The sequence below is a fragment of the Bacillus sp. FSL W7-1346 genome, assembly GCF_038593335.1.
Taxonomy (GTDB): domain Bacteria; phylum Bacillota; class Bacilli; order Bacillales; family Bacillaceae; genus Bacillus; species Bacillus altitudinis.
Genome location: NZ_CP151988.1, coordinates 115343 through 171996, shown reverse-complemented (window position 1 = coordinate 171996; position 56654 = coordinate 115343). Strand labels below are relative to the sequence as shown.

70 protein-coding genes, 2 tRNA genes, 3 rRNA genes and 2 other annotated features (1 of these 77 cut by a window edge) are annotated in these 56654 nt (G+C 42.9%); of the genes, 3 read left to right on the top strand and 72 right to left on the bottom strand.

Annotation, left to right across the window (positions count from 1 at the left end):
* Positions 1–72: 72 nt before the first annotated feature.
* The 5 genes from NST09_RS00985 to NST09_RS00965 form a co-directional block, all read right to left on the bottom strand.
* Positions 73–145: transfer RNA gene (locus NST09_RS00985), tRNA-Thr, on the bottom strand.
* Between the two features lies 1 nt (position 146).
* A tRNA-Asn gene (locus tag NST09_RS00980) sits at positions 147–221 on the bottom strand.
* 43 nt (positions 222–264) lie between these two features.
* Positions 265–380 (bottom strand): 5S ribosomal RNA (gene rrf, locus NST09_RS00975).
* A 61-nt stretch (positions 381–441) separates the two neighbouring features.
* Positions 442–3372 (bottom strand): 23S ribosomal RNA (locus NST09_RS00970).
* 181 nt (positions 3373–3553) lie between these two features.
* Positions 3554–5102 (bottom strand): 16S ribosomal RNA (locus NST09_RS00965).
* The 16S, 23S and 5S rRNA genes sit together here with 2 tRNA genes alongside, the layout of an rRNA operon.
* Positions 5103–5479: 377 nt before the next feature.
* Between NST09_RS00965 and pdaB the strand changes: the two genes are divergently transcribed.
* Positions 5480–6244 (top strand): polysaccharide deacetylase family sporulation protein PdaB, encoded by a 765-nt coding sequence (gene pdaB / locus NST09_RS00960; protein ID WP_017366469.1) that lies wholly within the window; start codon positions 5480–5482, stop codon positions 6242–6244.
* Here the strand turns inward: pdaB and NST09_RS00955 are convergent.
* The gene (locus tag NST09_RS00955) at positions 6237–6839 is read right to left on the bottom strand and encodes a KinB-signaling pathway activation protein (protein WP_008345196.1); all 603 of its coding nucleotides are present in this window, start codon (positions 6837–6839) and stop codon (positions 6237–6239) included. The genes pdaB and NST09_RS00955 overlap by 8 nt on opposite strands.
* A 90-nt stretch (positions 6840–6929) precedes the next feature.
* On the opposite strand from NST09_RS00955, the gene gerD reads away from it, so the two are divergent.
* Positions 6930–7508: a spore germination lipoprotein GerD gene (gene gerD / locus NST09_RS00950; RefSeq protein WP_017359176.1), complete on the top strand. Its 579-nt coding sequence runs from the start codon at positions 6930–6932 to the stop codon at positions 7506–7508.
* 38 nt (positions 7509–7546) lie between these two features.
* Here the strand turns inward: gerD and NST09_RS00945 are convergent, their stop codons facing one another.
* The 3 genes from NST09_RS00945 to NST09_RS00935 form a co-directional block, all read right to left on the bottom strand.
* Positions 7547–8605 carry an Mrp/NBP35 family ATP-binding protein gene (locus NST09_RS00945; protein WP_008345199.1) on the bottom strand — a complete coding sequence of 353 codons (1059 nt, stop codon included), beginning with the start codon at positions 8603–8605 and terminating at the stop codon, positions 7547–7549.
* Between the two features lie 103 nt (positions 8606–8708).
* The gene (gene cwlD / locus NST09_RS00940; RefSeq protein ID WP_017359175.1) at positions 8709–9422 is read right to left on the bottom strand and encodes an N-acetylmuramoyl-L-alanine amidase CwlD; all 714 of its coding nucleotides are present in this window, start codon (positions 9420–9422) and stop codon (positions 8709–8711) included.
* A gap of 58 nt (positions 9423–9480) precedes the next feature.
* Positions 9481–9924: a YbaK family protein gene (locus NST09_RS00935; protein ID WP_017366466.1), complete on the bottom strand. Its 444-nt coding sequence runs from the start codon at positions 9922–9924 to the stop codon at positions 9481–9483.
* A gap of 145 nt (positions 9925–10069) precedes the next feature.
* Between NST09_RS00935 and NST09_RS00930 the strand changes: the two genes are divergently transcribed.
* Positions 10070–10639: a DUF4825 domain-containing protein gene (locus tag NST09_RS00930; protein WP_210552287.1), complete on the top strand. Its 570-nt coding sequence runs from the start codon at positions 10070–10072 to the stop codon at positions 10637–10639.
* A gap of 36 nt (positions 10640–10675) precedes the next feature.
* Here the strand turns inward: NST09_RS00930 and NST09_RS00925 are convergent, their stop codons facing one another.
* The 63 genes from NST09_RS00925 to gltX form a co-directional block, all read right to left on the bottom strand.
* Positions 10676–11674: a serine hydrolase gene (locus NST09_RS00925; protein WP_210552286.1), complete on the bottom strand. Its 999-nt coding sequence runs from the start codon at positions 11672–11674 to the stop codon at positions 10676–10678.
* A gap of 110 nt (positions 11675–11784) precedes the next feature.
* Positions 11785–12258: a GNAT family N-acetyltransferase gene (locus NST09_RS00920; RefSeq protein WP_210552285.1), complete on the bottom strand. Its 474-nt coding sequence runs from the start codon at positions 12256–12258 to the stop codon at positions 11785–11787.
* Between the two features lie 36 nt (positions 12259–12294).
* On the bottom strand, positions 12295–13041 hold the full coding sequence (locus NST09_RS00915; protein ID WP_116307706.1) for an amidohydrolase family protein: 747 nt from the start codon (positions 13039–13041) through the stop codon (positions 12295–12297).
* A gap of 97 nt (positions 13042–13138) precedes the next feature.
* Positions 13139–13654 (bottom strand): GNAT family protein, encoded by a 516-nt coding sequence (locus tag NST09_RS00910; RefSeq protein WP_116307703.1) that lies wholly within the window; start codon positions 13652–13654, stop codon positions 13139–13141.
* Positions 13655–13830: 176 nt separating this feature from the next.
* Entirely contained in the window at positions 13831–14223 is a 393-nt protein-coding gene (gene rpsI / locus NST09_RS00905; protein WP_007496354.1) for a 30S ribosomal protein S9, read from the bottom strand.
* 20 nt (positions 14224–14243) lie between these two features.
* The gene (gene rplM, locus NST09_RS00900) at positions 14244–14681 is read right to left on the bottom strand and encodes a 50S ribosomal protein L13 (protein ID WP_003217042.1); all 438 of its coding nucleotides are present in this window, start codon (positions 14679–14681) and stop codon (positions 14244–14246) included.
* Positions 14682–14845: 164 nt separating this feature from the next.
* Positions 14846–15589, bottom strand: a complete 744-nt coding sequence (gene truA / locus NST09_RS00895) for a tRNA pseudouridine(38-40) synthase TruA (RefSeq protein ID WP_035389137.1) — start codon at positions 15587–15589, stop codon at positions 14846–14848.
* An 11-nt stretch (positions 15590–15600) separates the two neighbouring features.
* On the bottom strand, positions 15601–16398 hold the full coding sequence (locus NST09_RS00890; protein ID WP_008345215.1) for an energy-coupling factor transporter transmembrane protein EcfT: 798 nt from the start codon (positions 16396–16398) through the stop codon (positions 15601–15603).
* Entirely contained in the window at positions 16395–17264 is an 870-nt protein-coding gene (locus NST09_RS00885) for an energy-coupling factor ABC transporter ATP-binding protein (RefSeq protein ID WP_116307701.1), read from the bottom strand. Before NST09_RS00885 ends, NST09_RS00890 begins: the two co-directional genes overlap by 4 nt.
* Positions 17240–18082: an energy-coupling factor ABC transporter ATP-binding protein gene (locus NST09_RS00880; RefSeq protein ID WP_008345218.1), complete on the bottom strand. Its 843-nt coding sequence runs from the start codon at positions 18080–18082 to the stop codon at positions 17240–17242. Before NST09_RS00880 ends, NST09_RS00885 begins: the two co-directional genes overlap by 25 nt.
* A 124-nt stretch (positions 18083–18206) precedes the next feature.
* Positions 18207–18569, bottom strand: a complete 363-nt coding sequence (gene rplQ, locus NST09_RS00875; RefSeq protein WP_003216944.1) for a 50S ribosomal protein L17 — start codon at positions 18567–18569, stop codon at positions 18207–18209.
* A gap of 75 nt (positions 18570–18644) precedes the next feature.
* Entirely contained in the window at positions 18645–19589 is a 945-nt protein-coding gene (locus tag NST09_RS00870) for a DNA-directed RNA polymerase subunit alpha (protein WP_003217009.1), read from the bottom strand.
* A 175-nt stretch (positions 19590–19764) separates the two neighbouring features.
* Positions 19765–20160: a 30S ribosomal protein S11 gene (gene rpsK, locus NST09_RS00865; protein ID WP_003217231.1), complete on the bottom strand. Its 396-nt coding sequence runs from the start codon at positions 20158–20160 to the stop codon at positions 19765–19767.
* A 20-nt stretch (positions 20161–20180) separates the two neighbouring features.
* Positions 20181–20546: a 30S ribosomal protein S13 gene (rpsM, locus tag NST09_RS00860; protein ID WP_003217023.1), complete on the bottom strand. Its 366-nt coding sequence runs from the start codon at positions 20544–20546 to the stop codon at positions 20181–20183.
* Positions 20547–20567: 21 nt separating this feature from the next.
* Positions 20568–20681: a 50S ribosomal protein L36 gene (gene rpmJ, locus NST09_RS00855; protein WP_003156543.1), complete on the bottom strand. Its 114-nt coding sequence runs from the start codon at positions 20679–20681 to the stop codon at positions 20568–20570.
* Positions 20682–20712: 31 nt separating this feature from the next.
* Positions 20713–20931 carry a translation initiation factor IF-1 gene (infA, locus tag NST09_RS00850; protein WP_003217190.1) on the bottom strand — a complete coding sequence of 73 codons (219 nt, stop codon included), beginning with the start codon at positions 20929–20931 and terminating at the stop codon, positions 20713–20715.
* 310 nt (positions 20932–21241) lie between these two features.
* The gene (map, locus tag NST09_RS00845) at positions 21242–21988 is read right to left on the bottom strand and encodes a type I methionyl aminopeptidase (protein WP_007496338.1); all 747 of its coding nucleotides are present in this window, start codon (positions 21986–21988) and stop codon (positions 21242–21244) included.
* Positions 21985–22638 carry an adenylate kinase gene (locus NST09_RS00840; RefSeq protein WP_007496336.1) on the bottom strand — a complete coding sequence of 218 codons (654 nt, stop codon included), beginning with the start codon at positions 22636–22638 and terminating at the stop codon, positions 21985–21987. The genes map and NST09_RS00840 overlap by 4 nt, the downstream gene beginning before the upstream one ends.
* Positions 22639–22693: 55 nt before the next feature.
* Positions 22694–23986, bottom strand: a complete 1293-nt coding sequence (secY, locus tag NST09_RS00835) for a preprotein translocase subunit SecY (RefSeq protein WP_007496334.1) — start codon at positions 23984–23986, stop codon at positions 22694–22696.
* Position 23987: 1 nt separating this feature from the next.
* Positions 23988–24428: a 50S ribosomal protein L15 gene (gene rplO / locus NST09_RS00830; RefSeq protein WP_003216888.1), complete on the bottom strand. Its 441-nt coding sequence runs from the start codon at positions 24426–24428 to the stop codon at positions 23988–23990.
* A 30-nt stretch (positions 24429–24458) separates the two neighbouring features.
* The gene (rpmD, locus tag NST09_RS00825; protein ID WP_003217067.1) at positions 24459–24641 is read right to left on the bottom strand and encodes a 50S ribosomal protein L30; all 183 of its coding nucleotides are present in this window, start codon (positions 24639–24641) and stop codon (positions 24459–24461) included.
* A gap of 13 nt (positions 24642–24654) precedes the next feature.
* Positions 24655–25155 (bottom strand): 30S ribosomal protein S5, encoded by a 501-nt coding sequence (rpsE, locus tag NST09_RS00820; RefSeq protein ID WP_007496332.1) that lies wholly within the window; start codon positions 25153–25155, stop codon positions 24655–24657.
* Between the two features lie 24 nt (positions 25156–25179).
* Entirely contained in the window at positions 25180–25542 is a 363-nt protein-coding gene (gene rplR, locus NST09_RS00815; protein ID WP_003216951.1) for a 50S ribosomal protein L18, read from the bottom strand.
* Positions 25543–25574: 32 nt separating this feature from the next.
* Positions 25575–26111: a 50S ribosomal protein L6 gene (gene rplF / locus NST09_RS00810; RefSeq protein WP_008345395.1), complete on the bottom strand. Its 537-nt coding sequence runs from the start codon at positions 26109–26111 to the stop codon at positions 25575–25577.
* A 31-nt stretch (positions 26112–26142) separates the two neighbouring features.
* A complete protein-coding gene (gene rpsH / locus NST09_RS00805; RefSeq protein WP_007496327.1) occupies positions 26143–26541 on the bottom strand; it encodes a 30S ribosomal protein S8 in 399 nt (132 codons plus the stop codon).
* Between the two features lie 31 nt (positions 26542–26572).
* Positions 26573–26758: a 30S ribosomal protein S14 gene (rpsN, locus tag NST09_RS00800; protein WP_008356542.1), complete on the bottom strand. Its 186-nt coding sequence runs from the start codon at positions 26756–26758 to the stop codon at positions 26573–26575.
* Positions 26759–26780: 22 nt separating this feature from the next.
* A complete protein-coding gene (gene rplE / locus NST09_RS00795; protein ID WP_003217159.1) occupies positions 26781–27320 on the bottom strand; it encodes a 50S ribosomal protein L5 in 540 nt (179 codons plus the stop codon).
* Between the two features lie 25 nt (positions 27321–27345).
* The gene (gene rplX, locus NST09_RS00790; protein WP_007496325.1) at positions 27346–27657 is read right to left on the bottom strand and encodes a 50S ribosomal protein L24; all 312 of its coding nucleotides are present in this window, start codon (positions 27655–27657) and stop codon (positions 27346–27348) included.
* Positions 27658–27692: 35 nt separating this feature from the next.
* Positions 27693–28061 (bottom strand): 50S ribosomal protein L14, encoded by a 369-nt coding sequence (gene rplN / locus NST09_RS00785; RefSeq protein WP_003216882.1) that lies wholly within the window; start codon positions 28059–28061, stop codon positions 27693–27695.
* A gap of 39 nt (positions 28062–28100) precedes the next feature.
* The gene (rpsQ, locus tag NST09_RS00780; RefSeq protein WP_003216906.1) at positions 28101–28364 is read right to left on the bottom strand and encodes a 30S ribosomal protein S17; all 264 of its coding nucleotides are present in this window, start codon (positions 28362–28364) and stop codon (positions 28101–28103) included.
* A 25-nt stretch (positions 28365–28389) separates the two neighbouring features.
* Positions 28390–28590, bottom strand: a complete 201-nt coding sequence (rpmC, locus tag NST09_RS00775) for a 50S ribosomal protein L29 (RefSeq protein ID WP_003217155.1) — start codon at positions 28588–28590, stop codon at positions 28390–28392.
* Complete coding sequence (gene rplP / locus NST09_RS00770) at positions 28580–29014, bottom strand: 50S ribosomal protein L16 (RefSeq protein WP_003225801.1); 435 nt, start codon at positions 29012–29014, stop codon at positions 28580–28582. The genes rpmC and rplP overlap by 11 nt, the downstream gene beginning before the upstream one ends.
* Position 29015: 1 nt before the next feature.
* Positions 29016–29672, bottom strand: coding sequence for a 30S ribosomal protein S3 (rpsC, locus tag NST09_RS00765; protein WP_003217241.1), 657 nt, complete (start codon positions 29670–29672; stop codon positions 29016–29018).
* 3 nt (positions 29673–29675) lie between these two features.
* Entirely contained in the window at positions 29676–30017 is a 342-nt protein-coding gene (gene rplV / locus NST09_RS00760; protein ID WP_007496316.1) for a 50S ribosomal protein L22, read from the bottom strand.
* Between the two features lie 17 nt (positions 30018–30034).
* Positions 30035–30313 (bottom strand): 30S ribosomal protein S19, encoded by a 279-nt coding sequence (gene rpsS / locus NST09_RS00755; protein ID WP_003216920.1) that lies wholly within the window; start codon positions 30311–30313, stop codon positions 30035–30037.
* 57 nt (positions 30314–30370) lie between these two features.
* Positions 30371–31204, bottom strand: coding sequence for a 50S ribosomal protein L2 (rplB, locus tag NST09_RS00750; protein ID WP_007496314.1), 834 nt, complete (start codon positions 31202–31204; stop codon positions 30371–30373).
* A gap of 28 nt (positions 31205–31232) precedes the next feature.
* Positions 31233–31520, bottom strand: a complete 288-nt coding sequence (gene rplW, locus NST09_RS00745; RefSeq protein WP_003217016.1) for a 50S ribosomal protein L23 — start codon at positions 31518–31520, stop codon at positions 31233–31235.
* Complete coding sequence (gene rplD, locus NST09_RS00740) at positions 31520–32143, bottom strand: 50S ribosomal protein L4 (protein ID WP_007496312.1); 624 nt, start codon at positions 32141–32143, stop codon at positions 31520–31522. Before rplD ends, rplW begins: the two co-directional genes overlap by 1 nt.
* A 27-nt stretch (positions 32144–32170) precedes the next feature.
* Positions 32171–32800 (bottom strand): 50S ribosomal protein L3, encoded by a 630-nt coding sequence (gene rplC / locus NST09_RS00735; RefSeq protein WP_007496311.1) that lies wholly within the window; start codon positions 32798–32800, stop codon positions 32171–32173.
* A gap of 37 nt (positions 32801–32837) precedes the next feature.
* Entirely contained in the window at positions 32838–33146 is a 309-nt protein-coding gene (gene rpsJ, locus NST09_RS00730) for a 30S ribosomal protein S10 (RefSeq protein WP_003156464.1), read from the bottom strand.
* Positions 33147–33364: 218 nt separating this feature from the next.
* Entirely contained in the window at positions 33365–34324 is a 960-nt protein-coding gene (locus tag NST09_RS00725; protein WP_116307699.1) for an alpha/beta hydrolase, read from the bottom strand.
* A gap of 108 nt (positions 34325–34432) precedes the next feature.
* Positions 34433–35623, bottom strand: coding sequence for an elongation factor Tu (gene tuf, locus NST09_RS00720; RefSeq protein ID WP_007496302.1), 1191 nt, complete (start codon positions 35621–35623; stop codon positions 34433–34435).
* Positions 35624–35740: 117 nt separating this feature from the next.
* The gene (fusA, locus tag NST09_RS00715) at positions 35741–37819 is read right to left on the bottom strand and encodes an elongation factor G (protein ID WP_007496301.1); all 2079 of its coding nucleotides are present in this window, start codon (positions 37817–37819) and stop codon (positions 35741–35743) included.
* A gap of 54 nt (positions 37820–37873) precedes the next feature.
* Positions 37874–38344 carry a 30S ribosomal protein S7 gene (gene rpsG / locus NST09_RS00710; RefSeq protein WP_003216884.1) on the bottom strand — a complete coding sequence of 157 codons (471 nt, stop codon included), beginning with the start codon at positions 38342–38344 and terminating at the stop codon, positions 37874–37876.
* Positions 38345–38465: 121 nt separating this feature from the next.
* Positions 38466–38885, bottom strand: a complete 420-nt coding sequence (gene rpsL / locus NST09_RS00705) for a 30S ribosomal protein S12 (RefSeq protein ID WP_003216962.1) — start codon at positions 38883–38885, stop codon at positions 38466–38468.
* 113 nt (positions 38886–38998) lie between these two features.
* Complete coding sequence (locus NST09_RS00700) at positions 38999–39247, bottom strand: 50S ribosomal protein L7ae-like protein (RefSeq protein WP_008345416.1); 249 nt, start codon at positions 39245–39247, stop codon at positions 38999–39001.
* Between the two features lie 146 nt (positions 39248–39393).
* A complete protein-coding gene (gene rpoC / locus NST09_RS00695) occupies positions 39394–42993 on the bottom strand; it encodes a DNA-directed RNA polymerase subunit beta' (protein WP_007496298.1) in 3600 nt (1199 codons plus the stop codon).
* 61 nt (positions 42994–43054) lie between these two features.
* Positions 43055–46636, bottom strand: coding sequence for a DNA-directed RNA polymerase subunit beta (gene rpoB, locus NST09_RS00690; RefSeq protein WP_007496297.1), 3582 nt, complete (start codon positions 46634–46636; stop codon positions 43055–43057).
* A 255-nt stretch (positions 46637–46891) separates the two neighbouring features.
* Positions 46892–47497: a class I SAM-dependent methyltransferase gene (locus NST09_RS00685; RefSeq protein WP_007496296.1), complete on the bottom strand. Its 606-nt coding sequence runs from the start codon at positions 47495–47497 to the stop codon at positions 46892–46894.
* A 96-nt stretch (positions 47498–47593) separates the two neighbouring features.
* Positions 47594–47959 carry a 50S ribosomal protein L7/L12 gene (gene rplL / locus NST09_RS00680; protein ID WP_008345418.1) on the bottom strand — a complete coding sequence of 122 codons (366 nt, stop codon included), beginning with the start codon at positions 47957–47959 and terminating at the stop codon, positions 47594–47596.
* Positions 47960–48001: 42 nt separating this feature from the next.
* A complete protein-coding gene (rplJ, locus tag NST09_RS00675; RefSeq protein WP_007496293.1) occupies positions 48002–48502 on the bottom strand; it encodes a 50S ribosomal protein L10 in 501 nt (166 codons plus the stop codon).
* A 70-nt stretch (positions 48503–48572) separates the two neighbouring features.
* Positions 48573–48713 (bottom strand) — a sequence feature (ribosomal protein L10 leader region).
* A 46-nt stretch (positions 48714–48759) separates the two neighbouring features.
* Entirely contained in the window at positions 48760–49458 is a 699-nt protein-coding gene (gene rplA / locus NST09_RS00670; protein WP_007496292.1) for a 50S ribosomal protein L1, read from the bottom strand.
* Between the two features lie 99 nt (positions 49459–49557).
* Entirely contained in the window at positions 49558–49983 is a 426-nt protein-coding gene (rplK, locus tag NST09_RS00665; RefSeq protein ID WP_003216956.1) for a 50S ribosomal protein L11, read from the bottom strand.
* A 171-nt stretch (positions 49984–50154) separates the two neighbouring features.
* Positions 50155–50688 carry a transcription termination/antitermination protein NusG gene (gene nusG, locus NST09_RS00660; RefSeq protein WP_003217197.1) on the bottom strand — a complete coding sequence of 178 codons (534 nt, stop codon included), beginning with the start codon at positions 50686–50688 and terminating at the stop codon, positions 50155–50157.
* A gap of 171 nt (positions 50689–50859) precedes the next feature.
* Positions 50860–51036 (bottom strand): preprotein translocase subunit SecE, encoded by a 177-nt coding sequence (secE, locus tag NST09_RS00655; RefSeq protein WP_008345422.1) that lies wholly within the window; start codon positions 51034–51036, stop codon positions 50860–50862.
* A gap of 34 nt (positions 51037–51070) precedes the next feature.
* Positions 51071–51220 carry a 50S ribosomal protein L33 gene (rpmG, locus tag NST09_RS00650; RefSeq protein WP_008356502.1) on the bottom strand — a complete coding sequence of 50 codons (150 nt, stop codon included), beginning with the start codon at positions 51218–51220 and terminating at the stop codon, positions 51071–51073.
* A gap of 76 nt (positions 51221–51296) precedes the next feature.
* Complete coding sequence (sigH, locus tag NST09_RS00645; protein ID WP_008345424.1) at positions 51297–51953, bottom strand: RNA polymerase sporulation sigma factor SigH; 657 nt, start codon at positions 51951–51953, stop codon at positions 51297–51299.
* 63 nt (positions 51954–52016) lie between these two features.
* A complete protein-coding gene (rae1, locus tag NST09_RS00640; protein WP_007496285.1) occupies positions 52017–52529 on the bottom strand; it encodes a ribosome-dependent mRNA decay endonuclease Rae1/YacP in 513 nt (170 codons plus the stop codon).
* Between the two features lie 2 nt (positions 52530–52531).
* On the bottom strand, positions 52532–53281 hold the full coding sequence (gene rlmB, locus NST09_RS00635) for a 23S rRNA (guanosine(2251)-2'-O)-methyltransferase RlmB (RefSeq protein WP_017359163.1): 750 nt from the start codon (positions 53279–53281) through the stop codon (positions 52532–52534).
* Positions 53265–53696, bottom strand: a complete 432-nt coding sequence (locus NST09_RS00630) for a Mini-ribonuclease 3 (protein ID WP_008345428.1) — start codon at positions 53694–53696, stop codon at positions 53265–53267. The genes rlmB and NST09_RS00630 overlap by 17 nt, the downstream gene beginning before the upstream one ends.
* Before the next feature lie 3 nt (positions 53697–53699).
* Positions 53700–55100, bottom strand: coding sequence for a cysteine--tRNA ligase (cysS, locus tag NST09_RS00625; RefSeq protein WP_116307696.1), 1401 nt, complete (start codon positions 55098–55100; stop codon positions 53700–53702).
* Positions 55097–55750 carry a serine O-acetyltransferase gene (gene cysE, locus NST09_RS00620; protein ID WP_017366453.1) on the bottom strand — a complete coding sequence of 218 codons (654 nt, stop codon included), beginning with the start codon at positions 55748–55750 and terminating at the stop codon, positions 55097–55099. The genes cysS and cysE overlap by 4 nt, the downstream gene beginning before the upstream one ends.
* Positions 55751–55831: 81 nt before the next feature.
* Positions 55832–56061, bottom strand: a binding site (T-box leader).
* Positions 56062–56654: the 3' end of a glutamate--tRNA ligase gene (gene gltX, locus NST09_RS00615; RefSeq protein ID WP_007496275.1), read on the bottom strand. 859 nt of this gene lie beyond the right edge of the window; the window shows 593 of its 1452 coding nt (coding positions 860–1452); its start codon lies beyond the right edge, outside the window — the gene reads right to left on this strand; it ends in the stop codon at positions 56062–56064.

The following is a 56654-nucleotide window of genomic DNA, read 5'->3' as shown; positions in this document are numbered from 1 at the left end:
ATTTTAAAACAAACAAAAAAAGCCTTCTCATCAACGAGAAACCTTAACATTTACCATTATCATATAGAGGAAAGCTTCCAAGCGGGCTCGAACCGCTGACCTCTTCCTTACCATGGAAGTGCTCTACCTACTGAGCTATGGAAGCATGGCTCCGCAGGTAGGACTCGAACCTACGACCGATCGGTTAACAGCCGATAGCTCTACCACTGAGCTACTGCGGAATGGATAAAGTAACTTCTTCCATTGGAAGGATATAAACAAAAAGCTTGGCGGCGTCCTACTCTCACAGGGGGAAACCCCCAACTACCATCGGCGCTGAAGAGCTTAACTTCCGTGTTCGGTATGGGAACGGGTGTGACCTCTTCGCTATCGCCACCAAACCTGATGGAGAGAATGTTCTCTCAAAACTAGATAACAATGTTCATTTTTCACATTAGAATATAGGTTAAGTCCTCGATCTATTAGTATCTGTCAGCTCCACGTGTCACCACGCTTCCACCTCAGACCTATCAACCTGATCATCTTTCAGGGATCTTACTTCCTTGCGGAATGGGAAATCTCATCTTGAGGGGGGCTTCATGCTTAGATGCTTTCAGCACTTATCCCGTCCGCACATAGCTACCCAGCGATGCCCTTGGCAGAACAACTGGTACACCAGCGGTGCGTCCATCCCGGTCCTCTCGTACTAAGGACAGCTCCTCTCAAATTTCCTGCGCCCGCGACGGATAGGGACCGAACTGTCTCACGACGTTCTGAACCCAGCTCGCGTACCGCTTTAATGGGCGAACAGCCCAACCCTTGGGACCGACTACAGCCCCAGGATGCGATGAGCCGACATCGAGGTGCCAAACCTCCCCGTCGATGTGGACTCTTGGGGGAGATAAGCCTGTTATCCCCGGGGTAGCTTTTATCCGTTGAGCGATGGCCCTTCCATGCGGAACCACCGGATCACTAAGCCCGACTTTCGTCCCTGCTCGACTTGTAGGTCTCGCAGTCAAGCTCCCTTGTGCCTTTACACTCTGCGAATGATTTCCAACCATTCTGAGGGAACCTTTGGGCGCCTCCGTTACATTTTAGGAGGCGACCGCCCCAGTCAAACTGCCCACCTGACACTGTCTCCCTGCCCGATAAGGGCAGCGGGTTAGAAGGTCAATACAGCCAGGGTAGTATCCCACCGATGCCTCCACCGAAGCTAGCGCTCCGGTTTCCAAGGCTCCTACCTATCCTGTACAAGCTGTACCAACATTCAATATCAGGCTGCAGTAAAGCTCCACGGGGTCTTTCCGTCCTGTCGCGGGTAACCTGCATCTTCACAGGTACTATAATTTCACCGAGTCTCTCGTTGAGACAGTGCCCAGATCGTTGCGCCTTTCGTGCGGGTCGGAACTTACCCGACAAGGAATTTCGCTACCTTAGGACCGTTATAGTTACGGCCGCCGTTTACTGGGGCTTCAATTCGCACCTTCGCTTACGCTAAGCGCTCCTCTTAACCTTCCAGCACCGGGCAGGCGTCAGCCCCTATACTTCGCCTTACGGCTTCGCAGAGACCTGTGTTTTTGCTAAACAGTCGCCTGGGCCTATTCACTGCGGCTTCTCGGGGCTTTAACACCCTAAGAAGCACCCCTTCTCCCGAAGTTACGGGGTCATTTTGCCGAGTTCCTTAACGAGAGTTCTCTCGATCACCTTAGGATTCTCTCCTCGCCTACCTGTGTCGGTTTGCGGTACGGGCACCTCTCACCTCGCTAGAGGCTTTTCTTGGCAGTGTGGAATCAGGAACTTCGCTACTAAATTTCGCTCGCCATCACAGCTCAGCCTTCACGGGAAACGGATTTGCCTATTTCCCAGCCTAACTGCTTGGACGCGGATATCCAATACCGCGCTTACCCTATCCTCCTGCGTCCCCCCATTGCTCAAATGGTGAGGAGGTGGTACAGGAATATCAACCTGTTGTCCATCGCCTACGCCTTTCGGCCTCGGCTTAGGTCCCGACTAACCCTGAGCGGACGAGCCTTCCTCAGGAAACCTTAGGCATTCGGTGGACGGGATTCTCACCCGTCTTTCGCTACTCATACCGGCATTCTCACTTCTAAGCGCTCCACCAGTCCTTCCGGTCTGACTTCACTGCACTTAGAACGCTCTCCTACCACTGTTCGTAAGAACAGTCCGCAGCTTCGGTGATACGTTTAGCCCCGGTACATTTTCGGCGCAGAGTCACTCGACCAGTGAGCTATTACGCACTCTTTAAATGGTGGCTGCTTCTAAGCCAACATCCTGGTTGTCTAAGCAACTCCACATCCTTTTCCACTTAACGTATACTTTGGGACCTTAGCTGGCGGTCTGGGCTGTTTCCCTTTCGACTACGGATCTTATCACTCGCAGTCTGACTCCCAAGGATAAGTCATCGGCATTCGGAGTTTGACTGAATTCGGTAACCCGGTAGGGGCCCCTAGTCCAATCAGTGCTCTACCTCCGAGACTCTTACCTTGAGGCTAGCCCTAAAGCTATTTCGGAGAGAACCAGCTATCTCCAGGTTCGATTGGCATTTCACCCCTACCCACACCTCATCCCCGCACTTTTCAACGTGCGTGGGTTCGGGCCTCCATTCAGTGTTACCTGAACTTCACCCTGGACATGGGTAGATCACCTGGTTTCGGGTCTACGACCACGTACTCATGCGCCCTATTCAGACTCGCTTTCGCTGCGGCTCCGCATCTTCTGCTTAACCTTGCACGGGATCGTAACTCGCCGGTTCATTCTACAAAAGGCACGCCATCACCCGTTAACGGGCTCTGACTACTTGTAGGCACACGGTTTCAGGATCTATTTCACTCCCCTTCCGGGGTGCTTTTCACCTTTCCCTCACGGTACTGGTTCACTATCGGTCACTAGGGAGTATTTAGCCTTGGGAGATGGTCCTCCCGGATTCCGACGGAATTTCACGTGTTCCGCCGTACTCAGGATCCACTCTGGAGAGAACAACATTTCAGTTACAGGGCTGTTACCTTCTTTGGCGGGCCTTTCCAGACCTCTTCGCTTATATCGTTCCTTTGTAACTCCGTATAGAGTGTCCTACAACCCCAAGAGGCAAGCCTCTTGGTTTGGGCTGTTCCCGTTTCGCTCGCCGCTACTCAGGGAATCGCATTTGCTTTCTCTTCCTCCGGGTACTTAGATGTTTCAGTTCCCCGGGTATGCCTTCTCATACTCTATGTATTCAAGTATGGATACTACTCCATTACGAGCAGTGGGTTTCCCCATTCGGAAATCTCCGGATCAAAGCTTGCTTACAGCTCCCCGAAGCATATCGGTGTTCGTCCCGTCCTTCATCGGCTCCTAGTGCCAAGGCATCCACCGTGCGCCCTTTCTAACTTAACCATTTCTTACTTTAGAAAGAATCACTATGTGTGATGAACTTTGCATTGCATTCAATGTGAATGTATTACTTATTGTTATCTAGTTTTCAAAGAACAATCCTGTCTCGCTAGAGACATGTTTGAAGGAATGATCCTTCAAAACTAAACAAGACGAAAACGCACGCTGCTCCATATATCCTTAGAAAGGAGGTGATCCAGCCGCACCTTCCGATACGGCTACCTTGTTACGACTTCACCCCAATCATCTGCCCCACCTTCGGCGGCTGGCTCCATAAAGGTTACCTCACCGACTTCGGGTGTTGCAAACTCTCGTGGTGTGACGGGCGGTGTGTACAAGGCCCGGGAACGTATTCACCGCGGCATGCTGATCCGCGATTACTAGCGATTCCAGCTTCACGCAGTCGAGTTGCAGACTGCGATCCGAACTGAGAACAGATTTGTGGGATTGGCTAAACCTTGCGGTCTCGCAGCCCTTTGTTCTGTCCATTGTAGCACGTGTGTAGCCCAGGTCATAAGGGGCATGATGATTTGACGTCATCCCCACCTTCCTCCGGTTTGTCACCGGCAGTCACCTTAGAGTGCCCAACTGAATGCTGGCAACTAAGATCAAGGGTTGCGCTCGTTGCGGGACTTAACCCAACATCTCACGACACGAGCTGACGACAACCATGCACCACCTGTCACTCTGTCCCCGAAGGGAAAGCCCTATCTCTAGGGTTGTCAGAGGATGTCAAGACCTGGTAAGGTTCTTCGCGTTGCTTCGAATTAAACCACATGCTCCACCGCTTGTGCGGGCCCCCGTCAATTCCTTTGAGTTTCAGTCTTGCGACCGTACTCCCCAGGCGGAGTGCTTAATGCGTTAGCTGCAGCACTAAGGGGCGGAAACCCCCTAACACTTAGCACTCATCGTTTACGGCGTGGACTACCAGGGTATCTAATCCTGTTCGCTCCCCACGCTTTCGCTCCTCAGCGTCAGTTACAGACCAGAGAGTCGCCTTCGCCACTGGTGTTCCTCCACATCTCTACGCATTTCACCGCTACACGTGGAATTCCACTCTCCTCTTCTGCACTCAAGTTTCCCAGTTTCCAATGACCCTCCCCGGTTGAGCCGGGGGCTTTCACATCAGACTTAAGAAACCGCCTGCGAGCCCTTTACGCCCAATAATTCCGGACAACGCTTGCCACCTACGTATTACCGCGGCTGCTGGCACGTAGTTAGCCGTGGCTTTCTGGTTAGGTACCGTCAAGGTGCAAGCAGTTACTCTTGCACTTGTTCTTCCCTAACAACAGAGCTTTACGATCCGAAAACCTTCATCACTCACGCGGCGTTGCTCCGTCAGACTTTCGTCCATTGCGGAAGATTCCCTACTGCTGCCTCCCGTAGGAGTCTGGGCCGTGTCTCAGTCCCAGTGTGGCCGATCACCCTCTCAGGTCGGCTACGCATCGTCGCCTTGGTGAGCCGTTACCTCACCAACTAGCTAATGCGCCGCGGGTCCATCTGTAAGTGACAGCCGAAACCGTCTTTCATCCTTGAACCATGCGGTTCAAGGAACTATCCGGTATTAGCTCCGGTTTCCCGGAGTTATCCCAGTCTTACAGGCAGGTTACCCACGTGTTACTCACCCGTCCGCCGCTAACATCCGGGAGCAAGCTCCCTTCTGTCCGCTCGACTTGCATGTATTAGGCACGCCGCCAGCGTTCGTCCTGAGCCAGGATCAAACTCTCCGAAAAAGTACAAAACCGAAGTTTTGTTTTTCGTCAGCGTTTGACTGACTACCTATGAAGTATCATAGGATTTTTTTATAAAAACTCGAATTAACAGGTACGTTTTGTCTTGTTTAGTTTTCAAAGATCATCTTCGCCGTTCTTAGCGGCTTTAATAATATAACATTTCGCTTCATCTTATGTCAACAACTTTTTTCAAGTTTATTTCCCGAAGCGTTTGTGTTTGTCACTGTGTGTCAGCGACGATTAATAATATATCACGAAAACATTCTATTGGTCAACGCCTTTTCAGAACTTTTTTTAAAATAGTTTTATTGTGCATGTTAAACCCTTGTCCTGCATACAATCAAGTAACAATCTTGGACAAGGCAGGAGTGTTTGAATTGAGTCGATTATATGTGTTGCCTATTAAACGGCTGAAGCAAGTAGTCATTATTCTTGTAGCAGCCCTTGCAGCTGCAACCTTTTTTTATGTACAAAAGGCACCGCCGCTGTCTGTATTTAAAACAGAACAAGGACCCCGAGCGATTTATAAAGGAGAGACCTCATCAAAACATGCATCCCTTACGTTTAATATTGGCTGGGGAGATGAGAAGGCTGTTCCTATTTTAAATGTCCTCCGAGAGTACGATATAAAGAACGCCACTTTCTTTCTGTCTGCTTCTTGGGCTGAGCGTCACCCGGATATTGTGAAAAGGATTAAAGAGGATGGCCATCAAATTGGCAGCCTTGGCTATGCATATAAAAATTATAGCCAGCTTGAAGAAAACGAAATTAAGCGAGATCTTGTCCGTGCACAAAATACATTCCAAAAGCTTGGACTGGAAGACATTCAATTATTAAGACCGCCAACTGGGCAATTTAATGAAACGGTATTGAAAATTGCAACACAGTATGGCTATACCGTTGTCCATTACAGCATCAATTCTCAAGATTGGCTGAACCCGGGCGTCGACCAGATTGTTCATAATGTAAATGATCGAATGAAAAGCGGAGACATTATTCTCCTTCACGCCTCAGATTCAGCCACCCAAACCGCTCAAGCCTTACCAGCCATTTTAAAACACTTAAAAGACAAAAATTTAAGAAACGTCACGGTTGGCGAGCTTATCTCTAATACAAAAACAAAGTCAACTGAGGTTAAGTAGCTTTTGCTTTTGAAAACCGCGGCATAGCTAATAACTGAAACGCATTACAACCTAATAGCGGGAATAGCATTAAATACAGCCAGTCCTCTTCATTGACTCTAAGCGCCGGAAACCATTCTAACGACGTGATGACGACCATGAGAAACATTGCAGAAATAAATGTTTTCTTAGAGGACTGCTGCTGTTTAAAATAAGACACGATCAATGCAAACACACCGATAAAAACAGGCAGCCACAAGTATGGAAGAAATGATTCATTCTCCCCGAAAAACAAAAACCGCAAATAAGCTAAATCAAACAGCACGAAAATCACAAGGAATAACTGAATTGTATTCCATAAAGAATGCGACCTGAAAATCTCCAGCGCAAACCGGTGCACTGTCAAAAAGACAACAAACCCCATCTGACTGATTACACTAAAGATCATCCCCACACCAATAAACCAAAATAACACTGACGCAATCTCTAAAATCTCAAACGATACAAACAGCTTCTGATATTTCCCCCACTCCAGCGCAAAACCTACCACGCTTGTAATGACCGCTCCAACAGCCAGCACAGAGAAGAAAAAACGAACTAAATCCCGACTTTTCATTGAATTGACCCAACCCCTATTTTTGTTATGTATAAATTCACGTGAAACATTCATATTAAAAGTAAGACATGTAATGAAAGGAGCCACAGTATGTCAAAAGGCATCTTGCGTATAATGAGCTGTTTTCTTCTTTTATCTCTAACAGCTTGTGCTCCCAAAACCCAATCCTCATCTAATATGGACTATGACGAAACGAAAAAAATGGTCGTCGATATTTTGAAAACAGATGACGGTAAAAAGGCCATTCAACAGTTATTAAATGACGAGGCAATGAATGAAGCTTTGGTAATGGATGAACAAACTGTGAAAAAAACAATAGAGAAAACACTAACTTCTGATAAAGGCAAAGAGTTCTGGAAGAAGGTCTTTGAGGATTCTAAATTTGCCGAGACTTTCGCAAAATCCATGCAGCAACAGCATGAAAAGATGTTAAAACAATTGATGAAGGACCCTGACTATCAACAAATGATGATGGATATTCTCAAGGATCCTGAAATGGAAAAGAAATACGGTGAACTGGTCAAAAGCAAAGAGTTCAGAAAGCACTTAGAGAAAGTCATCACCGAAACATTGAGCAGCCCTCTTTATAAGAAGAAATTCGAAGATGAGCTAAAAAAAGCAGTCTCTGAAAGCAGCAATGATTCCGGTTCACAAGGAAACGGCAGTTAAACATCACCCGAGTGGCACAAGGTCCACTCGGGCTTTCATTATGCTTTCACTGTTAATTGTTCAATGACTTTATTGGCAATGTGTTGATACACTTCCCCTGTCGGATGACTCGCATCATAGACGGAAGGTGCAAAATCGTCCTCATTCCAATCAGGCTGTCTTAAAGGGATTTGACCAAGGACTGATACTCGCAGCTCCTCCGCCAGCTTGTCCCCGCCGCCCTTTCCAAAGACATATTCCTTCTCACCTGTTTTTTTGCTTTCATAGTAACTCATATTCTCAACGACCCCTAGCACCTCGTGATCTGTTTGCAGTGCCATTGCGCCTGCTCTAGCAGCAACGAAAGCCGCTGTTGGATGCGGTGTTGTCACAATGATTTCTTTACAGCTCGGAAGCATCGTATGAATATCAAGTGCCACATCACCTGTTCCAGGCGGAAGGTCTAATAGTAAGTAATCTAATTCTCCCCACTCTACTTCGTGGAAGAAATTATTTAGCATTTTACCAAGCATCGGTCCTCTCCAAATGACCGGTGCGTTTTCTTCAACAAAAAAGCCCATTGAAATCACTTTGACGCCAAAGCGTTCCACAGGAATTATCTTTTCCCCTTTAACTGTCGGTCTGACGGTGATTCCCATCATATCCGGTACGCTAAAGCCGTAAATATCAGCATCGATCAGTCCCACTTTTTTCCCTAGACGAGCCAGTGCCACAGCCAGGTTAACGGAAACAGTTGATTTCCCAACTCCGCCTTTTCCACTCGCAATCGCTAAGAACACAGGCGGATTTTTAGAGTTGAGCAAATTTTCTTCCTCATCCTGTGACGGCATAAATTTTTCAAGCGTTTCTTGAGGCAGTTCTTCAAAACGAAGTCCTACAGTGTTCGCGCCCGCTGCTTTTAAAGCTTGTACGATGTCTTGCTGCAGCTTCATCTGCTCAGCAGTGCCTGTCTTGGCAATCGCCACTTTTAAGCTCACATGTTCTTTTTCAGGCTTTAGGCTGATTTCCTTGATGGCATCCAGCTCACCAAGCGGTATATGAAGGAAAGGTTCGTCCATCTTCCCAACTAGTTTTCTCACATCATCTTGTCCGATCATAGCAGAACCTCACCCTTTATTGAATTCGTTTACAATCCAAGTATATCATACATATCCTTACAATGTCTGTCCTCTTTGCCTGCGATAAACAGGAAAAAGCCCCTTATTCAGGCGGCTCTTTTTGCTCTGTTAAATATCTTAAAATGCCTTTATAAATCGAAGCAGCAATTTGATCCTGATATTTAGGAGTCGCCAGCTGACCAGCCTCTTTTGGATTCGATAAAAATCCTATTTCGACAAGCGCTCCTGGCTTCGTGACATTTTGCATTAAATAAATCCCATTGATTCGCTTCGCCTTGCGATCTGTGTTTTCAAGGTTGTTGCGCAATTCATCTTGAATGAACTTCGCTGCTTTTTCATTCTCTTCATACTTTCCGTAAAAGAACGTCTGTGCCCCGCTCCATTTGTTCGATGGGATCGCATTTAAATGAATACTTAAATAGAGATCCGCTTCAGACTCATTGATGACTTTCACACGGTTTCTTAAATCCTCCGCTTTCTTTCGGGCATAACCCTTTGTATTCTTTGATGATAAATCAGAGTCATCCTCCCGGGTCATGAGAACAAGCGCTCCCTGCTCCTGCAAATAGTCTCTTATCTTCATGGACACATCTAGTGCAATCTCTTTTTCGAGCAGCTCTCCTCCTACAGCCCCGCCATCTGGACCGCCGTGCCCCGGATCTAAATAGATGATCTTGCCGCTCAAAGGCAAGTTCCACGATTTCCACGAATCATCATTTAGAAACTGAAATCTGAATAAGAATAAGAGGACAATAAACCCGATTAAAAACCCTGTCCATTTCAGCTTTCTTTTCATCCCTGTCCCTCCCATACACCATTATTTTATAGATATGGGACAAGGGCTGGAAATATGCTTAGTGCAGTCGAAGCTTATGCCTTTTTTCTGATTCCCGAAAGCCTTCCTTCCACCATATGCTTAAAAATTCCTTCGCAAATGGATACAGACACGACATCTTACGCTCCATTCGGAACATATTCCCCCACGATTGCAAACACCCTGCTAGCTCCTCAACCAGCTCATCTTCTTCATGAACTGACCGCTTTTTTATATCATCGAATGATTCACCATACTTACTCGACTCACCGTATCTCCCACCTGCTAAAAAAGCCTCAATGGCGAAATCAATACAGCCATCACTCATAATCCCAGCTGGATCATCTGCAAATGGGAACAGCTTCTTCGTGAACTTCTCGGAAGCGATCGTCACCTGTTGAAGAGACAATGTACGCAACAGCTTCTTTTCAAGCGTGACATCTCGTTTTGTTTTCAATTGATAAAATGAAAGAACTTCTGCCATGGACTGAACTCCTTTTTTTCTTTGTATTGTTCGTTGGTTTGAACAAAACATGCAGTTCAGTAAATGGAAATCAGTGAGCTAACGGATTGGAAAATTGTGATAAAATGAACATATATATAGAAAGAATAGAAAAGGGGCAAAATTCATGAAGAAATGGATGTATATCCTATTGCTACTAACAGTCGTCTTGTCTGGTTGCAACAGTCAAGCAACCGAGCAAAAGAGCGACATAAAAGAAATAGAAGACATATCATTAAAACAGCTTTCCAAACACAAAAATTCTTATATTGGAGACAATGGAGCAGTCGGCGCTATTTTATCAGATCTTCCAGGTAACGTGATTCGCGAGTATGAAATCGTAGATGAAAAAGCGCTAAAAGTGACATACGGTGTGAAAGAAAATACCAATGATACAGAAGAACAATTTGATTCATTTTGGTTTGATAAGAAGGATACCATTGAAAAAAACTACTTATATAATGCATTGGCACTTTTTATTCTTATCGATAACGTGGAGCAAGTGACACTCAAGATGAACGCTAAAGACGAGCCATCCGTCACGTTTAAAAGAAAACAGCTACAAAAAAAGCTGCCTCAGTCTTTTAAAGTGTACAAAGACGATACAGCGCTTTGGCAAAAGGAACTGGTTGATGGAGTTGTGAAGTCAAAAGATAAACGTCTAGATGTATACAATGCGTTTCCCATCAAGAAATAATAAAAACAGAGGGCGTCACCCTCTGTTTTTTGATAATTATGTAGTAAAAGCTTGAATCAATCGTTGTCGAAAGTTTTGATCTGCTACTACGGTAAGTATAAATTCATCGAACACTTCCCCCATCCAGTGAGAATTCTCCGCTTTCAGGTCATTGATGAATAGAGAAATCGATATAGTTGATGTATCCGTTTTTCGATATAAAGCAGCAGTGACAACAAACAACGTCGATCCACCTTTATACCAAATATATTGATCTGTTTCCGTCTTCAATATTTCTCCCAGCACAATTTGGCTAAAAAGACGCTTTTCTTCTGTTGTTAACAGCTCATCCTGTAGACGTTTCATAAAATGTGCATATTGATTCGTTGTAGACCTTGTCATCTTTTGCGTCAGTAAAGATTGAATACGCAAGCTTAACAAGTTCTTTTTCATCAATGTTTCTTCTAACGCCTTTTTATGCTCCGGGTCATTTTTCATGATATGAAAAATCTCAATCATCAGAGATTTGTATTGTTCATCAGTTACATCGCTTATTTGCTTTAATGCATCCTGCTCATGATCAGATACATAGGCTGGCCACAAAACCTTGGGTGTCAGCGGCATGAGTTCATCATGTTCTGTAAGACCTGCTTGTTTCATCTGATTATTGATCTTCTCTAAGCCCAGCAGGTCAATCAAATAATCAGTACAAGCATTCGAACTGAATTGCATCATCCCTTTGGCAACATCTAATAAAGTTGCATGCTCAGAAAAATCGTTGACCTCCAGCCAGTATGTGTGAGCACCGCCATCGGTTCTATCAATATAAAACCGCTCTATATCAGACAATGTCACTTTTTCATCTAGCTTGATGTCATCGCTGGATACAGCTTTAACAAAATGAAACAAAACCATTAATTTCATCGTACTTGCAAGTGGTGTTTTTTGATTACCATTCCATTCTAATACCACATCTTCATTTTCAATAATTGTTACTGATACGTTCTTTTTGTTTTTCCTGACAAATGTCAAAAGATCCTCTTTTGTTTTCTTCAAATGTTTCTCCTTTCCAAACCACTATAGATTCTCGTCTCCAATATAACAAAAATTTGAAACAAAGGCACAAAAAAGCAAAGGGTTGTGAATACCTTTGCTTCTTGGTGTGTTTATTTACGAAGAAGCTGCAGCTTCATCCCATCATGCGTAGCTTCAAATCCCAACTTTTCGTAAAAACGGCGTGCTTCTGGCCTCTGTTTGTCAGTTGTCAGCTGGATCATATGACACCCGCTGTCACTTGCTCGTTGAATGGCCCGTTTGATCAACAATGTGCCAATTCCTTTCCCTCTATGAGTCGAGGCTGTACGAACTCCTTCTATTGAAGCTCTCCATCCTCCTTGATACGTTAGAAATGGAGTCATTGTTAATTGGAGAACCCCGACTACCTCTTCCCGATCACAAGCCACGATTAGTTCAATATTGGGATCCGCTTCGATCGAATGAAAGGCATTGAGATAGCTTTCTAATAATGGACGAGTGTAGCGTTCTCTCTTTTGGCCTAATTTGTCATCTGAAAGCATCAAAACGATGTTGTCGAGGTCTCCTTGGACGGCTTCTCTAAATGTCAATTGATTCAGATTCAATGAACACACCTCCTATCACGGAATGGAAGCCTTTATTCATTTGCCAAAATACCAATTGATCGCGTTCTCATATAAAATTTTATCCACCGCTTCCTCATCAAACATCCGTTGAATCAACTCAACATCACCGTATTCAAATGGACGTTTCGCCCTTGTAGATGGAAGGTCTGTACCAAACATCAATGCATCAGGATTCGTTTGATAAATGGACGTCAATGCATGTTCCACGTTTAAATCGACTCGCCCAAAACCAGTTGCTTTTACCCGAACCCCTTTATCAACCAGCTTGAGCAAATGCGGCAAACCTTCTTCAGATAAGCCTAAATGATCAATCGAAATAGCCGGTAGCTGTTCAAGCGTAGGTGAGATGTCAGGGAGATGCTTAGCGTCTATGTAGAGCTCACTATGCCAGCCCACCAGCTCATACACCCTTCTCGCAAAATAGTCGAGCTTTGAAATATCCTCCGAACCGCCCCGCTTCACATTAAAACGTAAAGCTTTGACCCCATGTTGATCCAAATGAACAATCTCATCGTCAGTTGCTGTAAAAGGTAATTGTGTCACACCGCAAAAAGTCGGTCCCATTTCATCTAGTGCTTTCAACAAATAGCCTTGATCAAAACCCTGAAATGACCCTGACACAATCGCTCCACCTACAATCCCCAAATCAGCCGTCTCTCTCCTATAATCATTCACCACATAACTCGGCGGTGTATATCCTTGGTTTTCTTGAATGGGAAAATTAAAATCAATGATATGGAAATGTGCATCAAAGATCCTCATGCCCGCGCCCCTCTTCTGCTTATTTGACCTGATTATATCAATAGAGAAAGCCAAGGGATATTTGGAATGACGAATTACTTCATATCATGAAAACTTATCAAGTTTTCCATTCCTCTCGTAAGATGGCATAATAAAACTCATCCCACCACTCATTTCCTTGTGGTATACATTTTTTAAAATATCCCTCTCTCCTCATACCCATTTTCTCCATCACTCTCCATGACGGCACATTTTCAGGCTGACAAGTGGCAATGATTCGATGTAAATTCATTGTGTGAAAACCATGATGTAGGACAGCAAATGCAGCTTCTGATGCATAGCCTTTGTTTTGATATGCAGAGTTGAAGACCCAGCCAATTTCATATGTGTGCTCACCAAAGTAAGGATGAAACACGATATGCCCGATGCATGTATGATCTTCTTTTAATAGAACAGCAAAATTCTTGGCCGTCTTAAGACGATTATTTTTGACAAATTCCTGCGCCTCTTCTCTAGAAAAAACACCTTCTGGCATATACTTCATCACCGCTAGATCAGATGTATATGCATAGACATCCTGCCAATCATCCTCAATAAACGGTCGAATGAGACATCTTTCTGTTGTTAGATTCATAAATGCCATCCCCCTTTAACATCATTTGTTAAACAGAAACCTGACTATGATCCTATTTTATATGTTTCCAGACAGAAAAAAACACAAATAAAAAAGCACCAGCAGGATGCTGATGCTTTTCATATAGGGTTTGTCTGTACAAACCTTTGTAAAACGTCCATACAATATAAAATTGATTAACGTTTTGAGAACTGAGGTGCGCGACGTGCGCCTTTAAGACCGTATTTCTTACGCTCTTTCATACGAGAGTCACGAGTAAGAAGTCCAGCACGTTTAAGTGGTGTACGGTACTCAGGATCTACTTCTAGAAGAGCACGAGAGATACCGTGACGAATTGCTCCAGCTTGACCAGAGAATCCACCACCGTGAACATTTACAAGAACATCGTAGCTGTTAGCTGTTTCTGTGATGTTCAAAGGCTGTTTCACGTCTTCGATTAAAGCAGCGAATGGAATGTATTCAGTAATTTCACGATTATTAACGACGATACGGCCTTCACCTGGAACTAAGCGAACGCGCGCTACAGAACTTTTACGACGACCTGTACCGTAATATTGAACCTGTGCCAAATTGTTAACCTCCCTTATAATTAACCGCGAAGTTCGTAAACTTCAGGTTGTTGTGCTTGATGTGGATGCTCAGAACCACGGTACACATTTAATTTTTTGAACATTTGACGACCTAGTGGACCCTTTGGAAGCATACCTTTGATAGCAAGCTCCAACATTTTTTCAGGGTAGTTTGTACGCATCTCAAGAGCAGTTCTTTGTTTCAAACCACCTGGGTGCATCGTATGACGGTAGTAAATTTTGTCCGTCAATTTCTTACCTGTTAATTCAATTTTCTCAGCATTGATGATGATCACGTGATCACCTGTGTCAACGTGTGGTGTATAAGTTGGTTTGTGCTTACCGCGCAAAAGTGATGCTACTTCAGTAGAAAGACGACCTAGAGTCTTACCTGCCGCATCAACCACTAGCCATTTGCGCTCAATTGTGCTTGCGTTCGCCATTGGTGTTGTACGCATGAGTTTCCCTCCTAAATAAATCAATGAATTTTCCTGAATCAAATGCTACGTTCTATTTCAAAACACAGATAAGTCTTCCGGGGCTTATTTGTGGGGTTGAAATACATACCATATGATATCTTATAACTTTCTGCTTCCTGTGTCAAGAACATGTTACACCTGGTTTAGTTGTCATAGAAAACTTCCCATAAATACAGTCCGTGACTGGGCGCAGTCTTGCCTGCCGCTTCGCGATTTCGGGCGGCAAGCATGGCTTTTATCTCCTCAGGGTGAAATTTACCAGAACCAATTTCAAGTAACGTGCCGGCTATAATTCGCACCATGTTGTATAAAAAGCCATTCCCTCTCACACGCATTTCAAGCCCGTCTGAGACGTTTTTCCACTCAAGGGCGTAAATCTCCCTCACCTTGTCTTGAACCTCTGTATTGGCCGCACAAAAGCTTGTGAAATCGTGTGTGCCAATGAGGTGCCCAGCAGCTTCTCTCATTTTGTCGACATCCAGCGGATAAGGATAGTGACAGGCATACTGTCTCGTAAACACATTTTGGTGCGTTTCCGTTGAGACCCTATAACGGTACTCCTTCGACACAACACCAAATCTGGCATGAAACGACTCATCCACTTCTTCAGCCTTTAGAACACGAATGTCATCTGGCAGCAAGCTGTTGAGGGCAAACGGCCATCTCTCCATCGGGATGGCAAGCGGGGTGTCAAAATGGATGACCTGCCCCTTTGCGTGAACGCCACTGTCTGTCCGGCCAGAAGCCACAATCGGAATCAGTTCGTCTTGTTTATGCATTCTAGCAAGGGCAGATTCAATCTCCGTCTGAATGGTTCGCTGTCCTGGTTGCACTTGATACCCTTTAAAATGTGTCCCATCGTATGATACGGTACATTTTACTTTCATCTAGGCATCACCTAATTTCTAAGCAGCACAAGGAGTGCTGTTAACAGGATGAATAAAAGCAACGTGAACGTGTCTTTCATGCCCCAGACAAGCTGACGGTATTTCGTACGCCCTTCTCCCCCGCGGTAGCCTCTCGCTTCCATAGCGGTCGCCAATTCCTCCGCACGCTTAAACGCACTGACGAAAAGCGGGACAAGCAATGGAACAATCGCTTTTAAACGATCTTTCACGGGTCCGCTTGTAAAATCAACACCTCTTGCCATTTGTGCTTTCATGATTTTGTCTGTTTCTTCGAGTAAAGTCGGAATAAATCGAAGAGAGATAGACATCATAAGAGCAAGTTCATGAACAGGTAGCTTGATTTTACGGAAAGGATGCAGCAGCTTCTCCATACCGTCTGTCACTTCAATAGGTGTTGTGGTCAACGTCAGAAGTGTTGTCATCATGATGAGATAGACAAAACGGAGTGAAATGAAAATCCCCTGTTTTAGACCTTCTTCATAAATATTCAGAAAACCAAAGTGAAAGAGCAAAGCGCCATCCTTTGTCATGAAGATATGCAGAATAAAGGTAAACAGAACAATCCAAAGGATGGGTTTCATTCCTTTGAGAATAAAGTACAGCGGCACCTGAGACACCATCACCACAAGAATAGTGAAGACACCTAAAAGCCCGTAAGTGATGTAGTTATTCGCAAAAAAGACAATAAAGACAAAAAAGAAAATTGATAACAGCTTTGTCCTTGGATCAAGACGATGGACAAAAGATGTACCCGGCACATATTTGCCGATAATCATACTATCCATCATGATGTCGTGTCCTCCTGATATAAAGCTGTTAAGGCTTCTGCCATTTCATCCATGGTCAGAAGCGGTCTTGGAAACGTCATCCCAAGCTTTTCTTCGACAGCCTGCTGGAATTTGATCGTTTCCGGGAGGTCCAGTCCGAAAGAAGACATGTCTGTACGATTGGCAAATAGCTCCCTCGGCGTACCTGTCGCCTTCACTGTTCCTTTGTGCATCACAATCATTTGATCCGCATAATGAGCGGCATCTTCCATACTGTGTGTCACAAGGATCGTCGTCAGGTTGGCTTTTTGATGAAGCTCATAGAACATGTCCATGATTTCTTTACGTCCGCGTGGATCTAATCCCGCAGTCGGCTCATCAAGCACAAGCACTTCTGGCTCCATCGCTAGAACACCTGCAATCGCCACACGTCTCATTTGACCACCGCTTAATTCAAAGGGTGATCGAGATAACAAGGATTCAGGAAGGCCTACAAGCTTCAGCATCTCTTTAGCCTTGGCTTCTGCCTTTTCTTTTAGAACGCCGAAATTCATCGGACCAAAACAGATATCCTTCAGAATCGTCTCCTCAAAGAGCTGATGTTCAGGAAACTGAAACACGATACCTACCTTTTTGCGAAGAGATTTCAGTTCCTTCTGCTTTTTATTGGCTTGTAAGACTGTATCTCCAAGCGCAATGCTCCCCTTTGTTGGTTTGAGCAGTCCATTTAAATGTTGCAGCAATGTCGACTTGCCAGAACCCGTATGACCGATGACAGCAACATAGCTGCCTTCTTTGATGGAAGCATTGACATCATACAAAGCGAGACGCTCAAACGGCGTTTTCATTTGATAACGATGCTCTAATTCTTTGATCGTAATGTCCATAGCTCTTTCACCAATCCTTCTTGTGTCAAATGGGCATTTGCAAGCGGCACACCTTGCTGCTTCAATTGCTTACTCAACCGGTAGGAAAATGGCAGATCAAGTCCAATCTGAACCAGCTGTTCATCTAGTTCAAATACTTCCTCTGGTGTTCCCTCGGCAAATTTCTTCCCACCATTCATCACAATAACGCGGTCTGCCTTCGCAGCCTCGTCTAAATCATGTGTGATGGAAATGACCGTGACCGTTCCTTGTTCCTTCAGCAGTCTGACGGTTTCTAACACTTCTTCACGGCCAATCGGATCAAGCATTGATGTTGCTTCATCCAAGATCATGATGTCAGGGCTTGCGGCAAGTACACCAGCGATCGCTACTCTCTGCTTTTGCCCGCCTGATAGATGGTGCGGCTCTTGATCAAGAAACTCCTGCATATTGACCTGTTTGACAGCCCAATCTACACGCTCTATCATCAATTCCCGCTCAACCCCGTTATTTTCTAAACCAAAAGCCACATCATCACGAACCGTTGAGCCAACGAATTGGTTGTCTGGGTTTTGAAAGACCATGCCGACCTTTTTGCGAATATCCCAAACACTTTCTTCTTTCAGCTCAATCTCACCAACCTTGACCGTTCCTGCATCCGGTAAAATGAGCCCATTCAGTACACGGGCAAGTGTGGATTTACCTGAACCGTTGTGGCCAACAATGGCAAGCCATTCATTTTGATTCACATGCAATGACACTTGGTCTAAAGCGGGCTTGTCCGCATCTTTGTGATAACGAAATACAATGTCTTTTACGTCAATTAATGTCTTCTCCATCTCTACCGGACCTCCTCTCAGCTCAACCTCTACTTTGCCTATTGCTAAAAAGCCGTAGTATCTAAAAAAGGGCATAGATCCAGTTATGAACTGTCCCGCCCTTTCTTAGATACACGATATGTGATTAAACTAATTCAATGACAGCCATTGGTGCGCCATCGCCGCGACGAGGTCCAAGCTTCATGATACGAGTGTATCCACCTTGGCGATCTTCGTAGCGAGTTGCAACGTCAGCGAATAATTTTTGAAGTGCATCTTGGTTTGTTTCAGCGTTAGCTACTTCGTTACGAATGTAAGCTGCAGCTTGACGGCGAGCATGAAGATCTCCGCGTTTGCCAAGAGTGATCATTTTTTCAACTACAGAGCGAAGTTCTTTCGCACGTGTTTCAGTTGTTTCGATGCGTTCGTTGATGATCAAATCAGTCGTTAGGTCACGAAGCATTGCTTTACGTTGTGCACTAGTGCGTCCTAGCTTTCTGTATGCCATGTGATGTCCCCTCCTTAATTAGAGATGCTGTATGAATAAAAAACACACGAAAATCCTAGTTCACAATGAAACTAGTCAATCGTCTTTACGAAGACCCAGTCCAAGTTCTTCTAGTTTCGCTTTCACTTCTTCAAGAGATTTACGTCCAAGGTTACGAACTTTCATCATATCCTCTTCTGTCTTGTTAGCAAGCTCTTGAACAGTGTTAATACCCGCACGCTTCAAACAGTTGTAAGAACGAACAGAAAGATCAAGCTCTTCAATTGTCATTTCAAGCACTTTTTCTTTTTGGTCTTCTTCTTTTTCAACCATGATTTCTGCATGCTGAGCTTCGTCAGTTAACCCAACGAAAATATTTAGGTGTTCAGTTAAAATCTTAGAACCTAGAGCGATCGCTTCTTTCGGTCCTGTGCTTCCATCAGTCCATACATCTAGTGTTAATTTATCATAGTTTGTGATTTGCCCAACACGGGTGTTCTCCACTTGATAAGTTACACGAGATACAGGTGTATAGATTGAGTCGATCGGAATCACGCCGATAGGCTGATCGTCTCTTTTGTTTGCATCAGCAGGATTATACCCACGACCCCTTTGTGCAGTCAAACGAACACGGAAGCTCGCATTTTTGCCAAGAGTTGCGATGTGAAGATCTGGATTTAAGATTTCAATATCGCTGTCGTGTGTAATATCAGCAGCTGTTACAGTTCCTTCATCTTGTACATCAATTTCAAGCGTCTTCTCTTCTTCAGAGTAGATTTTGAGTGCAAGCTTTTTAATGTTTAAGATAATCGTTGTAACATCTTCAACCACGCCTTCGATCGTTGAGAATTCGTGTAAGACACCATCTATCTGGATCGATGTTACAGCTGCACCAGGAAGTGAGGATAAAAGGATACGACGAAGGGAGTTCCCTAAAGTGGTACCATATCCACGCTCAAGTGGCTCTACGACAAACTTGCCATACTTGGCATCGTCGCTGATTTCAACCGTTTCGATTTTTGGTTTTTCAATTTCGATCATCTAATAAAACCCTCCTTCAAAACGTCGAAACCTCGAATAGAATCATATGAGATTCCATCCGAAATTCCTCATTGTTTAGTCCCGTATGTGCTCAGGCAACGAGTCGTGTATTCGTCTCATAAATAACTGTATCATAACCCATTATTGACAGGGACACAAAATCTATACAAACAAATTACACGCGGCGACGTTTTGGTGGACGGCATCCGTTATGAGGAACTGGAGTTACGTCTCTGATTGCAGTAACTTCAAGACCTGCAGCTTGAAGCGCACGAATTGCAGCTTCACGACCAGAACCAGGACCTTTAACAGTTACTTCAAGTGTTTTAAGACCATGTTCGATAGAACCTTTAGCAGCAGTTTCAGCAGCCATTTGTGCAGCGAAAGGAGTAGATTTACGAGAACCTCTGAATCCTAATGCACCAGCACTTGACCAAGAAATTGCGTTTCCATGAACATCAGTAATCGTTACAATCGTGTTGTTGAAAGTGGAACGGATATGAGCGATTCCAGCTTCAATATTCTTTTTCACGCGACGTTTACGCGTATTTTGTTTACGAGCAGCAGCCATTCTTTAACTACCTCCTTTACTTATTTTTTCTTGTTAGCTACAGTACGACGCGGACCTTTACGAGTGCGCGCGTTGTTTTTTGTGTTTTGTCCACGAACAGGAAGTCCTCTACGATGACGGATTCCGCGGTAGCTTCCGATTTCAATTAGACGCTTAATGTTAAGTGAAACTTCACGACGAAGGTCACCTTCTACTTTAAGTTTGTCAATGATATCACGGATTTTACCTAGTTCGTCTTCAGTTAGATCGCGAACGCGAGTGTCTTCAGAAACACCTGCTTCTTTAAGGACTTGTTGAGCCGTCGTACGACCAATTCCAAAAACATATGTTAAAGAAATGACAACACGCTTATCACGTGGAATATCTACACCAGCAATACGAGCCATGATTTGGGCACCTCCTTGTTATTAGCCTTGTTTTTGTTTATGTTTTGGGTTTTCACAGATCACCATTACTTTTCCTTTTCTGCGAATCACTTTACATTTTTCACAGATAGGTTTAACAGATGGTCTCACTTTCATGTGTTTCCAACCTCCTTCTTCCGGAGTTGCTTTATTTGTAACGGTACGTAATTCTACCACGAGTTAAGTCATATGGAGATAATTCTACCGTAACTTTGTCTCCAGGTAAAATGCGAATGAAGTGCATACGGATTTTTCCTGATACATGAGCCAAAACTGTATGACCATTCTCTAGTTCAACTTTGAACATTGCATTTGGCAAAGTTTCTGCTACAGTACCTTCCACTTCAATTACATCGTCTTTCGCCATTCAAGTGTTCTCCCTTCTTCAAATCAGTAACTTGCTCTCTGATAAATGTCCAAATGAGATGTTCTCAATTGTCCATCTATCACCCGACCTGTTTTGAATATACTGTTCTGAACTTCCGGAGATACGCAATCATAAAAGGTTAAATGATTGATATTTTTTCTTAGGAGAATGAATTTACGCTTTTCTCCGTCTGCGATTAGTACTTGGCAGCCATCGAACACGCCGATGACAACTGTATACTGATCTTGTTCTTTCCTTGGACTATACAGACAACCTGCCCGATTTGGGCCTGAAAGGCTTCAGTGAAGACCTAAATCTTAGTCAGTATATCAAAACCTGTATCTGTAATCGCAATTGTATGCTCAAAGTGAGCACACTTTTTCCCATCAACCGTTACAACCGTCCAGTTATCAGCCAGTGTTTTCACATATCGGCTGCCTGCGTTCACCATCGGTTCGATGGCCAACACCATTCCAGGTTTGAGCCGTGGGCCTTTGTTCGGCGGACCATAATGAGGAATTTGAGGGTCCTCATGAAGATCCTGTCCGACCCCATGTCCAACATATTCTCTAACAACTGAGAAATTCTCACCTTCAACATACGTTTGTATGGCATGGGAAATGTTTGACAGACGTTCACCTGGCTTTGCTTCCTGTAAGCCCTTATATAGAGATTCCTCTGTGACTTCCAGTAGTTTGCGGTCCTCATCACTGATTACCCCAACTGGATAAGTCCAAGCAGAGTCACCATGATAGCCATTTAACTTTGCGCCGATATCGATACTAATGATGTCTCCATCACGTAAAACCCGTTTACCAGGAATACCGTGAACGAGTTCTTCATTCACCGAAACGCAAATGCTCCCGCGAAAACCATTATACCCTTTAAAAGATGGGATTGCACCCTGCTTTGTAATAAAACGTTCGGCAATTTGATCCAATTCTTTTGTCGAAATACCTGGTTTTATGTGTTTCTTCAGCTCTTCATGAGTCAGTGCGACAATGCGTCCAGCTTCTCTCATAATCTCAAGCTCGCGAGGAGTTTTACAGATAATCATTTATTTAATCCCCCAAGCAGGTCCTTGATATCAGCGTAAACATCGTTAATGTGCTTCGCACCATCAATGTTTGCAAGATATCCTTTTTCTGAATAGAAGTTCAGTAAAGGTTCAGTCTGCTTTAAGTTCACTTCAAGTCTTGTCGAAACGGTTTCTGCATTATCATCTGCACGTTGATAAAGCTCGCCTCCACACTTGTCACAAACATTTTCTTTAGCAGGTGGATTGAATACTAAATGATATGTTGCTCCGCAATCTTTGCAAATTCTTCGGCCAGTCAGACGCTCCATCAAAGCATCTTTATCGACTTTAATATTAATGACATAATCAATCGTTCTGCCAAGGTCCTTTAGAATGTCTTCTAAAGCTTCAGCCTGAGCGACTGTTCGCGGAAATCCGTCCAGAAGAAAACCTTGTTCACAATCATTCTTGCCAAGTCTTTCTCTAACAATACCGATTGTGACCTCATCAGGAACAAGCTCTCCTTTATCGATAAAGGATTTTGCTTCGAGCCCAAGTTGTGTCTCCTCTTTCATAGCAGCACGGAACATATCTCCTGTTGAGATATGAGGGATCCCATAATCATCAACAATTCGTTCTGCCTGAGTGCCTTTACCAGCACCCGGAAGCCCCATTAAGACTAAGTTCATTTCGGATTTCCCCTTCCTTACTTAGAGAGGTTGGGCAGGAGCCCAGCCCTCTGTTTTATTTCATAAATCCACGGTAGTTTCGTTTCACTAATTGGCTTTCAAGCTGTTTCATTGTTTCAAGTGCAACACCTACAACAATGAGAAGACTTGTGCCGCCAATTTGTGCAGCGGAAGGTAATCCAGCGAATTGAATGAAAAAGATAGGAAGTATTGAAATCACGGCTAAGAAAATGGCGCCCACAAACGTGAGTCGGTACAAAATGCTCGTAATTCTATCTTGAGTCATTTTCCCTGGACGAACTCCCGGGATATAGCCACCCTGCTTTTGCAGATTTTCAGCCATTTGTTCAGGGTTTACTTGGACAAAGGCATAAAAATATGTGAAAGCAACAATCAGTGCTACATAAATCGTCATACCGATTGGCTTAGTATAGTCAAAGTTGTTAGTTATCCAGGTTGTCACATTATTTGTTCCGAAGAACGATGCGATCGTCTGCGGAGTAATAATGAACGAAACGGCAAAGATGACTGGAATCACCCCTGCTGGATTCACTTTCAATGGAAGGTGCGTTGCTTGACTAGCAGACATTTGTGCACGGCCAGTTCCTTTTGAATACTGAATCGCAATCTTTCTCACTGCCATTTGAATGTAAATAACACCGATAACAATGACAAGAATAGCAATCACAATAAGGGCAATTTTCAGGATTTGCATGAACAGCTGTCCATCTCCACCTACAAATTGCTGAGCGTACACTTGCTTTAATGTTTGAGGGATACCTGCGATGATACCGGCAAAGATAATAATCGAAATACCGTTACCAACACCGTGAGCAGTAATCTGCTCTCCCAGCCACATTAAAAATGCTGTTCCCGCAGTGAGTACGACCGCAATTAAGAGATACGTTGAAACACCTGGGTTTTCAATCAGCATGCCTCCTGCCATATTGTTAAATCCATATGACATTCCTAACGCCTGGATAAATCCTAGAACAATTGTAAAATACCTTGTGAATTGTGCTAATTTTCGGCGGCCAACCTCTCCTTGCTTTGACCACTCAGTAAACTTCGGTACAACATCCATCTGCAAGAGCTGGATGATGATCGAAGCAGTGATATACGGCATAATCCCCATTGCAAGAATGGAGAATTGGAAAAGTGCCCCGCCCCCAAACGTGTTGAGGATTCCGAAAACACTCATTTGATCCTGTGCCTGGAGAACTTCGGCGTTCACATTAGGCACAGGGATGAAAGCACCTATACGAAAGACGACTAACATTAAAAGTGTAAATATAATCTTATTCCGTATATCTTTCACACGCATAAAATTGGAGATTGTCTTAAACAAGTTAGATCACCTCGGCTGTACCGCCAGCAGCTTCAATCGCTTCTTTAGCAGAAGCAGAGAATTTATTGGCTTTTACAGTTAATTTTTTTTCTAATTTACCGTTGCCAAGAATTTTTACTCCTGCTTTTAACTTGCTTATTGCACCAGTCTCTAGAAGAAGTTCAGGAGTGACTTCCGTTCCTTCGTCAAAACTGTTTAATCTGTCTAAGTTGATTACCGCGTAATCTTTACGGTTGATGTTTGTAAAACCACGTTTTGGAAGGCGTTGGAATAAAGGCATTTGACCACCTTCGAATCCAGGGCGTACACCGCCGCCAGAACGAGCGTTTTGACCTTTATGACCTTTACCAGAAGTTTTACCGTTACCTGATCCAATACCACGACCAACACGGTTGCGTACTTTACGTGAACCTTCTGAAGGCTTCAATTCATGAAGTTTCATTTGGGCACCTCCTTATCGATTAAAAATGTTTTATTGTTCTTTAACAGAAACTAAATGAGACACCTTGTTAATCATGCCGCGGATCGCTGCATTGTCTTCATGTACGACTGTTTGGTTTGTTTTCTTTAGACCAAGAGTACGAACAGTGACACGCTGATCTTCCGGGCGACCGATTACACTGCGTTTGAGGGTAATTTCTAATTTATTTGCCATTATTGTTCCCTCCTTATCCTAACAGGTCTTCTACAGATTTTCCACGAAGCTTCGCTACATCTTCAGCACGTTTAAGTTCACTTAAACCTTGAAGTGTTGCGCGGATCATGTTGATCGGTGTATTAGAACCTAGAGATTTAGAAAGGATATCAGCTAGACCAGCAAGCTCAAGTACCGCACGCACTGGGCCTCCAGCGATAACTCCTGTACCTTCTGAAGCAGGCTTCAATAGAACGTTTCCTGCACCGAATCGACCGATGATTTCATGTGGAATTGTAGTTCCAACCATTGGTACTTCAATTAAATTCTTTTTCGCGTCTTCAACAGCTTTGCGGATCGCTTCTGGTACTTCTTGTGCTTTACCAGTACCGAATCCTACATGACCGTTTTTGTCACCGACAACAACTAAAGCTGCAAAACGGAAACGACGTCCACCTTTAACAACTTTCGCTACCCGGTTAACCGTAACTAAGCGTTCTTCTAACTCTAATTTGCTTGGGTCAATACGACTCATTCGGATGTGTCCCTCCTTCTTTTATTAAAATTTAAGTCCAGCCTCACGAGCAGCTTCAGCTAGAGCTTTTACACGTCCATGATATAAGTATCCTCCGCGGTCAAATACCACGTTAGAGATGCCTTTTTCAACAGCACGTTTTGCAACAAGTTCGCCAACTTTAGTAGCAGCTGCAGCGTCAGAACTATTCTCGATCTTTAACTCTTTATCAAGAGTAGAAGCACTTACAAGTGTTACACCGTTAACATCATCAATTACTTGAGCGTAGATGTTCTTGTTAGAACGGAAAACGTTAAGGCGAGGTCTTTCAGCAGTACCTGAAAGTTTCGCACGAACACGAGCGTGTCTTTTAAGACGAGTAGCGTTTTTGCTAGTTTTCGTAATCATCCGAGTCACTCCTTTCTTCACATTAAGCGATCTTACTTACCAGTTTTTCCTTCTTTACGGCGAACGAATTCACCTTCGTAACGAATTCCTTTACCTTTGTAAGGCTCTGGAGCACGGACAGCGCGGATGTTAGAAGCTAGAGCTCCTACACGCTCTTTATCGATACCTTTAACGATTACTTTCGTTTGAGATGGAACTTCTACTTCAACTCCAGCCTCAGGAACGATTTCAACTGGGTGAGAGTATCCAACGTTAAGAACAAGTTTGTTTCCAGATTTAGCTGCACGGTAACCGACACCGATTAGTTCTAAACCTCTTTCGAAACCTTTAGATACACCTTCAACCATGTTTGCAATTAAGCTACGTGTTGTACCATGTAATGCACGGTGTTCTTTATTTTCAGACGGACGGCTTACAGTTAAGACGTTGTCCTCAATTTTAATTTCCATATCAGGGTGAAATGCACGAGTTAGTTCACCTTTTGGTCCCTTTACTGTCACTGTGTTATCGTTGTTTGTCACAGTTACTCCTGAAGGGATCTCGATTAGCTTTTTACCTATACGAGACATACCAAGCACCTCCATTCATCTTAAACTTTTTTTACCATACGTAAGCAAGTACTTCTCCACCAGCTTGTTTAGCACGGGCTTCTTTGTCCGATAAAACACCTTGTGATGTAGAAATAATTGCGATTCCAAGTCCGTTAAGTACACGTGGTACTTCATTTGATTTCGCATATACGCGTAAACCAGGTTTACTGATTCTTTTAAGACCAGTGATAACACGTTCGTTGTTTTGGCCGTATTTAAGGAACAAACGGATAATTCCTTGTTTGCTGTCTTCGACGTACTCAACGTCACGGATAAAACCTTCACGCTTTAAGATTTCAGCAATTTCTCTTTTGATTTTTGAAGCCGGTACTTCTAGCTTCTCATGACGTACCATGTTCGCATTGCGAATACGAGTCAGCAAATCTGCAATCGGATCTGTCATAACCATTATTTAATAACCTCCTTCCCATTTATGGGGATTACCAGCTGGCTTTTTTAACGCCAGGAATTTGTCCTTTATATGCAAGTTCGCGGAAACAAATACGGCAAAGTTTAAACTTGCGAATTACTGAATGTGGACGTCCACAACGTTCGCAGCGCGTATACTCTTGAACTTTAAACTTTTGTTTGCGTTGTTGTTTCGCAATCATAGACTTTTTAGCCACGATTTCGCCTCCCTTTCATTGATTATTTCTGGAACGGCATACCTACTTGAGTTAATAACTCACGTGCTTCTTCGTCCGTGTTGGCAGTCGTAACGATAACGATATCCATACCGCGGACTTTTGTTACTTTATCGTAATCAATTTCTGGGAAGATTAACTGTTCTTTAATACCAAGCGTGTAGTTTCCACGACCGTCGAAAGATTTCTTAGAAATCCCGCGGAAGTCACGTACACGTGGTAAAGATACAGAAATAAGTTTATCAAGGAAATCGTACATGCGCTCTCCGCGAAGTGTTACTTTCGCACCGATTGGCATTCCTTCACGTAGACGGAATCCAGCAATAGACTTCTTCGCACGAGTAACGACAGGTTTTTGACCAGCGATAAACGTTAATTCTTCAACAGCAGTATCGATTGCTTTAGCGTTTTGAACGGCGTCACCAACACCCATGTTGATCACGATTTTTTCGATTTTTGGCACTTGCATTACTGATTTGTATTCAAACTTAGAAACTAATGCAGGTGTAATTTCTTTTACATACTTTTCTTTAAGGCGGTTCATGAGAAAGACCTCCCTTCCTTATTTACTATTTATCTAGAACTTGCCCAGATTTTTTCGCTACACGGACTTTCTTTCCGTCCTCAACTTTATATCCAATACGTGTCACTTCACCCGTTTTAGGATCAAGCGGCATTACGTTTGATACGTGGATCGGCGCTTCTTGTTCAGAAATTCCGCCTTGAGGGTTAGCTTGGGTTGGTTTAGAGTGTTTTTTCACAAGGTTAATACCTTCTACTAAAACACGGTCCTTTTTAGGGAAAGCAGCAAGGATGACACCTTGTTTACCTTTATCTTTACCAGAGATAACCACTACTTTATCGCCCTTTTTAACATGCATTTAATCGCACCTCCTTGAGTCGCGGATTGTATTCATTAAAGTACTTCTGGTGCTAAAGAAACAATTTTCATATAGTTATTTTCACGAAGTTCACGTGCTACTGGTCCGAAGATACGAGTTCCACGTGGGCTCTTGTCGTCACGGATGATGACACATGCATTTTCATCAAAACTGATGTAAGATCCATCGTTTCTGCGAGCTCCGCTCTTAGTACGAACGATAACTGCTTTCACAACTTCACCTTTTTTGACAACGCCTCCTGGTGTTGCTTGTTTAACCGTACAAACAATGACATCACCGATGTTAGCCGTTTTACGTCCAGAGCCACCAAGAACTTTAATCGTTAGTACTTCGCGTGCGCCAGAGTTGTCAGCTACTTTTAAACGAGTCTCCTGTTGAATCATTAATGTTACCTCCCTTCGGAAAAAGAAATCCGAACTTTATTAGATAATAACAGCTTCTTCGACAACTTCAACTAGACGAAAGCGTTTAGTCGCAGATAATGGACGAGTTTCCATGACCTTTACGATGTCTCCGATTTTTGCTTGGTTGTTTTCATCATGTGCTTTGAACTTTTTAGAGTATCTTACACGTTTGCCATAAAGTGAATGCTTTTTGTATGTTTCAACTACAACAGTGATGGTTTTATCCATTTTGTCAGAAACAACACGACCTTGATACACTTTACGTTGGTTACGTTCGCTCATGTTTGCGGGGCCTCCCCTCTAATTATTATTTATTAGCAGCGATTTCTCTTTGACGAATCACAGTTTTCATGCGTGCGATTGATTTACGCACTTCACGAATGCGAGCAGTGTTTTCAAGCTGCCCAGTCGCTAATTGGAAACGAAGATTGAAAAGTTCTTCTTTAAGAGACTTTACTTTTTGTTCAATTTCAGCAGTGGTAAGGTCACGAATTTCATTAGCTTTCATTTGATTCACCACCAATTTCTTCACGTTTTACGAACTTCGTTTTAATTGGCAATTTGTGAGATGCAAGACGAAGAGCTTCACGAGCAACTTCTTCAGACACACCAGAAATTTCAAATAAAACTTTGCCCGGTTTTACTACAGCTACCCAGCCTTCTGGAGCACCTTTACCGGAACCCATGCGGACCTCTAGAGGTTTAGCTGTGTATGGCTTAGAAGGGAAAATTTTGATCCAAACTTTACCGCCACGTTTCATGTAACGAGTCATAGCAATACGAGCAGCTTCGATTTGACGGTTAGTGATCCAAGAAGCTTCAAGAGCTTGGATACCGAACTCACCGAAATGTACTTCAGTACCGCCTTTTGCACGACCACGCATTTTTCCACGATGTTCTCTGCGATACTTCACGCGTTTTGGCAATAACATATTATTTTCCTCCTTCCGCAGTATTCTTCTTAGTTGGAAGGACTTCTCCACGATAGATCCATACTTTTACGCCAAGCTTACCATAAGTAGTATCAGCTTCAGCAGTAGCATAGTCGATGTCAGCACGAAGTGTGTGCAATGGAACAGTACCTTCACTGTAATATTCAGAACGAGCAATATCTGCACCGCCAAGACGACCAGAAACCATTGTTTTGATTCCTTGTGCTCCAGCACGCATTGTGCGTTGGATTGTTTGTTTTTGTGCACGACGGAATGAAATACGATTTTCAAGTTGACGAGCGATGTTTTCAGCAACTAGCTGAGCATCAAGATCTGCTCTCTTGATTTCAAGAATGTTGATGTGTACACGTTTGCCAGTTAGGCTGTTAAGAGCTTTACGAAGTGCTTCAACTTCAGATCCGCCTTTACCAATTACCATACCTGGTTTAGCCGTGTGGATTGTGATATTTACGCGGTTTGCAGCACGTTCGATTTCTACTTTAGAAACAGACGCGTCAGACAAACGCTTGCTGATGAATTCACGGATTTTCAAGTCTTCATGTAAGAAGTCAGCGTAATCTTTTCCTGCGAACCATTTAGATTCCCAATCACGAATGACGCCAATACGAAGACCTACTGGATTTACCTTTTGACCCACGGATTATCCCTCCTTCTTTTCTGATACAACGATTGTAATGTGGCTAGTACGTTTGTTAATTGCGCTCGCACGACCCATAGCACGTGGACGGAATCTCTTAAGTGTTGGACCTTCGTCAACGAATGCTTGAGTAATCACTAGGCTGTTAGCGTCCAACTCGTAGTTGTGCTCAGCATTTGCGATAGCAGATTTTAATACTTTTTCAATAATTGGTGAAGCAGCCTTAGGTGTAAGGTTTAAGATAGAAACTGCTTCTCCTACTTGCTTACCTCGGATCAGGTCCATTACTAGACGTGCTTTACGAGGAGCAATACGGACTGTTCTTGCGACAGCTTTAGCTTGCATTTAAAAGCCTCCTCTCATTAGCGTCTTGTTTTTTTATCGTCACTAGCATGACCTTTGTAAGTACGGCTTGGTGCGAATTCGCCCAATTTGTGACCTACCATATCTTCAGAAATGAAAACAGGTACATGTTTGCGTCCGTCATAGACAGCGATTGTGTGACCGATGAATTGTGGGAAAATTGTAGAACGACGAGACCAAGTTTTTACGACTTGCTTTTTGTCAGTTTCATTCAATTTCTCGACTTTAGCCATCAAATGATCATCAACAAATGGTCCTTTTTTTAAGCTGCGAGCCATTGTGGAACCTCCCTTCGTGATTGAACTACGGTCCTAAATGAACCGTAGACAACCCCGTTACTTGTTTTTACGACGACGTACAATGAATTTATCAGACTTGTTGGTTTTCTTACGAGTCTTGAATCCAAGAGTCGGTTTACCCCATGGAGACATTGGTGATTTACGTCCGATTGGAGCGCGTCCTTCACCACCGCCGTGTGGGTGATCGTTAGGGTTCATTACAGAACCACGAACTGTTGGGCGTACGCCTTTCCAGCGAGAACGTCCAGCTTTACCGATGTTGATTAGTTCGTGTTGTTCGTTTCCAACTTGACCGATAGTCGCACGGCAAGCAGAAAGGATCATGCGTACTTCACCAGAGTTCAATCGTACAAGAACGTATTTACCTTCTTTACCTAGAACTTGAGCAGAAGTACCAGCAGAACGAACTAATTGTCCACCTTTACCTGGTTTTAATTCAATGTTATGCACAACTGTACCAACTGGGATGTTGATAAGTGGAAGAGCATTACCTGGTTTGATGTCAGCTTCTGGTCCAGAAGTAACTTCAGTACCAACTTGGATTCCTTTCGGAGCAAGAATGTAACGTTTCTCACCATCTGCATAGTTTACAAGAGCGATGTTCGCTGAACGGTTTGGATCATACTCGATTGTAGCAACGCGTCCAGGTATACCGTCTTTATCACGCTTAAAGTCGATGATACGGTATTGACGTTTGTGACCGCCACCTTGATGACGAACAGTCAATCTACCTTGGTTGTTACGTCCGCCTTTTCTGTGAAGCGGTGCAAGCAACGATTTTTCTGGTTTGTCAGTCGTGATTTCAGCAAAATCTGAAGTAGTCATGCCACGACGACCATTACTGGTTGGTTTATACTTTTTAATCGCCATTTTGAATTTCCCTCCTTCTTTTTAAGATTTACGCTTCAAAAATTTCGATTTCTTTGCTGTCAGCAGTTAATTTCACGATCGCTTTTCTGCGACGGCTAGTCATACCAGTGTAGCGTCCAACGCGTTTTGATTTACCTTTGTAGTTTTGAACGTTGACTTTCTCAACTTTCACTCCAAAGATTTCTTCAACAGCGTCTTTCACTTCTGTCTTGTTAGCTCTGACATCAACTTCGAACGTATACTTCTTCTCTGTCATTAGATCAGCAGAACGTTCAGTAATGATAGGGCGCTTTAGAACATCACGAGGATCTTTCATTATGCAAGTCCCTCCTCTACTTTTTCAACCGCTGCTTTAGTGATCAGAAGTTTGTCGTGGTTGACAACGTCAAGAACGTTGATACCGTTAGCTTCAACAACTGTTACTCCAGGGATGTTACGAGCAGATAAAGCAACTGTTTCGTTTGCATCCGCAGTGACGATCAACGCTTTCTTCTCAACAGATAACCCTTTAAGGATGCCTGCGAATTCTTTCGTTTTCACTGCATCAAGAGTAAGATCTTCAAGAACGATGATGTTGTTGTCGATTACTTTAGAAGACAATACTGACTTGATAGCCAAGCGGCGAACTTTTTTAGGTAATTTATAAGAATAGCTGCGTGGTGTTGGACCGAATACGATACCGCCTCCGCGCCATTGTGGTGAACGGATAGAACCTTGACGAGCACGACCTGTACCCTTCTGTCTCCAAGGTTTACGACCTCCGCCACGTACTTCAGAACGAGTTTTTACTTTGTGAGTTCCTTGACGTAAGGAAGCTCTTTGCATAAGAATAGCATCGAATACTACGCTTTCGTTTGGCTCAATTCCAAACACAGAAGCGTTTAATTCGATTTCACCGTTAGTAGAACCGTTTTGGTTAAATAATGCTACTTTTGGCATGACTTGTTTCCTCCTTTCCTAAGAGAGTTATTTAGTTTTAACTGCACTCTTTACAGTTACTAGAGATTTTTTAGCTCCTGGTACGTTACCTTTGATCAAAAGAAGATTGCGTTCTGCATCAACTTTAACGATCTCAAGATTTTGGACAGTGATTTGCTCTCCGCCCATACGTCCTGGAAGAAGTTTACCTTTGAATACTCGGTTTGGATCAACAGGTCCCATTGAACCAGGACGACGGTGGTAACGTGAACCGTGAGTCATTGGTCCGCGTGATTGTCCGTGGCGTTTGATAGCCCCTTGGAATCCTTTACCTTTTGATGTTCCTGTTACATCTACGATATCTCCATTTGCGAAAATATCAACTTTGACTTCCTGACCAACTTCATACGCATCTAACTCCACACCGCGTAATTCTTTTACGAAGCGCTTAGGAGCAGTTTCCGCTTTAGCAACGTGGCCTTTCTCTGGTTTGTTAGAAAGCTTCTCACGTTTGTCGTCAAAACCGATTTGGATTGCTTCATAGCCATCCGTGTCAGTAGTCTTCTTCTGAAGAACAACGTTAGCAGCAGCCTCAACAACAGTTACAGGGATAAGATCACCGTTTTCTGCGAATACTTGCGTCATACCAATTTTTCTACCTAAGATTCCTTTGGTCATTCGTCACACCTCCTATAATATGTGTTTTCTATTTGAATTAAAGTTTGATTTCGATATCTACACCGGATGGTAAATCTAAACGCATAAGTGCATCAACTGTTTGCGGAGTTGGATTCACGATGTCGATTAGACGTTTGTGAGTACGCATCTCGAATTGCTCACGAGAATCTTTGTACTTATGCACCGCACGAAGGATTGTGTAAACTGATTTTTCAGTTGGAAGCGGAATTGGACCAGATACACTAGCACCAGAACGCTTAGCCGTTTCAACAATCTTCTCAGCAGATTGATCAAGAATTCTATGATCATATGCTTTTAAACGAATACGAATTTTTTGTTTTGCCATTATTTTCCCTCCTTTTCGCCTACTTACGTTAGACAGTTCTCCGTGAGAAAAACCTGATCACCTTGCCATGGCAAAGCGGCCGGGTGTGTCAGCAACCTCTCACTTCATCGCAGTCAAAGACCAACATGCACTATTGTACCAAATTGGCCTGCGTGTTGCAATAATAAATCGGATAAATTTATGATTTGCACACTTTTCATATTATACAGGGGTTCAGCCTATAAATCAAGCTTTCCCTGAAGATGATGTGTAGCTGTCTTCCTGACGATACGAATAAATTCTTCTGGCTCTTCAATATGCGGAGAATGCGCAGATTTTTTAAAAGTAAACCACTCTTTTATTGGTGCTGTAAGTTGATCAACATATGGTTTTGATACAGCAGCTGGTGTAATCATGTCATGTTCCCCAATGATAAAGTAGCAAGGTATTAATATAGAAGAAACTCGGTATTGAATGCTTTCGTTCATCAGCTCATCCCACAGCATATCTTGGCTATACTTCTGTCCCATAAGGAATTTCCACTTATCTTTTAGCTGATAATGCTTACTAACGAGAAATGCATACAGCATTTGAAAAATGGGCTTCCACCTATGCGTGAGCCCTACTTTTGCGAACTCTTTATATAGTGAGAACAAAGCATGAGCAGAGGTGCGTTTCCAAGGGGGTGGTGTCAGCAATCTTAGACATCGAGTGAAGAAATGCTTGCCTTGATATTTTTTTAGAAGAAGTTCGTACGATACAATATCCTCTTTTAATACATCAACCACCTGACTAATTCCATAATAGGCATGATACAAATCTGGGCGTTTATGTACAGCTTGTATGGCGATTAATGATCCCCATGAATAACCTGCAATGTATATTTTCGCTTGATCAGTATAGGAAAGTAGTTTTTCTGTAAGCTCAATCGTATCCTCTACGAATTGCCCAATGGTCATAGAAGACTCAGGAATGTTTTTTTGATAAGACAGTCCTGCACCACGCTGGTCCCAATGGACAACAGTGAAGTCTTGATCAAGTTCCTTATGAAAGGAATCGATATAACTCATTTGAGCTGAGCCTGGGCCACCGTGTAAAAATAATAAAACAGGTTTTGTTTTTTCCGCTTGATCTTCTTTTATCATAATCCATTGATCAAGCCCGCCAATCAACCATTTTTTCAACATTGTCTTCGCCATTCCAGTGATCCTCTCGGTTCCATTTAGATTCTATAGCTTATAGTAGCCGTTATGCACTGGAAAAGCAAAAAAAGAGACCCTTTTGCAAGGAGTCTCTTTTAACAGTTATTACTTAATGATAGTAGAAACGACACCAGAACCTACAGTACGTCCACCCTCACGGATAGAGAAACGAGTTCCTTCTTCGATAGCGATAGTAGAGATAAGTTCAACTTCCATCTCAGTGTTATCGCCAGGCATTACCATTTCAGTACCTTCTGGAAGATGTACGATACCAGTTACGTCAGTTGTACGGAAGTAGAACTGCGGACGGTAGTTAGTGAAGAATGGAGTATGACGTCCACCCTCTTCTTTAGAAAGTACATAAACTTCAGCTTTGAAACGGCTATGTGGAGTGATTGTACCTGGTTTAGCAAGTACTTGACCACGTTGGATATCTTCACGAGATACACCACGAAGTAGTGCACCGATGTTGTCACCAGCTTCAGCATAGTCAAGAAGTTTACGGAACATTTCAACACCTGTAACAGTTGTTTTACCGTTTTCTTCTTGAAGACCGATGATTTCAACTTCGTCACCGACTTTAACTTGTCCACGCTCAACACGACCAGTAGCAACTGTTCCACGACCAGTGATTGAGAATACGTCCTCAACTGGCATCATGAATGGCTTCTCAGTGTCACGCTCTGGAGTTGGGATGTACTCATCAACCGCATCCATAAGTTCGAAGATTTTTGCTTCGTAATCAGCATCACCTTCAAGAGCTTTAAGAGCAGAACCTTTGATAACTGGTACATCGTCACCAGGGAAGTCATAGTCAGAAAGAAGGTCACGAACTTCCATTTCAACAAGTTCAAGTAACTCTTCATCGTCAACCATGTCACATTTGTTAAGGAATACTACGATGTAAGGAACACCTACGTTACGAGAAAGTAGGATGTGCTCACGTGTTTGTGGCATTGGACCATCAGCAGCAGATACTACTAAGATCGCGCCGTCCATTTGAGCAGCACCAGTGATCATGTTTTTAACATAGTCAGCGTGTCCTGGGCAGTCTACGTGTGCATAGTGACGAGTTTCAGTTTCATACTCAACGTGTGCAGTTGAGATTGTGATTCCACGCTCGCGCTCTTCTGGAGCACCATCGATTTGGTCATAAGCCATAGCTGTACCTTTACCAGATTTCTTATGAAGAACTGTTGAGATAGCAGCAGTTAGAGTTGTTTTACCATGGTCAACGTGTCCAATTGTACCAATGTTAGCATGCGATTTGGAACGGTCGAATTTTTCTTTAGCCATTCTAAAAATCCTCCTTAAAGGTTCATTGTATTTGGTATGAGTGATAGAAAGTGAAGAGTTACCTCCCACTTTCTGATCTTCAATAGTAGTTATACTTTAGTTTAAAGGCAAAATCAATTATTCACCTTTATTTTTTTTGATGATTTCTTCACTGATGCTCTTAGGCACTTCTTCGTAGTGATCCATGTGCATAGTGAAAGTACCGCGTCCTTGTGTGTTAGAACGGAGTGCAGTTGCATATCCGAACATTTCAGAAAGTGGAACCATAGCGCGAACAACTTGAGCGTTACCGCGAGCTTCCATACCTTCTACACGTCCACGACGAGATGTGATATCACCCATGATGTCTCCCATGTATTCTTCTGGGATAACGACTTCTACTTTCATCATTGGCTCAAGTAGAACTGGGTTACATTTGCTGACAGCATTTTTCAATGCCATAGATGCAGCAATTTTAAACGCCATTTCGTTAGAGTCAACATCATGGTAAGATCCATCGAATAATTTTGCTTTGATGTCGATTAATGGGAATCCAGCTAATACACCATTTTCTAGTGAATCTTCAAGACCTGCTTGAATTGCTGGAATGTATTCACGTGGAACAACCCCACCGACGATTGCATTTGTGAATTCGAAGCCTGCGCCTTCTTCGTTTGGTTCGAATTCGATCCAAACGTGTCCGAACTGACCGCGTCCACCAGACTGACGTACGAATTTACCTTCAACTTTTGCACTAGAACGGAATGTTTCACGGTACGCAACTTGAGGAGCTCCTACGTTAGCTTCAACCTTGAACTCACGCTTCATACGGTCAACAATGATATCAAGGTGAAGTTCACCCATACCAGAGATGATCGTTTGACCAGTTTCAGTGTTTGTTTGTGTACGGAATGTTGGATCCTCTTCAGCTAGTTTAGCTAAAGCGATACCCATTTTATCTTGGTCAGCCTTAGATTTAGGCTCGATAGCTACATCGATAACTGGCTCTGGGAATTCCATAGACTCAAGGATAACAAGATTTTTCTCGTCACAAAGAGTATCACCAGTAGATGTATCTTTAAGACCAACAGCTGCTGCGATATCCCCTGCATATACAGTAGAGATTTCTTCACGGCTGTTTGCGTGCATTTGAAGGATACGTCCAACACGCTCACGCTTGTTCTTAGAAGAGTTCTTCACGTAAGAACCAGAATCAAGTGTTCCAGAGTATACGCGGAAGAAAGTTAGTTTCCCAACATAAGGGTCAGTCATAACTTTAAATGCAAGAGCTGCGAATGGTGCGTCATCAGTAGACTCACGTACAACCTCTTCATTTGTATCTGGCAATGTACCTTTAATTGCAGCAACATCAGTTGGTGCAGGAAGGTAGTCAAGCACAGCGTCAAGTACAAGCTGAACACCTTTGTTTTTGAAAGCAGATCCAACAAGAACTGGGTAGAATTCAACATTCAACGTTCCTTTACGGATTGCAGCTTTCAATTCAGGAATTGTGATTTCTTCACCCTCAAGGTATTTTTCCATAAGCTCTTCATCAAGCTCAGCGACAGCTTCAATTAAGCTGCTGCGAAGCTCTTCAGCTTTATCTTTATACTCAGCAGGGATTTCTTGTGCATCAGAGCGAGTTCCAAGGTCATCTTCGTAGAAGTATGCTACGTTTTCTACAAGGTCGATGATTCCTTCGAATTGATCTTCAGCGCCGATCGGCAATTGAATTGCATGAGCGTTCGCTTGAAGACGATCTCTTAATGTGCTTACAGAGTAAAGGAAGTCCGCACCGGTTTTATCCATTTTGTTAACGAATACGATACGAGGTACTCCGTAAGTTGTTGCTTGGCGCCAAACTGTTTCAGTTTGAGGCTCTACACCTGATTGTGCATCAAGAACAGCAACCGCACCATCAAGTACACGCAAAGAACGTTCAACTTCAACAGTGAAGTCTACGTGTCCTGGTGTATCAATGATGTTTACACGGTAACCTTTCCATTGTGCTGTAGTAGCAGCAGAAGTGATTGTAATACCACGTTCTTGCTCCTGCTCCATCCAGTCCATTTGTGAAGCTCCTTCGTGAGTTTCACCAATTTTATGGATACGACCAGTGTAGTACAAGATACGCTCAGTCGTTGTCGTTTTACCGGCATCGATGTGAGCCATGATACCAATATTACGAGTTTTGTCTAAGGAGAACTCTCTTGCCATTGGGTAATTTCTCCTTCCTTATTAGGGAATAGTTTTTTTAGTTTGGTATAAATCCTACCAGCGGTAGTGAGCGAATGCTTTGTTCGCTTCTGCCATTTTGTGTGTATCTTCACGTTTCTTAACAGCAGCACCAGTGTTGTTAGCTGCGTCAAGGATTTCGTTAGCAAGACGCTCTTCCATCGTTTTTTCTCCACGAAGACGAGCGTAGTTTACTAACCAGCGAAGACCTAAAGTCGTACGACGATCTGGGCGAACTTCTACAGGAACTTGGTAGTTAGCTCCACCTACACGACGTGCTTTAACTTCAAGAACTGGCATGATGTTTTTCAAGGCTTGTTCGAAAACCTCCATCGCTTCATTACCAGTACGTTCTTTGATGATATCAAATGACTTGTAGAGAATAGTTTGTGACTTTCCTCTTTTACCGTCGATCATCATTTTGTTGATCAAACGAGATACAAGTTTAGAATTGTAAATTGGATCTGGCAAAACGTCTCTTTTTGCTACAGGACCTTTACGTGGCATCTGAATAGCCTCCCTTCTCTTTTAAAAGGATTTCTATCTGTCTTTCATCTCAATTTCATTGTCAGCTGCCTGACTCCACTGATCTGAACTCAACTTCTAAAAACCCTTATGTTTGTTTATATTATTTGCTTTGTTTAGGGCGTTTTGTTCCGTATTTAGAACGTCCTTGCATACGACCGTCAACTCCGGCAGTATCAAGCGCACCACGAACGATGTGGTAACGTACACCCGGTAAGTCTTTTACACGTCCGCCACGGATAAGTACTACACTGTGCTCTTGTAGGTTATGTCCGATACCAGGAATGTAAGCTGTTACCTCAATCAGGTTAGACAAACGTACACGAGCATATTTACGTAGTGCTGAGTTTGGTTTTTTCGGTGTCATTGTACCGACACGAGTACAAACCCCGCGCTTCTGTGGAGATGTTACGTTAGTGTGCTCTTTTTTGAAACTGTTGTATCCTTTGTTAAGTGCAGGAGACTTTGAGTTTTCAACTTTACTCACGCGTCCTTTGCGTATTAGCTGATTAATTGTAGGCATGTTGTTATTCCTCCCTTCATTACTTTTTTTATAACCCACATACCCAGGTGGTTCATCAAAAGGCAAAAAACAATGCTTTTGCATTTTAAGCATGCAAAAACAAAACAAGTACGCTATAACATAATGGCAACAGCTGCTGCCCCAACTTCAATTCCGCAGGCCTTGCCGAGCTTTTTCATGGAATCTACCACTAAAATGTCTACACCCTTCTCTTGCGCTAGTTTCATTACACTAGCGGTTAAAGCAGGATCAGCATCTTTCGCTACGACGATTTCCTTCACTGAATCTCGTTTCAGAGCTTTTACTGTTTGCTTCGTACCAATAATAATGGATTGAGCCTGTGATACTTTATCATAAGACATCGAATATCCTCCAAAGTAACAGGTTTTATTTTGAGCACCTTGGTTATATTATCATCATGGCAGAAGGATGTCAATATCGTTTGACAGATTATCTTGACATCCTTCACCATTTTTTGATGATTTTTATAGAAATCTTAAGAGAAAGATTACTCTACAGGAACCATATCGTCAGACGGCTGCACTTGTGAAACCGGCTTAACTTTACGGTAGTTTGGCATTCCAGTTCCAGCAGGAACAAGTTTACCGATGATGACATTCTCTTTCAAGCCAAGCAGTTCATCACGTTTTCCTTTGATCGCCGCATCTGTTAGGACACGAGTCGTTTCTTGGAAGGATGCTGCAGACAAGAACGAGTCTGTTTCAAGCGATGCTTTTGTAATACCAAGAAGAACTGGACGGCCTGTTGCAGGACGTTTGCCTTCGAATAGTACTTTTTTGTTCGCTTCTGTGAATTGGTGTACATCAAGAAGTGTGCCTGGTAATACATCTGTATCCCCTGCATCAGCGACACGCACTTTACGAAGCATTTGGCGAACCATTACTTCTACGTGCTTATCTCCGATTTCTACCCCTTGCATACGGTATACTTTTTGTACTTCATGAAGCAGATATTCTTGAACAGCTGTCATATCAGTCACTTTAAGAAGTTCTTTCGGATCGATTGAACCTTCTGTCAGTACTTGACCACGAGTGACTTTGTCACCTTCAACAACTTTCAGACGTGCATTGTAAGGAGCTGTGTAAGAGCGAGTTTCAACTTCGCCTTGAACCACAATTTCCTGTTGCTTGTCACGAACATCGTTAATTTCAGCAACGACACCATCAATTTCAGAAATGGTTGCCTGCCCTTTCGGATTACGCGCTTCAAATAACTCTTGGATACGAGGTAAACCTTGAGTGATATCGTCTCCTGCTACCCCACCGGTGTGGAACGTACGCATTGTAAGCTGTGTTCCTGGCTCACCGATCGATTGTGCAGCGATGATTCCAACTGCTTCACCGACTTCAACGTCAGTACCAGTTGCAAGGTTACGGCCGTAGCATCGTTTACATACACCATGAGGCGTGTTACATGTAAATGCAGAACGGATCCATACTTCCTCGATTCCTGCTTCAACTACTTCAAGTGCTTTATCTTCATCAATTAGTTCGTTTTCGCCAACAATGACTTCGCCCGTTTCAGGATGAACAATTGGTTTTCTTGCAAAACGTCCGATCAGACGTTCTTCAAGTTTCTCAATAATTTCATTTCCTTCTTTAATGGACTTCGCCAAGATTCCACGGTCTGTACCGCAATCTGTTTCACGGATGATAACATCCTGTGCAACGTCAACGAGACGACGCGTGAGGTAACCTGAGTCAGCTGTTTTAAGAGCTGTATCGGCAAGACCTTTACGCGCTCCGTGAGTGGAAATAAAGTATTCCAATACGGTTAAACCTTCACGGAAACTAGATTTAATCGGAAGTTCAATGATACGTCCAGCCGGGTTGGCCATCAGACCACGCATACCAGCCAGCTGAGTGAAGTTAGATGCGTTACCACGCGCTCCAGAGTCACTCATCATGTAGATAGGGTTGACTTCATCAAGGGACTTCATCAGTTTACCTTGGATGACATCTTTAGAAGAACTCCAGATCGAAATGACTCTCTCGTAACGCTCTTCTTCAGTAATCAAACCACGTCTGAATTGCTTCATGACGTTATCTACTTTTGCTTGCGCTTCTTCGAGGATCTTCTGTTTATCATCTAATACGACGATATCAGACACCCCAACCGTAATACCCGCTTTAGTAGAGTATTTGAAACCAAGATTTTTCATGCGGTCAAGCATTTTAGATGTTTCAGTGATATGGAATCTCTTAAAGATTTCCGCAATGATTTTACCTAAAATACCTTTTTTGAACGGCGCATTGATTTCTTGTTTCTCGATCGCAGCTTTGACATCTTCACCTTTTTCAAGGAAGAAGCGGTCAGGCGTTTTTTCTTCAATATTGCTCTTAGTCGGTTCATTCATGTATGGGAATGATTCCGGTAAGATTTCGTTAAAGATTAGTTTTCCAACTGTTGTAATCAACAATTTAGAACGCTGTTCATCAGTGAATGTCACATTCTTCAACGAGTTAGCTGCAACAGCTACACGTGTATGAAGATGCACATACCCATTTTGATAAGCTAGAAGGGCTTCGTTCGTATCTTTGAATACCATACCTTCTCCGATAGCACCTTTACGCTCAAGTGTAAGGTAGTAGTTACCTAGCACCATATCCTGAGATGGCGTAACAACAGGTTTTCCATCTTTCGGGTTCAAAATGTTTTGAGCAGCAAGCATTAAGATACGAGCTTCAGCTTGAGCTTCAGCAGATAATGGTACGTGAACCGCCATTTGGTCACCATCAAAGTCAGCGTTGTAGGCAGTACATACAAGTGGATGCAAACGAATTGCGCGTCCTTCCACAAGTGTAGGTTCAAACGCTTGAATACCAAGTCTGTGAAGAGTTGGTGCACGGTTTAGTAAGACTGGATGCTCACGAATCACTGATTCTAAAACATCCCAAACTTCCGGCTGCACGCGCTCAATCTTACGTTTCGCGCTCTTAATGTTGTGAGCTAATCCTTTTTCAACAAGTTCCTTCATCACGAATGGTTTGAATAGTTCAAGAGCCATTTCTTTCGGAAGTCCACACTGATACATTTTCAAATGTGGTCCAACGACGATAACGGAACGTCCAGAATAGTCAACACGTTTACCAAGCAAGTTTTGACGGAAACGCCCTTGTTTCCCTTTCAGCATGTGAGAAAGAGATTTCAATGGTCTATTTCCTGGTCCTGTTACTGGTCGGCCTCTACGTCCATTATCAATCAAGGCATCGACAGCTTCTTGAAGCATACGCTTCTCGTTCTGAACGATGATGCTTGGCGCACCAAGATCTAATAAACGTTTCAGACGATTGTTACGGTTGATGACACGACGATAAAGGTCGTTCAAGTCAGAAGTAGCAAAACGTCCGCCATCAAGCTGAACCATTGGACGTAATTCTGGTGGAATAACCGGAAGTACATCAAGGATCATCCAAGACGGTTTGTTTCCTGAGTTACGGAAAGCTTCCAACACTTCAAGGCGTTTGATCGCACGTGTACGACGCTGTCCTTGAGCTGTTTTTAGCTCTTCTTTGAGTGTATCTACTTCTTTCACAAGATCGATATCTTGAAGAAGTTTGTTAATTGCTTCTGCACCCATAGCTGCTTGGAAGGTGTTACCGTATTTATCTAAATAAGCACGGAATTCTTTCTCAGAAAGAAGTTGTTTCTTCTCAAGCGGTGTGTTGCCCGGATCAGTCACGACGTAAGAAGCGAAGTAAATCACTTCTTCTAACGCACGTGGTGACATATCTAGAACAAGACCCATACGGCTTGGGATACCTTTGAAATACCAAATGTGGGAAACTGGGGCAGCCAGTTCGATATGCCCCATTCTCTCACGACGGACTTTTGCCCGTGTTACTTCTACACCACAACGGTCACATACAACACCCTTATAACGAACGCGTTTATACTTTCCACAATGACATTCCCAGTCTTTTTGCGGTCCGAAGATACGTTCACAAAAGAGACCATCTTTTTCCGGTTTCAGTGTACGATAGTTAATCGTTTCAGGCTTTTTCACTTCACCAAAAGACCAAGAACGGATTTTATCAGGTGATGCGAGACCGATGTTCATATACTCAAAATTGTTCACATCTAGCAAGGGGCCTACCTCCCTTTTAATCTTCGGGTTATACCCTAGTCACTTGCTCTAATCGTTTCTGCTATTCTTTTGTGACTGCGTCACGTTCAAGATCGACAGGTGCGAGGTCTGCAGCATCTTCGTCATTAGATAACGCTAATCCGTCTGCTTTCTTCGTTTCCTCATCGTCTTCTAAATCTCTCATTTCTATCTCTTCTTCATCGCCAGATAGGATTTTCACATCCATACCTAAACTTTGAAGTTCTTTAATTAATACTTTGAATGATTCAGGGACACCTGGTTCAGGTACGTTATCCCCTTTGACGATCGCTTCGTATGTTTTCACACGACCCACAACGTCATCCGATTTTACAGTTAAGATTTCTTGAAGTGTATATGCTGCACCGTAAGCTTCAAGTGCCCATACTTCCATCTCTCCGAAACGCTGTCCACCAAACTGTGCTTTACCGCCCAGTGGCTGCTGCGTAACAAGTGAGTATGGTCCAGTTGAACGAGCGTGAAGTTTATCGTCAACCATGTGAGCCAGTTTGATCATGTACATGATTCCCACTGATACACGGTTATCGAATGGTTCACCAGTTCGACCGTCATAAAGGACTGTTTTCGCATCACGGGACATACCTGCTTCTTCAAGCGTTTCCCAAACATCTTCCTCACGCGCACCATCAAATACTGGTGACGCAATGTGGATGCCTAGGTAACGTGCAGCCATACCCATATGAAGCTCAAGTACCTGACCGATATTCATACGAGATGGTACCCCTAGAGGGTTTAACATGATATCAATCGGTGTTCCATCTGGAAGATACGGCATATCTTCTTCTGGAAGGATTTTGGAGATAACCCCTTTGTTACCATGTCGTCCGGCCATTTTGTCACCTTCAGAAATTTTACGCTTCTGAACGATGTATACACGGACTAACTGGTTAACACCTGGTGGTAATTCATCTCCATCTTCACGGTTAAAGACTTTGACATCGTGGATGATTCCGCCGCCGCCGTGTGGTACACGTAGAGACGTATCACGTACTTCACGAGCCTTTTCACCGAAGATTGCATGTAATAGACGTTCTTCAGCTGTTAGTTCTGTTACACCTTTAGGCGTTACTTTCCCGACAAGAAGATCTCCGTCTTTTACTTCTGCACCAATACGGATGATTCCACGCTCGTCAAGGTTGCGTAAAGCATCTTCCCCAACGTTTGGAATATCACGCGTAATTTCTTCTGGTCCAAGCTTTGTATCACGAGCTTCTGATTCATATTCTTCAATATGAATAGAAGTGTAGACGTCATCTTTTACAAGGCGCTCACTCATAATGATCGCATCCTCATAGTTGTAACCGTCCCAAGTCATGAAGCCGACCATGACGTTACGTCCTAGAGCCAATTCACCTTTTTCCATAGAAGGACCGTCTGCAAGGATTTCTCCTTTGACGACTTCATCTCCAACACTTACAATTGGGCGCTGGTTGTAGCAAGTCCCTTGGTTAGAGCGGACAAATTTCAGCAAGCTGTATTTGTCTAGGTTTCCTTTGACTTGTTGTCCGTCAACGTCTTCATAACGGCGAACCCAAATATTCTTCGCTTCAACACGTTCTACAACACCTGGGTAACGGCAGATCACAGCAGCACCAGAGTCTTTACCTGATACATACTCCATACCTGTACCAACAATTGGTGATTCCGGCTGCATCAAAGGCACAGCCTGACGTTGCATGTTCGCTCCCATTAGAGCACGGTTAGAGTCATCGTTTTCTAAGAATGGGATACATGCTGTCGCCGCAGAAACAACCTGCTTCGGCGAAACGTCCATGTAGTCAACGCGATTTCGAGGAACAACGGTGTTTTCCCCTCTGAAACGAGCAATGATATTATCATCAATAAACGAACCATCTTCACCTAATATAGCGTTCGCTTGTGCTACTACGTAGTTATCCTCTTCATCAGCTGTTAGGTAATCGATTCTCGGCGTCACTTTACCTGTTTCAGGATCAACCCGACGGTAAGGTGTTTCGATAAATCCGAAGCGATTCACTTTCGCAAATGAAGATAGAGAGTTGATCAAACCAATGTTTGGACCCTCTGGTGTTTCAATCGGACACATACGACCATAGTGAGAATAGTGAACGTCACGAACTTCCATTCCTGCACGCTCACGTGTCAAACCACCCGGTCCAAGCGCTGATAGACGACGTTTGTGTGTCAATTCAGCAAGCGGGTTTGTTTGATCCATGAACTGAGAAAGCTGAGAGCTACCAAAGAACTCTTTGATAGAAGCGATCACAGGACGGATGTTGATCAGCTGCTGAGGTGTGATCGTGTTCGTGTCTTGAATCGACATTCTTTCACGAACAACACGCTCCATTCTGCTTAAACCAATACGGAATTGGTTTTGCAGAAGTTCACCTACAGAACGCAGACGACGGTTACCAAGGTGATCGATATCATCTGTGTCGCCTACTCCATGAAGTAGGTTAAAGAAGTAACTGATTGAAGCAATGATGTCAGAAGGCGTGATGTTCTTCACAGCTTCCTCTACATATGCATTACCAATCACGTTGATCACTTGCTCGCCTTCTTGATCAGTTGGTGCATAAATCTTGATAGATTGAAGTTCTACTTCATCCTCTACTACGCCACCGTTTGGATAAAGCTTTCTAAATCCGATGCCGTTTTCTAAGTATGGAAGAACTTTATCAAGCACTCTTCTATCTAAAATTTGACCTTTTTCTGCTAGGATTTCACCTGTTTCAGGATCAACTAGCGTTTCAGCCAATTTTTGATTGAATAGTCTATTTTTAATATGAAGCTTCTTATTAATCTTGTAGCGTCCAACATTTGCTAAGTCATATCTCTTCGGATCAAAGAAGCGAGAGTCTAGCAAGCTTTTCGCATTTTCAACAGTTGGCGGCTCTCCAGGACGAAGACGCTCGTAGATTTCGAGAAGTGCTTTATCAGCATTCTCTGTATTGTCTTTTTCCAACGTGTTGCGTAAGTATTCATTCTCGCCAATGAGGTCAAGAATCTCTTGATCAGAGCTGAAGCCGAGAGCACGCAAAAGAACCGTAACCGGCAACTTACGTGTGCGATCGATGCGTACATAGACTACATCCTTCGCATCAGTTTCGTATTCTAACCATGCGCCACGGTTTGGAATGACAGTCGCAGTAAAACCTTTTTTACCGTTTTTGTCTACTTTACCACTGAAATATACACTTGGAGAACGTACTAACTGAGAAACGATTACACGTTCCGCACCATTAATGATAAAAGTACCTGTGTCTGTCATGATTGGGAAATCACCCATAAACACATCTTGGTCTTTTACTTCTCCAGTTTCTTTGTTAATTAAACGAACTTTTACTCTTAGTGGAGCAGAGTAAGTTACATCACGTTCTTTTGATTCTGCTACAGGATACTTAGGATCCCCTAGGCTGTAATCAATGAATTCAAGAGAAAGGTTACCAGTAAAATCCTCAATTGGGGATATATCTTGAAACATCTCTCTAAGACCCTCATCAAGAAACCACTGATAAGAAGAGGTTTGAATTTCAATGAGATTTGGTAATTCTAACACTTCGCTTATGCGTGCGTAGCTTCTGCGCTGGCGGTGTCGTCCATACTGAACTAGTTGACCTGTCAACTGATTCACCCCTCAAATCATGCGTATTATATGTGTAAAAAGTATTTCTGTCTTTCAAATGTCAGTAAAGAAATACTTTTACAAGACAAAAGAAAAAAGGGTTTCTAAAATAAGAAAACCACATCCAAAAACAAATACCGATTTTATTAGTTTTCCCAAGTATGCATAATTTATACAAAATAGTTGTTTTTTAAGCCTATCAAGCAAAATATACACATTGGCATTTTATAATGTTAACACAGCTAGGAAACTGCGTCAAACTTTTTTAGCTTTGATAATATAGTAGCCCTTTTTTTTCATAACGACCGTCACTTCTCCAAAAAGTTGCTCTAATTTCTCAATCGCAGATGGTCCACCTTGTTTTTTCTGAATAACCACCCACAACTCACCTTCCGGCAATAAATGATCAGCACTTTTTTCAAAGATCGCATGTACTACTTTCTTCCCTGCCCGTATTGGGGGATTGGTCAGTATAGAGGCAAAAGCAGCTGATGAATGAACATTCGAGAACAAATCACTTTGATAGATGCGGACATTATCAATGCGATTATGCTTAGCGTTTTCCTTTGAAAGTTCGACTGCTCTTTCGTTCACATCAATCATATGAATGGTGCGGCCTGTCATTTCGTTTGCTAACGATAAGCCGATCGGTCCATAACCGCAACCGACATCTAAGACGTCGCCATCCAAGTCAGGTTCTTCAAAAGCTTCAATTAAAAGCCTCGAACCATAGTCGACTTCTTTCTTAGAAAACACTCCACTGTCACTTGTAAAAGTAAAGCTACGGTTTCTCAAGGTGAAGTCCCATGTCTGTTTATTGCTTTTCACTGATGGCTTTTCCGTATAATAGTGGTCACTCATGGTGAATGGACCTCCTCTGGATTCAATCGTTTCAGGAGATAAGAAAAGAAAAAGCCCGCCAGTAAAAGCGAGCTTTCCCAAAAGATTAGGCGAAGATTACTTAACTTCTACAGAAGCGCCAACTTCTTCAAGCTTAGCTTTAAGTTCTTCAGCTTCTTCTTTAGCAATACCTTCTTTAAGTGGTTTTGGAGTGTTGTCAACAAGTTCTTTAGCTTCTTTCAAGCCAAGACCAGTGATTTCACGAACCACTTTGATAACTTTGATTTTTTGGTCTCCAGCACCAGCAAGTACTAGATCAAAATCAGTTTTTTCTTCAGCAGCAGCACCGCCACCAGCAGCTACAGCTACAGGAGCAGCAGCAGTTACGCCAAATTCTTCTTCGATTGCTTTTACTAAGTCGTTTAACTCAAGTACAGTTGCTTCTTTAACTGAAGCAATGATTTCTTCGATATTTAAAGCCATTTGTAATTCCTCCATTTTTAAGTTTTTTACGTCAAGTACGCATTAAGCGCCTTGTTCTTCTTTTTGATCTGCAACTGCTTTAGTAGCAAGAGCAAGGTTACGAACTGGAGCTTGAAGAACGCTAAGCAACATAGATAGTAAGCCTTCGCGAGACGGAAGTTCCGCAAGAGCCTTCACTTCTTCTACAGTCGCTACGTTTCCTTCGATAACACCAGCTTTGATTTCTAAAGCTTCGTGGCTTTTCGCAAATTCGTTGATGATTTTCGCAGGTGCGATAACATCTTCGTTACTGAATGCGATAGCGTTTGGACCTGTTAAGAAATCGTTTAAACCCGTTAGTTCAACTTGTTCAACTGCACGGCGAGTCAAAGTGTTTTTGTAAACTTTGAATTCTACGCCAGCATCACGAAGCTGTTTACGAAGTTCAGTCACTTCAGAAACTGAAAGACCGCGGTAATCTACGATTACAGTAGACAAACTGTCTTTAAATTTAGAAGTAATTTCATCAACGACAACTTTTTTAGTATCGATTGCATTGCTCATGGTTACACCTCCTGTACAATTCTTTGTGTAACACTTATACCGATCAGGCCATCACGTTCCTAACGAACGGTTCTCCATATAAAAAGCCTCCATTAAGACATGGAGGCTGTATATACAAGCATACGTTAACGTAAGACTGTGACATATACACCTCGGCGGGTTAATTAAGCCATAAGGCCCCTGCTGTCTACGGTATAAATGATTATTCTATTTTACAACATTTTGATATTATCAAAACGGTTGTGATAAGTCAAGAATTATTTTGCAGAGAAAGAAGATGGGTCCACTTTCACGCCAGGGCCCATAGTAGATGTAACAGAAACGTTTTTCACGTATACACCTTTAGCCGCTGCAGGTTTTGCTTTAAGGATTGTGTCATAGATTGTTGCAAAGTTCTCAACAAGCTTTTCGTCCTCGAAAGAAACCTTTCCGATTGGCGCGTGGATGTTACCAGCTTTATCAACGCGGTATTCTACTTTACCAGCTTTGATTTCATTGATTGCTTTTTCTACTTCGAAAGTTACAGTTCCTGTTTTAGGGTTTGGCATAAGACCTTTTGGTCCAAGTACACGACCGATCTTACCAACTTCACCCATCATGTCAGGTGTCGCAACGATTACATCGAATTCGAACCAGCCTTGTTGGATTTTAGTGATGTAATCAGAATCTCCAACGTAGTCTGCTCCAGCAGCTTCTGCTTCTTTTGCTTTTTCGCCTTTAGCGAACACAAGAACGCGTTGAGTTTTACCAGTTCCGTTAGGAAGTACAACTGCACCGCGGATTTGTTGATCGTTTTTACGAGGGTCTACGCCCAAACGAAAAGCAACTTCTACAGTCGCATCAAATTTCGCTGTATTTGCTTTTTTTGTAAGAGAAACAGCTTCAGCTACATCATACGCTTTAGTACGTTCGATTAGCTTAGCAGCTTCTACATACTTTTTACCTTTTTTAGCCATTATAAAAATCCTCCTTATGTGGTTTTAGCGGAATAACCTCCCACGAATAAGGGTTGCGAACTTGTCAAAACCAAACTCGCAACCCAACAAGACAAAAAATTAATCTTCGATGACAATACCCATACTGCGTGCAGTACCTTCAACCATGCGCATAGCTGATTCAACGCTAGCAGCGTTTAAGTCAGGCATTTTTGTTTCCGCGATTTCGCGTACTTTATCACGCTTAACAGTTGCCACTTTATTACGGTTAGGTTCACCAGAACCAGACTCAATACCAGCTGCTTTTTTAAGTAAAACTGCAGCAGGTGGAGTTTTAGTAATAAATGTAAATGAACGGTCTTCAAAAACCGAAATTTCAACAGGAATGATAAGACCAGCTTGGTCAGCTGTACGAGCGTTAAACTCCTTACAGAATCCCATGATATTAACACCGGCTTGACCTAGTGCAGGTCCAACTGGTGGAGCTGGGTTAGCTTTTCCAGCAGGAATTTGCAATTTAACAACTTTAACTACTTTTTTAGCCACGAGACACACCTCCTTAAAGTCCGTGATGTGGTAATAGGGGAATCCCCCTCCCACTCAACAACTTCATTCTTTATATGAATGACGAAATAACTAGCTAGCGATCTTGAGCGAACTCAAGACGTACCTTTGCTATATTACCACTTCTATACACTCATTTCAAGCTCTTTTAAATTACAATTTATCGATCTGTGTGAACTCAAGTTCCACAGGAGTTTCTCTACCAAACATATTAACGAATACTTTGACTTTGCTTTTATCATAATCAATCTCTTCGATAGAGCCTGTGAAGTTAGCAAATGGTCCATCGATGACCTTGACTGTTTCTTTTAGTTCAAAGTCGATTTCTGTCTTGCGCTCTTCAAGTCCCATTCTCTTCAGAATGGTTTCCGCTTCGCCAGGTAATAACGCTGTCGGCTTAGAGCCTGATCCAGCTGATCCAACGAATCCTGTCACACCTGGTGTATTACGAACGACATACCAAGAATCGTCAGTCATGACGATTTCTACTAGCACATATCCAGGGAATACTTTCTTTTTCACTACTTTTTTCTTACCGTTTTTAATGTCCGTTTCTTCTTCTTCTGGTACAACAACGCGGAAAATTTTATCCTGCATGCCCATTGATTCAACACGCTTTTCCAAGTTTGCTTTCACTTTGTTTTCATAGCCAGAGTACGTATGCACAACATACCAATTCTTTTCCATTTTCGTTCAGGACTATTTAGTCCTTCCCTCCCCACATTTCGTAATGTCTATTTGACGAATCTCGAGTACCGGTAAATATTTTCAAGCAATTGAAAAAACCCGTAAAACGGGTTTTTTGGCAAGTCATATTATGATCTATTATAGCACGTTCAGCAGACCATTATTCAAGTATTAATGAATTAATTCGATTAATTGTGAGATTCCTATATCAAGAAAAGAGAAAAAGATGGCAAAAAATACGACTGTTAAAATAACAGTGATCGTGTAGCGGACCATTTCGTTTTTCTTTGGCCAGCTGACCTTTTTCATTTCTTTCCCGACACTTTTTAAGAAACTGATAATACGCATGTAAAAGACCTCCACAGATTAAAGAACGCAAATCCTACTTCGTTTCTAAATGTGTTTTATGTGAATTACAAGTCTTGCAATATTTCTTAACTTCTAATCTTTCAGCTGCTGAAGCAACACTTTTCATTGTCGTATAATTGCGGCTTCCGCAGTCTTTACAGGCTAGAGTAATCTTTTTCCTCATATTTACACCTATTTTCTCGACATCATTTCCTTAGTACCTTATCACAGTGTCGAAAAAGCTGTCAATATAGGTTTGATTAGAGACTGATCTCGCGCAGCTCTAAATATTTCTCTAATTTTCTCTTTACTCTTTGGAGTGCGTTATCAATTGATTTCACATGACGGTTTAAATCTTCAGAAATCTCCTGATAGGACCTACCATCAAGATAAAGCACAAGTACCTTTCTTTCCAGCTCGCTTAGTAATTCACCCATTTTCATTTCAATATCATCAAATTCTTCTTTGCTAATGATTAAATCTTCTGGGTTAAGCGCTTTAGCACCGGAAATGACGTCCAATAATGTTCTGTCCGATTCTTCATCGTATATCGGCTTGTCTAATGATACATAGGAATTTAACGGGATATGTTTTTGGCGAGTAGCTGTTTTAATTGCGGTGATAATTTGGCGGGTAATACATAATTCTGCAAAAGCCTTAAATGAAGTAAGCTTGTCCTCTCTGAAATCGCGGATAGACTTATAAAGTCCGATCATCCCCTCTTGGACAATGTCCTCTCGATCCGCTCCAATCAAGAAATAAGATCTTGCTTTCGCACGTACAAAATTGCGGTATTTCGTTATTAAATAATCTAGCGCATCACTATCTCCGACATGAACCCTTTCAATGACTTGTTCATCTTCCAACTGGCAAAATTGCTCTCTGATGGACTTACCCTTGCTGTTGTTTAGATTCACTTCGATCCCCCCGACCGCACCTAGATAGAAATATTATACAATAATGGTTGAAATATCGTCAAGCTATTCCAAGTTTCCCCGCCGCCATTTTTCAAACGTTTTCAATACATCTTCTGACAATTCAATTTTGGATGCTGGTTTATCAGAAGTAATCTTTTTGACACGTGTTTCAATCTTTCGTTCAATCACTTCTATCTCTCTTAATAGCTCTCGTGCTGACTTACGAAGTGCACCCTGTCCAAAAATTGCCCATTGTTCTGTATAATCAGAGGTCGCCACATGAATTTGCGTCCGAATGTTATTCAAGTCTTGTGCCAGTTTTTCAATCCGCTCATCAGCCGTTTCATTTTCTCTTGTAAAGATGACCTCTACTCGGTGGTTTGTCCGCTTCTTTTCGATTCCTTTGACCATATGGGCATCGAATACGACAATGACTCGATACCCTGTATATGCTTGATATTCTGCTAAATGTTGAATCAGCACGTCTCTGGCTTCTTCAAAGCTGTTTTCTTTTAAGTGCTGCAAACGAGGCCATGCACCTATCATGTTGTATCCATCGACTAAGAGGATGTCCATCTCTATTCTCCTAACGGATAACGTTTTCGATACACTTCATACATCAATAGACTAGCGGCAACTGATGCATTTAATGAAGTGACCTTCCCGGCCATTGGCAATTTAATCAAGAAATCACATTTTTCCTTAATCAATCGGCCAATTCCTTTTCCTTCACTGCCGATGACAAGAGCGAGAGGCATCGTGCCGTCAAATTGTCTGTAGTCCTGCTTCGCAGATGCATCTGTCCCTGCCACCCAGATTCCTCTTTCCTTCATTTCATCAAGAGCTCTGGAAAGATTGGTTACTTTTGCGACCGGGATATGTTCAATGGCTCCAGTAGATGCTTTCGCAACAGTTGTCGTCAAGCCTACCGCTCGTCGTTTTGGAATGACGATTCCATGTGCACCAACAGCATCGGCCGTACGCATGATCGACCCTAAATTGTGCGGATCTTCAATTTCATCTAAGATGATGAAAAATGGTTGTTCATTCCGCTTTTCAGCAATTTGATACAGATCGTCCAATTCTGCATATTCATATGCTGCTACTTGTGCAACGATTCCCTGGTGCTGACCTGTTACCATTTGATCAAGCTTTTTCCTCGGAACATACTGAATGGTGATATTTTGCTTTTTCGCGAGTTCAATGACCTGTTGGGCTTGTCCTTTTACAGTGTTTTCTGCCATCCAGAGCTTGTATAACTCCCGATCTGACTTCAGTGTTTCAATCACTGCATTTTTCCCAATCACATAATCATGTTGCTGACTCATTTGTCTTCCTCCCTGACGTTCCGATTTCAATCGCCTGACTAATCAACTCTTCTAAGCGTTCGTCCTGCTTCTCAATAAATAAATAACCCATGAGCGCTTCAAACGCTGTACTATAACGATACGTTTGAACGTCTGTGTTTTTAGGCACTGTGCCTGATTTTGCATTTCTTCCTCTTTTCAGCACCGCTTCTTCCGCTTCTGTGAAAAAGCCCTTCTGCTGAAGCTCAAATAAAATAGCGGCCTGAGATTTAGCTGAAACGATCTTACTTGCACGTTTATGAAGCTCATTTGGTTTGGTCGCCCCCGTTTGGAGGAGGTGATGCCTCACGTATACTTCAAAAATGGCATCACCCATATAAGCAAGCGCAAGTCCGTTCAACTGTTTTCCGTCTTTCAGCTTTTCAAAATTCAACATGACCTATTCTCCTCTTTTCCAGCGCGTACCTTGAGGAGTGTCCTCCAATACAATATTCATGCTCTTTAACTGGTCACGAATTTGATCAGACAATGCGAAGTCACGATTCCTTCTAGCTTCATTCCGCTTCTCAATTAATGCTTCTACCTCTTCGTCAAGCGTGTGCTTTTCTTCTAGTGAGAAGCCGAGGACGGATGTAATTTCTTGGAACAAGCCAATAAATGCCTTGATCACTTCCTCAGAAGTATGATCATTTTCCATATAGTAATTCGCTTGTTTCGCTAGTTCAAATAAAACAGAGATGGCATTTGCCGTATTGAAGTCATCATTCATTTCAGAAATAAATGTCGCTCGCTGCTCTTCAATCTTTGTCAGCCATTCCGTGTTATCCTCTGTTAAATTGGTACTGCTCTCAAGGCGATGATGTAGATTTGAATAAGATGTTTTGAGTCTGTTAAATGCACTCTTTGTACTTTCCAATAAGTCAATGGAGTAATTGATTGGATGACGATAGTGAACCGACAGCATAAAGAAACGAAGCACATCTGGATCTTGTTCTTTAATAATGTCATGTACGAGCACAAAGTTCCCAAGTGATTTTGACATTTTTTCATTCTCAATATTAATATACCCGTTATGCATCCAATACTTCGCAAAAGGTTTTCCTGTCAAAGCCTCAGATTGAGCGATCTCATTCTCGTGGTGAGGGAACGTTAAATCCTGTCCGCCAGCATGAATGTCAATCGTATCGCCTAAATACTTTTTGACCATCGCAGAGCACTCGATGTGCCACCCTGGGCGCCCTTCTCCCCACGGGCTATCCCAAGAAATCTCCTGATCCTTTGCGGCCTTCCATAATGCAAAGTCGAGTGCATCCCTTTTCTTTTCACCTACACGAATACGGGCACCTGTCTTTAATTCATCAATCGATTGGTGAGACAGTTTTCCGTAGCCTTGAAATGAGCGTGTGCTGAAATACACGTCACCATCTGCTTCATAGGCGTAGCCTTTTTCAATCAATGTGGCGATAAACGCAATGATATCATCCATATTTTCTGTCACTCGCGGGTGAAGGTCTGCTTTTTTGCAGCCTAATGCACTGACGTCCTCAAAGTATGCTTGGATAAACCGATCAGCAATCGTTGGGACATCCTCGCCTAATTCATTTGCTGCTTTGATGAGTTTATCATCCACATCAGTAAAGTTGGATACGAAATTCACATCATAGCCGCTATATTCTAAATACTTACGTACCGTGTCATATACAATGGCAGGTCTTGCATTCCCGATGTGAATGTAGTTATACACGGTTGGTCCGCATACATACATTTTGACCTTTCCTGGTTCAAGTGGGACAAACTCTTCCTTCTTACGTGTCAATGTATTATAAATATTGATTGTCATGATTGTTCTTCCTTTCTGCTCAATGAAGCCAGCTCACGTTTTAGCTTTTCCATTTCTCGCTCCAATTCTTTGAAACGATCAGAAACTGGATCTGGCAAATCTTGATGATTGAGATCACGATTGATTTTCTTTCCATTTTGAACGACCACTCGCCCAGGTATACCTACAACAGTGGAATGGTCTGGTACGTCTTTTAACACAACAGACCCCGCACCAATCTTGGACCCTTTTCCTACGGTAATGGAACCGAGCACCTTAGCACCAGTCGCAATCAGGGCATCGTCCAAAATAGTTGGATGCCGCTTTCCCTTTTCTTTCCCTGTTCCCCCTAATGTCACACCTTGGAAAACAGTGACGTTATCGCCAATTTCACATGTTTCCCCAATCACGACGCCCATGCCGTGATCAATAAAGAACCGCCGGCCGATGGTTGCTGCTGGGTGAATCTCAACCCCTGTGAAAAACCGGCTGACCTGAGAAATGATCCGCGCAAGAAAATACAGCTTACGCTTGTAAAATGCATGCGCAACACGATGAGCCCAAATCGCATGAAGCCCTGAATAGGTTAGCACTACTTCAAGATAGCTTCTAGCAGCAGGATCTTGATCAAACACAGTATCAATATCTTCTTTCAGCATTTTGAAAAACACATGCTCCCCCCGTTCTTCCCCATCAATCTCTCTTAGGACTTGCTCTCTTTTTTGGACAAATAAAAAACGCCTCTGCCATATGACAGAGACGTTTTGAAAACGCGGTTCCACTCTGTTTAGAAAGCCTCTTATTGCAAGCTTTCTCAACTTCATCCCATAACGGAGGGTACCGCCCTTGCATACTAACATACGTGTTCCTCAAGGGTCTTGAGGGTGCATTTCCAACGTCTGCCCATAAGTCTCTTTCAGCCGGTGAAGACTCTTTCTGTGATAGGCGAAAACATTGTACTTCTCCCTCGCAACGATTTTCCTTATATTTGTTTAATGCGGTTTAATACCGTCTCTTTACCTAGTAGTTCAATACTTTGCGGAAGCTCTGGGCCATGCGTTTGTCCTGTGACAGCCACACGAATTGGCATGAATAGTTTCTTGCCTTTATGCCCTGTTTCTTTTTGTACCGCTTTAATGGCAGCCTTGATTTCATCAGGTGTGAAAGACTCTAGACGTTCAAGCTGACCTGCAAACGAAGCCATCACTTCTGGTACTTGCTCTTCTGCAAGAACTTCCTTTGCCTCTTGATTATACTCAATTTGCTCCTTAAAGAACAACTCTGTTAACTCAACAATTTCTGCTCCGTAGCTCAATTGCTCGTGATATAGAGAAATGAGTTTGCGCACCCACGTGTTTTCTTCTTCTGTCAGCTGCTCGCTTACCTTGCCTGCCTTTTGAAGATGTGGAAGTGTAAGTGCCACAACTTGATCAAGATCAAGTGCTTTTACGTATTGGTTATTCACCCATTTTAGTTTATGCATATCGAAGAGAGCTGGTGACTTAGAAAGTCGATTGACATCGAAAATATCGATGAACTGCTCTTTTGTAAATAGTTCCTCTTCGCCAACTGGAG

Coding starts and splice junctions, on each gene's coding strand:
- NST09_RS00955 (WP_008345196.1), bottom strand. CDS start 6,839: ATGAAAAGTCGGGATTTAGTTCGTTTTTTCTTCTCTGTGCTGGCTGTT.
- gerD (WP_017359176.1), top strand. CDS start 6,930: ATGTCAAAAGGCATCTTGCGTATAATGAGCTGTTTTCTTCTTTTATCT.
- NST09_RS00945 (WP_008345199.1), bottom strand. CDS start 8,605: ATGATCGGACAAGATGATGTGAGAAAACTAGTTGGGAAGATGGACGAA.
- cwlD (WP_017359175.1), bottom strand. CDS start 9,422: ATGAAAAGAAAGCTGAAATGGACAGGGTTTTTAATCGGGTTTATTGTC.
- NST09_RS00935 (WP_017366466.1), bottom strand. CDS start 9,924: ATGGCAGAAGTTCTTTCATTTTATCAATTGAAAACAAAACGAGATGTC.
- NST09_RS00930 (WP_210552287.1), top strand. CDS start 10,070: ATGAAGAAATGGATGTATATCCTATTGCTACTAACAGTCGTCTTGTCT.
- NST09_RS00915 (WP_116307706.1), bottom strand. CDS start 13,041: ATGAGGATCTTTGATGCACATTTCCATATCATTGATTTTAATTTTCCC.
- NST09_RS00910 (WP_116307703.1), bottom strand. CDS start 13,654: ATGAATCTAACAACAGAAAGATGTCTCATTCGACCGTTTATTGAGGAT.
- rplM (WP_003217042.1), bottom strand. CDS start 14,681: ATGCGTACAACACCAATGGCGAACGCAAGCACAATTGAGCGCAAATGG.
- truA (WP_035389137.1), bottom strand. CDS start 15,589: ATGAAAGTAAAATGTACCGTATCATACGATGGGACACATTTTAAAGGG.
- NST09_RS00890 (WP_008345215.1), bottom strand. CDS start 16,398: ATGATGGATAGTATGATTATCGGCAAATATGTGCCGGGTACATCTTTT.
- NST09_RS00885 (WP_116307701.1), bottom strand. CDS start 17,264: ATGGACATTACGATCAAAGAATTAGAGCATCGTTATCAAATGAAAACG.
- NST09_RS00880 (WP_008345218.1), bottom strand. CDS start 18,082: ATGGAGAAGACATTAATTGACGTAAAAGACATTGTATTTCGTTATCAC.
- rplQ (WP_003216944.1), bottom strand. CDS start 18,569: ATGGCATACAGAAAGCTAGGACGCACTAGTGCACAACGTAAAGCAATG.
- NST09_RS00870 (WP_003217009.1), bottom strand. CDS start 19,589: ATGATCGAAATTGAAAAACCAAAAATCGAAACGGTTGAAATCAGCGAC.
- rpsK (WP_003217231.1), bottom strand. CDS start 20,160: ATGGCTGCTGCTCGTAAACAAAATACGCGTAAACGTCGCGTGAAAAAG.
- rpsM (WP_003217023.1), bottom strand. CDS start 20,546: ATGGCTCGTATTGCTGGTGTAGATATTCCACGTGATAAGCGTGTTGTC.
- rpmJ (WP_003156543.1), bottom strand. CDS start 20,681: ATGAAAGTGAGACCATCTGTTAAACCTATCTGTGAAAAATGTAAAGTG.
- infA (WP_003217190.1), bottom strand. CDS start 20,931: ATGGCGAAAGACGATGTAATTGAAGTGGAAGGTACTGTAGCAGAAACT.
- map (WP_007496338.1), bottom strand. CDS start 21,988: ATGATTATCTGTAAAACTCCTCGCGAGCTTGAGATTATGAGAGAAGCT.
- NST09_RS00840 (WP_007496336.1), bottom strand. CDS start 22,638: ATGAACTTAGTCTTAATGGGGCTTCCGGGTGCTGGTAAAGGCACTCAG.
- rplO (WP_003216888.1), bottom strand. CDS start 24,428: ATGAAACTTCATGAATTGAAGCCTTCAGAAGGTTCACGTAAAGTACGC.
- rpmD (WP_003217067.1), bottom strand. CDS start 24,641: ATGGCAAATAAATTAGAAATTACCCTCAAACGCAGTGTAATCGGTCGC.
- rpsE (WP_007496332.1), bottom strand. CDS start 25,155: ATGAGTCGTATTGACCCAAGCAAATTAGAGTTAGAAGAACGCTTAGTT.
- rplR (WP_003216951.1), bottom strand. CDS start 25,542: ATGATTACGAAAACTAGCAAAAACGCTACTCGTCTTAAAAGACACGCT.
- rplF (WP_008345395.1), bottom strand. CDS start 26,111: ATGTCTCGTATAGGTAAAAAGCTAATCGAGATCCCTTCAGGAGTAACT.
- rpsH (WP_007496327.1), bottom strand. CDS start 26,541: ATGGTTATGACAGATCCGATTGCAGATTTGCTGACTCGTATTCGCAAT.
- rplE (WP_003217159.1), bottom strand. CDS start 27,320: ATGAACCGCCTTAAAGAAAAGTATGTAAAAGAAATTACACCTGCATTA.
- rplX (WP_007496325.1), bottom strand. CDS start 27,657: ATGCATGTTAAAAAGGGCGATAAAGTAGTGGTTATCTCTGGTAAAGAT.
- rplN (WP_003216882.1), bottom strand. CDS start 28,061: ATGATTCAACAGGAGACTCGTTTAAAAGTAGCTGACAACTCTGGCGCA.
- rpsQ (WP_003216906.1), bottom strand. CDS start 28,364: ATGAGCGAACGTAACCAACGTAAAGTGTATCAAGGTCGTGTTGTTTCT.
- rpmC (WP_003217155.1), bottom strand. CDS start 28,590: ATGAAAGCTAATGAAATTCGTGACCTTACCACTGCTGAAATTGAACAA.
- rplP (WP_003225801.1), bottom strand. CDS start 29,014: ATGTTATTGCCAAAACGCGTGAAGTATCGCAGAGAACATCGTGGAAAA.
- rplV (WP_007496316.1), bottom strand. CDS start 30,017: ATGCAAGCTAAAGCTGTCGCAAGAACAGTCCGTATTGCTCCTCGTAAA.
- rpsS (WP_003216920.1), bottom strand. CDS start 30,313: ATGGCTCGCAGCTTAAAAAAAGGACCATTTGTTGATGATCATTTGATG.
- rplB (WP_007496314.1), bottom strand. CDS start 31,204: ATGGCGATTAAAAAGTATAAACCAACCAGTAATGGTCGTCGTGGCATG.
- rplW (WP_003217016.1), bottom strand. CDS start 31,520: ATGAAAGATCCTCGTGATGTTCTAAAGCGCCCTATCATTACTGAACGT.
- rplD (WP_007496312.1), bottom strand. CDS start 32,143: ATGCCAAAAGTAGCATTATTTAACCAAAACGGTTCTACTAACGGTGAA.
- rplC (WP_007496311.1), bottom strand. CDS start 32,800: ATGACCAAAGGAATCTTAGGTAGAAAAATTGGTATGACGCAAGTATTC.
- rpsJ (WP_003156464.1), bottom strand. CDS start 33,146: ATGGCAAAACAAAAAATTCGTATTCGTTTAAAAGCATATGATCATAGA.
- NST09_RS00725 (WP_116307699.1), bottom strand. CDS start 34,324: ATGGCGAAGACAATGTTGAAAAAATGGTTGATTGGCGGGCTTGATCAA.
- tuf (WP_007496302.1), bottom strand. CDS start 35,623: ATGGCTAAAGAAAAATTCGACCGTTCCAAATCGCATGCTAACATTGGT.
- fusA (WP_007496301.1), bottom strand. CDS start 37,819: ATGGCAAGAGAGTTCTCCTTAGACAAAACTCGTAATATTGGTATCATG.
- rpsG (WP_003216884.1), bottom strand. CDS start 38,344: ATGCCACGTAAAGGTCCTGTAGCAAAAAGAGACGTTTTGCCAGATCCA.
- rpsL (WP_003216962.1), bottom strand. CDS start 38,885: ATGCCTACAATTAATCAGCTAATACGCAAAGGACGCGTGAGTAAAGTT.
- NST09_RS00700 (WP_008345416.1), bottom strand. CDS start 39,247: ATGTCTTATGATAAAGTATCACAGGCTCAATCCATTATTATTGGTACG.
- NST09_RS00685 (WP_007496296.1), bottom strand. CDS start 47,497: ATGAGTGACCACTATTATACGGAAAAGCCATCAGTGAAAAGCAATAAA.
- rplL (WP_008345418.1), bottom strand. CDS start 47,959: ATGGCTTTAAATATCGAAGAAATCATTGCTTCAGTTAAAGAAGCAACT.
- rplJ (WP_007496293.1), bottom strand. CDS start 48,502: ATGAGCAATGCAATCGATACTAAAAAAGTTGTCGTTGATGAAATTACT.
- rplA (WP_007496292.1), bottom strand. CDS start 49,458: ATGGCTAAAAAAGGTAAAAAGTATGTAGAAGCTGCTAAGCTAATCGAA.
- nusG (WP_003217197.1), bottom strand. CDS start 50,688: ATGGAAAAGAATTGGTATGTTGTGCATACGTACTCTGGCTATGAAAAC.
- secE (WP_008345422.1), bottom strand. CDS start 51,036: ATGCGTATTATCAGTTTCTTAAAAAGTGTCGGGAAAGAAATGAAAAAG.
- rpmG (WP_008356502.1), bottom strand. CDS start 51,220: ATGAGGAAAAAGATTACTCTAGCCTGTAAAGACTGCGGAAGCCGCAAT.
- rae1 (WP_007496285.1), bottom strand. CDS start 52,529: ATGGACATCCTCTTAGTCGATGGATACAACATGATAGGTGCATGGCCT.
- rlmB (WP_017359163.1), bottom strand. CDS start 53,281: ATGAGTCAGCAACATGATTATGTGATTGGGAAAAATGCAGTGATTGAA.
- NST09_RS00630 (WP_008345428.1), bottom strand. CDS start 53,696: ATGTTGAATTTTGAAAAGCTGAAAGACGGAAAACAGTTGAACGGACTT.
- cysS (WP_116307696.1), bottom strand. CDS start 55,100: ATGACAATCAATATTTATAATACATTGACACGTAAGAAGGAAGAGTTT.